At 45.4% G+C, this 57,671-nt stretch carries 51 protein-coding genes and 2 pseudogenes (2 of these 53 cut by a window edge); 26 read left to right on the top strand and 27 right to left on the bottom strand.

Going from position 1 to position 57,671, the window contains the following annotated elements; all coding sequences use genetic code 11:
- Positions 1-810, top strand: the 3' portion of a protein-coding gene (gene kbl, locus EHV08_RS08675) for a glycine C-acetyltransferase (protein WP_126678927.1). 378 nt of this gene lie to the left of the window's left edge; the window shows 810 of its 1,188 coding nt (coding positions 379-1,188); its start codon lies off the left edge, out of view; its stop codon occupies positions 808-810.
- Positions 811-995: 185 nt separating this feature from the next.
- Here kbl and EHV08_RS08670 read toward each other — a convergent pair whose 3' ends face one another.
- The 3 genes from EHV08_RS08670 to EHV08_RS08660 all read right to left on the bottom strand — a co-directional run bounded on the left by EHV08_RS08670 (position 996) and on the right by EHV08_RS08660 (position 3,335).
- A complete protein-coding gene (locus EHV08_RS08670; RefSeq protein WP_126678926.1) occupies positions 996-1,472 on the bottom strand; it encodes an arginine repressor in 477 nt (158 codons plus the stop codon).
- 246 nt (positions 1,473-1,718) lie between these two features.
- Entirely contained in the window at positions 1,719-2,435 is a 717-nt protein-coding gene (locus EHV08_RS08665) for a Bax inhibitor-1/YccA family protein (protein WP_126678925.1), read from the bottom strand.
- Between the two features lie 177 nt (positions 2,436-2,612).
- Entirely contained in the window at positions 2,613-3,335 is a 723-nt protein-coding gene (locus EHV08_RS08660) for a carbohydrate-binding family 9-like protein (RefSeq protein ID WP_158676071.1), read from the bottom strand.
- 313 nt (positions 3,336-3,648) lie between these two features.
- On the opposite strand from EHV08_RS08660, the pseudogene EHV08_RS08655 reads away from it, so the two are divergent.
- Positions 3,649-3,828, top strand: a pseudogene (locus EHV08_RS08655) (Na+/H+ antiporter NhaA); the annotation flags it as partial.
- Between the two features lie 84 nt (positions 3,829-3,912).
- On the opposite strand, the gene EHV08_RS08650 reads toward EHV08_RS08655, so the two are convergent.
- The gene (locus EHV08_RS08650; protein ID WP_455430457.1) at positions 3,913-4,833 is read right to left on the bottom strand and encodes an IS256 family transposase, variant Zn-binding type; all 921 of its coding nucleotides are present in this window, start codon (positions 4,831-4,833) and stop codon (positions 3,913-3,915) included.
- 69 nt (positions 4,834-4,902) lie between these two features.
- On the opposite strand from EHV08_RS08650, the pseudogene nhaA reads away from it, so the two are divergent.
- Positions 4,903-6,078 (top strand): annotated as a pseudogene (nhaA, locus tag EHV08_RS08645) (Na+/H+ antiporter NhaA); the annotation flags it as partial.
- A 229-nt stretch (positions 6,079-6,307) separates the two neighbouring features.
- Entirely contained in the window at positions 6,308-7,759 is a 1,452-nt protein-coding gene (locus EHV08_RS08640) for an RNA-binding domain-containing protein (RefSeq protein WP_126678920.1), read from the top strand.
- 298 nt (positions 7,760-8,057) lie between these two features.
- On the opposite strand, the gene EHV08_RS08635 is transcribed toward EHV08_RS08640, so the two are convergent.
- Positions 8,058-8,783, bottom strand: a complete 726-nt coding sequence (locus EHV08_RS08635; protein WP_126678919.1) for a DUF1266 domain-containing protein — start codon at positions 8,781-8,783, stop codon at positions 8,058-8,060.
- A gap of 1,222 nt (positions 8,784-10,005) precedes the next feature.
- On the opposite strand from EHV08_RS08635, the gene EHV08_RS08630 reads away from it, so the two are divergent.
- The gene (locus EHV08_RS08630) at positions 10,006-10,272 is read left to right on the top strand and encodes a hypothetical protein (protein ID WP_126678918.1); all 267 of its coding nucleotides are present in this window, start codon (positions 10,006-10,008) and stop codon (positions 10,270-10,272) included.
- Here EHV08_RS08630 and EHV08_RS08625 read toward each other — a convergent pair.
- Positions 10,250-11,551 (bottom strand): UDP-N-acetylmuramoyl-tripeptide--D-alanyl-D-alanine ligase, encoded by a 1,302-nt coding sequence (locus EHV08_RS08625; protein WP_126679472.1) that lies wholly within the window; start codon positions 11,549-11,551, stop codon positions 10,250-10,252. The two genes, EHV08_RS08630 and EHV08_RS08625, sit on opposite strands and share 23 nt — an antisense overlap.
- A gap of 278 nt (positions 11,552-11,829) precedes the next feature.
- Between EHV08_RS08625 and EHV08_RS08620 the strand changes: the two genes are divergently transcribed.
- From EHV08_RS08620 to EHV08_RS08605, 4 genes are all read left to right on the top strand, one after another.
- Positions 11,830-12,714 carry a dihydropteroate synthase gene (locus EHV08_RS08620; protein ID WP_126678917.1) on the top strand — a complete coding sequence of 295 codons (885 nt, stop codon included), beginning with the start codon at positions 11,830-11,832 and terminating at the stop codon, positions 12,712-12,714.
- A 92-nt stretch (positions 12,715-12,806) separates the two neighbouring features.
- On the top strand, positions 12,807-13,571 hold the full coding sequence (gene cdaA / locus EHV08_RS08615) for a diadenylate cyclase CdaA (RefSeq protein WP_126678916.1): 765 nt from the start codon (positions 12,807-12,809) through the stop codon (positions 13,569-13,571).
- Positions 13,572-13,736: 165 nt separating this feature from the next.
- On the top strand, positions 13,737-14,744 hold the full coding sequence (gene pta, locus EHV08_RS08610; protein WP_126678915.1) for a phosphate acetyltransferase: 1,008 nt from the start codon (positions 13,737-13,739) through the stop codon (positions 14,742-14,744).
- A gap of 215 nt (positions 14,745-14,959) precedes the next feature.
- Positions 14,960-16,153: an acetate/propionate family kinase gene (locus EHV08_RS08605; protein WP_126678914.1), complete on the top strand. Its 1,194-nt coding sequence runs from the start codon at positions 14,960-14,962 to the stop codon at positions 16,151-16,153.
- Between the two features lie 40 nt (positions 16,154-16,193).
- Here EHV08_RS08605 and EHV08_RS08600 read toward each other — a convergent pair whose 3' ends face one another.
- The 5 genes from EHV08_RS08600 to efp all read right to left on the bottom strand — a co-directional run bounded on the left by EHV08_RS08600 (position 16,194) and on the right by efp (position 19,809).
- The gene (locus EHV08_RS08600; RefSeq protein WP_126678913.1) at positions 16,194-16,961 is read right to left on the bottom strand and encodes a UDP-2,3-diacylglucosamine diphosphatase; all 768 of its coding nucleotides are present in this window, start codon (positions 16,959-16,961) and stop codon (positions 16,194-16,196) included.
- Between the two features lie 5 nt (positions 16,962-16,966).
- Complete coding sequence (locus EHV08_RS08595) at positions 16,967-17,287, bottom strand: metal-sulfur cluster assembly factor (protein WP_126678912.1); 321 nt, start codon at positions 17,285-17,287, stop codon at positions 16,967-16,969.
- Between the two features lie 75 nt (positions 17,288-17,362).
- Positions 17,363-18,064: a RadC family protein gene (gene radC / locus EHV08_RS08590; RefSeq protein WP_126678911.1), complete on the bottom strand. Its 702-nt coding sequence runs from the start codon at positions 18,062-18,064 to the stop codon at positions 17,363-17,365.
- A 6-nt stretch (positions 18,065-18,070) separates the two neighbouring features.
- Complete coding sequence (locus tag EHV08_RS08585; protein ID WP_126678910.1) at positions 18,071-19,114, bottom strand: glycosyltransferase; 1,044 nt, start codon at positions 19,112-19,114, stop codon at positions 18,071-18,073.
- 128 nt (positions 19,115-19,242) lie between these two features.
- Positions 19,243-19,809 (bottom strand): elongation factor P, encoded by a 567-nt coding sequence (efp, locus tag EHV08_RS08580; protein WP_126678909.1) that lies wholly within the window; start codon positions 19,807-19,809, stop codon positions 19,243-19,245.
- 180 nt (positions 19,810-19,989) lie between these two features.
- Between efp and rpmH the strand changes: the two genes are divergently transcribed.
- The 6 genes from rpmH to EHV08_RS08550 all read left to right on the top strand — a co-directional run bounded on the left by rpmH (position 19,990) and on the right by EHV08_RS08550 (position 25,106).
- The gene (rpmH, locus tag EHV08_RS08575; RefSeq protein WP_004336902.1) at positions 19,990-20,145 is read left to right on the top strand and encodes a 50S ribosomal protein L34; all 156 of its coding nucleotides are present in this window, start codon (positions 19,990-19,992) and stop codon (positions 20,143-20,145) included.
- A gap of 134 nt (positions 20,146-20,279) precedes the next feature.
- Positions 20,280-21,023 carry a PASTA domain-containing protein gene (locus tag EHV08_RS08570; protein WP_126678908.1) on the top strand — a complete coding sequence of 248 codons (744 nt, stop codon included), beginning with the start codon at positions 20,280-20,282 and terminating at the stop codon, positions 21,021-21,023.
- A gap of 46 nt (positions 21,024-21,069) precedes the next feature.
- Positions 21,070-22,128 (top strand): RluA family pseudouridine synthase, encoded by a 1,059-nt coding sequence (locus EHV08_RS08565; RefSeq protein ID WP_126679471.1) that lies wholly within the window; start codon positions 21,070-21,072, stop codon positions 22,126-22,128.
- Between the two features lie 32 nt (positions 22,129-22,160).
- Positions 22,161-23,153 (top strand): D-alanine--D-alanine ligase, encoded by a 993-nt coding sequence (locus EHV08_RS08560; RefSeq protein WP_126679470.1) that lies wholly within the window; start codon positions 22,161-22,163, stop codon positions 23,151-23,153.
- A gap of 49 nt (positions 23,154-23,202) precedes the next feature.
- Positions 23,203-24,378: a 1-acyl-sn-glycerol-3-phosphate acyltransferase gene (locus tag EHV08_RS08555; RefSeq protein WP_126678907.1), complete on the top strand. Its 1,176-nt coding sequence runs from the start codon at positions 23,203-23,205 to the stop codon at positions 24,376-24,378.
- A gap of 47 nt (positions 24,379-24,425) precedes the next feature.
- The gene (locus EHV08_RS08550) at positions 24,426-25,106 is read left to right on the top strand and encodes a NigD1/NigD2 family lipoprotein (protein WP_126678906.1); all 681 of its coding nucleotides are present in this window, start codon (positions 24,426-24,428) and stop codon (positions 25,104-25,106) included.
- A 712-nt stretch (positions 25,107-25,818) separates the two neighbouring features.
- Here the strand turns inward: EHV08_RS08550 and EHV08_RS08545 are convergent.
- Complete coding sequence (locus EHV08_RS08545; RefSeq protein WP_126678905.1) at positions 25,819-26,706, bottom strand: ComEA family DNA-binding protein; 888 nt, start codon at positions 26,704-26,706, stop codon at positions 25,819-25,821.
- A gap of 384 nt (positions 26,707-27,090) precedes the next feature.
- Between EHV08_RS08545 and EHV08_RS08540 the strand changes: the two genes are divergently transcribed.
- From EHV08_RS08540 to EHV08_RS08525, 4 genes are all read left to right on the top strand, one after another.
- Positions 27,091-27,594 (top strand): very short patch repair endonuclease, encoded by a 504-nt coding sequence (locus EHV08_RS08540; protein ID WP_126678904.1) that lies wholly within the window; start codon positions 27,091-27,093, stop codon positions 27,592-27,594.
- Positions 27,595-27,648: 54 nt separating this feature from the next.
- Positions 27,649-28,407 (top strand): HNH endonuclease, encoded by a 759-nt coding sequence (locus EHV08_RS08535; RefSeq protein ID WP_126678903.1) that lies wholly within the window; start codon positions 27,649-27,651, stop codon positions 28,405-28,407.
- Between the two features lie 5 nt (positions 28,408-28,412).
- Positions 28,413-29,450, top strand: coding sequence for an HpaII family restriction endonuclease (locus EHV08_RS08530; RefSeq protein WP_126678902.1), 1,038 nt, complete (start codon positions 28,413-28,415; stop codon positions 29,448-29,450).
- 101 nt (positions 29,451-29,551) lie between these two features.
- The gene (locus EHV08_RS08525; RefSeq protein ID WP_238988050.1) at positions 29,552-29,989 is read left to right on the top strand and encodes a VanZ family protein; all 438 of its coding nucleotides are present in this window, start codon (positions 29,552-29,554) and stop codon (positions 29,987-29,989) included.
- Here the strand turns inward: EHV08_RS08525 and EHV08_RS08520 are convergent.
- The 6 genes from EHV08_RS08520 to EHV08_RS08500 form a co-directional block, all read right to left on the bottom strand.
- Positions 29,919-30,434 (bottom strand): CYTH domain-containing protein, encoded by a 516-nt coding sequence (locus tag EHV08_RS08520; RefSeq protein ID WP_126678901.1) that lies wholly within the window; start codon positions 30,432-30,434, stop codon positions 29,919-29,921. The two genes, EHV08_RS08525 and EHV08_RS08520, sit on opposite strands and share 71 nt — an antisense overlap.
- Before the next feature lie 119 nt (positions 30,435-30,553).
- Entirely contained in the window at positions 30,554-30,691 is a 138-nt protein-coding gene (locus EHV08_RS11555; RefSeq protein ID WP_203227063.1) for a hypothetical protein, read from the bottom strand.
- Positions 30,692-30,760: 69 nt separating this feature from the next.
- Positions 30,761-31,882, bottom strand: a complete 1,122-nt coding sequence (prfB, locus tag EHV08_RS08515) for a peptide chain release factor 2 (RefSeq protein WP_126678900.1) — start codon at positions 31,880-31,882, stop codon at positions 30,761-30,763.
- Positions 31,883-32,001: 119 nt separating this feature from the next.
- Positions 32,002-33,810, bottom strand: coding sequence for an AMP-dependent synthetase/ligase (locus tag EHV08_RS08510; RefSeq protein WP_126678899.1), 1,809 nt, complete (start codon positions 33,808-33,810; stop codon positions 32,002-32,004).
- 286 nt (positions 33,811-34,096) lie between these two features.
- Complete coding sequence (locus EHV08_RS08505) at positions 34,097-34,774, bottom strand: porin family protein (RefSeq protein WP_126678898.1); 678 nt, start codon at positions 34,772-34,774, stop codon at positions 34,097-34,099.
- 36 nt (positions 34,775-34,810) lie between these two features.
- Entirely contained in the window at positions 34,811-35,773 is a 963-nt protein-coding gene (locus tag EHV08_RS08500; protein WP_126678897.1) for a hypothetical protein, read from the bottom strand.
- A 237-nt stretch (positions 35,774-36,010) separates the two neighbouring features.
- Here EHV08_RS08500 and EHV08_RS08495 point away from each other — a divergent pair, with 237 nt between their 5' ends.
- Positions 36,011-37,048: a transposase gene (locus EHV08_RS08495; protein WP_126677588.1), complete on the top strand. Its 1,038-nt coding sequence runs from the start codon at positions 36,011-36,013 to the stop codon at positions 37,046-37,048.
- Positions 37,049-37,138: 90 nt separating this feature from the next.
- Here the strand turns inward: EHV08_RS08495 and EHV08_RS08490 are convergent, their stop codons facing one another.
- Together EHV08_RS08490 and EHV08_RS08485 are read right to left on the bottom strand one after the other, a co-directional pair.
- The gene (locus EHV08_RS08490) at positions 37,139-37,450 is read right to left on the bottom strand and encodes a hypothetical protein (RefSeq protein WP_126678896.1); all 312 of its coding nucleotides are present in this window, start codon (positions 37,448-37,450) and stop codon (positions 37,139-37,141) included.
- A 7-nt stretch (positions 37,451-37,457) separates the two neighbouring features.
- Positions 37,458-38,477, bottom strand: a complete 1,020-nt coding sequence (locus tag EHV08_RS08485; protein ID WP_126678895.1) for a DUF805 domain-containing protein — start codon at positions 38,475-38,477, stop codon at positions 37,458-37,460.
- Positions 38,478-39,097: 620 nt separating this feature from the next.
- On the opposite strand from EHV08_RS08485, the gene EHV08_RS08480 reads away from it, so the two are divergent.
- Positions 39,098-41,008 carry a tetratricopeptide repeat-containing sensor histidine kinase gene (locus EHV08_RS08480; protein WP_126678894.1) on the top strand — a complete coding sequence of 637 codons (1,911 nt, stop codon included), beginning with the start codon at positions 39,098-39,100 and terminating at the stop codon, positions 41,006-41,008.
- A complete protein-coding gene (locus EHV08_RS08475; RefSeq protein WP_126678893.1) occupies positions 41,005-41,616 on the top strand; it encodes a response regulator in 612 nt (203 codons plus the stop codon). Before EHV08_RS08480 ends, EHV08_RS08475 begins: the two co-directional genes overlap by 4 nt.
- Positions 41,617-41,734: 118 nt before the next feature.
- On the opposite strand, the gene EHV08_RS08470 is transcribed toward EHV08_RS08475, so the two are convergent.
- Genes EHV08_RS08470 through EHV08_RS08460 form a run of 3 tightly spaced genes read right to left on the bottom strand, consistent with a single transcriptional unit; the run spans position 41,735 to position 48,369 of the window.
- Positions 41,735-42,784, bottom strand: coding sequence for a ribonucleotide-diphosphate reductase subunit beta (locus EHV08_RS08470; RefSeq protein WP_126678892.1), 1,050 nt, complete (start codon positions 42,782-42,784; stop codon positions 41,735-41,737).
- A gap of 35 nt (positions 42,785-42,819) precedes the next feature.
- Complete coding sequence (locus EHV08_RS08465; protein ID WP_126678891.1) at positions 42,820-45,339, bottom strand: ribonucleoside-diphosphate reductase subunit alpha; 2,520 nt, start codon at positions 45,337-45,339, stop codon at positions 42,820-42,822.
- A gap of 12 nt (positions 45,340-45,351) precedes the next feature.
- The gene (locus EHV08_RS08460; protein ID WP_126678890.1) at positions 45,352-48,369 is read right to left on the bottom strand and encodes an InlB B-repeat-containing protein; all 3,018 of its coding nucleotides are present in this window, start codon (positions 48,367-48,369) and stop codon (positions 45,352-45,354) included.
- 562 nt (positions 48,370-48,931) lie between these two features.
- On the opposite strand from EHV08_RS08460, the gene EHV08_RS08455 reads away from it, so the two are divergent.
- From EHV08_RS08455 to EHV08_RS08440, 4 genes are read left to right on the top strand one after another with little or no spacing between them, the layout of a single operon-like run.
- Complete coding sequence (locus EHV08_RS08455; protein WP_126678889.1) at positions 48,932-51,535, top strand: calcium-translocating P-type ATPase, PMCA-type; 2,604 nt, start codon at positions 48,932-48,934, stop codon at positions 51,533-51,535.
- A complete protein-coding gene (locus tag EHV08_RS08450) occupies positions 51,522-52,142 on the top strand; it encodes an HAD family hydrolase (RefSeq protein WP_126678888.1) in 621 nt (206 codons plus the stop codon). The genes EHV08_RS08455 and EHV08_RS08450 overlap by 14 nt, the downstream gene beginning before the upstream one ends.
- Positions 52,143-52,177: 35 nt before the next feature.
- Complete coding sequence (locus EHV08_RS08445) at positions 52,178-53,122, top strand: bifunctional riboflavin kinase/FAD synthetase (RefSeq protein ID WP_126678887.1); 945 nt, start codon at positions 52,178-52,180, stop codon at positions 53,120-53,122.
- Positions 53,119-53,910 (top strand): type II CAAX endopeptidase family protein, encoded by a 792-nt coding sequence (locus EHV08_RS08440; protein ID WP_126678886.1) that lies wholly within the window; start codon positions 53,119-53,121, stop codon positions 53,908-53,910. The genes EHV08_RS08445 and EHV08_RS08440 overlap by 4 nt, the downstream gene beginning before the upstream one ends.
- A gap of 234 nt (positions 53,911-54,144) precedes the next feature.
- Here the strand turns inward: EHV08_RS08440 and EHV08_RS08435 are convergent, their stop codons facing one another.
- From EHV08_RS08435 to EHV08_RS08420, 4 genes are all read right to left on the bottom strand, one after another.
- Positions 54,145-54,621 carry a pyruvate ferredoxin oxidoreductase gene (locus EHV08_RS08435; RefSeq protein WP_126678885.1) on the bottom strand — a complete coding sequence of 159 codons (477 nt, stop codon included), beginning with the start codon at positions 54,619-54,621 and terminating at the stop codon, positions 54,145-54,147.
- Positions 54,611-55,123 (bottom strand): RNA polymerase sigma factor, encoded by a 513-nt coding sequence (locus EHV08_RS08430; protein ID WP_126678884.1) that lies wholly within the window; start codon positions 55,121-55,123, stop codon positions 54,611-54,613. Before EHV08_RS08430 ends, EHV08_RS08435 begins: the two co-directional genes overlap by 11 nt.
- A gap of 247 nt (positions 55,124-55,370) precedes the next feature.
- A complete protein-coding gene (gene speA, locus EHV08_RS08425) occupies positions 55,371-57,263 on the bottom strand; it encodes a biosynthetic arginine decarboxylase (RefSeq protein ID WP_126678883.1) in 1,893 nt (630 codons plus the stop codon).
- 135 nt (positions 57,264-57,398) lie between these two features.
- On the bottom strand, positions 57,399-57,671 hold the 3' portion of the coding sequence (locus EHV08_RS08420) for a shikimate kinase (protein ID WP_126678882.1). 255 nt of this gene lie beyond the right edge of the window; only the last 273 of its 528 coding nucleotides appear in the window; the start codon falls outside the window, past its right edge — the gene reads right to left on this strand; the stop codon is at positions 57,399-57,401.

Here is a 57,671-nt window from a genome sequence, read left to right as displayed (position 1 = left end):
GCTATCATCAGCGACTCTCTGAACCATGCATCCATCATAGACGGTGTGCGCCTTTGCAAGGCAAAGCGCTATCGCTATGCTAATGCAGACATGGAACAGTTGGAGGAATGCTTGAAGGAAGCACAGGCACAGCGTTTCCGCATCATCGTTACCGATGGTGTATTCTCTATGGACGGCAACGTTGCACCTGTTGACAAGATCTGCGACCTTGCAGAGAAGTATGATGCTTTGGTAATGGTTGACGAAAGTCACTCTGCCGGTGTTGTAGGAAAGACAGGACACGGTGTGAGCGAGTTCTTCAACACTTACGATCGCGTGGACATCTACACCGGAACATTGGGCAAGGCTTTCGGCGGTGCTCTCGGTGGATTCACCACCGGTCGCAAGGAGATTATCGACCTCCTTCGTCAGCGTTCACGTCCTTACCTATTCTCCAACTCTCTTGCTCCGGGCATCATCGGTGCATCTCTTGAGGTGTTCCGCATGCTGAAGGAGAGCAACGAGATACACGACAAACTTGTTGAGAATGTGAATTACTTCCGCGATAAGATGATGGCCGCAGGCTTCGACATCAAGCCAACGCAAAGTGCCATCTGTGCGGTGATGCTATACGATGCAAAACTTTCGCAGGTATATGCTGCAAAGATGCAGGAAGAAGGTATCTATGTCACCGGTTTCTACTACCCTGTAGTTCCAAAAGAACAGGCTCGCATACGTGTTCAGATTTCCGCAGGTCACAACCGCGAACATCTCGACCGTTGTATCGAAGCCTTTATAAAGGTGGGCAAAGAATTAGGTGTCCTTAAATAAAAGAGATAAACAATAAATTTTTTTACGTTCCAATTGGCGGCAAGCGGCGTTGTGTTAAACGGTGGTTGCCGCCAACTTTTTATAACGTAACATCTCCATTTATCTCATCTCGCACAACAAGCACGTACCTGCTTGTCGCCGGCAAGACATTTATCAGAAAGTCGTTAAAAATCTTACAGTCTGTGTCATTCCACCCCCGGAATCAAAGAACGCAGCGCAGAGATAACCTCTTCGTGGCTGTACCCCTCTTTTATCACGATGAATATGGTATCATCACCGGCAATAGTACCGATTATATGAGGCACATCACTGGCATCAATGTTATATGCGATACTTGATGCGTATCCCGGACGTGTTTTTATTACACCCATATTACCGGAGAAATTTATAGAAACATAGCCGCTCGATTTCAACATCTCAATTGCCGAGATAGGCTTTGTGATGCGCTTATACATAGTGTCATTGGGCAATACATATACGTATTTCCCATTCATTGAAGCGGCTTTCGCCACCTTCAACTGCTTCAGGTCTCGGCTCAGTGTGGCCTGAGTCAGTTTGAAACCTTCCTTTTCGAGCATTCTAAGCACTTCTTCTTGCGATCCCAGTTCCATGCTTGATATAAGCATCTTCAAGGCCTCTAACCTACGTGTTTTTATTTTCATGCTGTTTAAGACATTTTTTGTTTGTTTGCAAAATTATACAATTCTCTGCATACTTGCAAATATTCTTGTATGATTTTTTCTGTATGAGCAGTAAATTTTTTATACTTCAAGCCATTGAAATATATTGAAGAGAAAACTTCAACACATAACGGTCGACAATTCTCATCGCCGTATCCTATAAAATAGCACAGGCTCCAACGAGGGAGCCTGCTACTGAATTAATGTCTATAAAGTGTGTTCTTGTGGTCAATTACGGCTGCCACCGAATATTCGGAGCAGGTAGAGGAACATGTTGATGAAGTCGAGATAGAGGCTCAAAGCCCCCAGCAAGGCAATCTTCTGCATAGTTTCCTCCGGTTGGTCGGCATTAACAAGCATTTGCTTGATGCGTTGTGTGTCATACATCGTCAGTCCGGCAAATATTATCACACCCACCCAACTTACTATAAGTTCCATCATGCCGCTCTTTATGAAGAACACATTGACGAGCGATGCGATGATAAGTCCGATGACACCCATGAACAGTATGTTGCCGAATTTCGACAAGTCGGTCTTCAACACCATACCTATCACACCCATTGCGGCGAACATTCCTGCGGCGATGAAGAACACCGAGGCTATGCTACCTATATCAAATATAATGAATATAGATACCAATGTCACACCGTTGAGAAGCGAATAGAGAGCGAAAAGCAGGGTGGCTACCGATGCAGACAGTTTGTTTATACCGGCACTGATGCCGAATACCATTCCAAGTTCTGCTATAATCATTCCCCAGAACAACATTCTGTTGCTCGCAATGGTGAACCATAGTCCGGTATCGGCAACCATCCACGCGGTGAACCCCGTAATAGCCAACGCCAATGTCATCCATATATATACCTTGCGCATCGTTGCCGGCATGGCCACAGACGCGCGTCTTTCCTTTTCCTGTATCAGTTCGTAAAGTCTTTCTTCTGTCATTTTCTTCTTACCTTATTATATTATATATCGTATTTGATTTGCAAACATAGTTATTTTTCTGCAATCCTCAAAAATAAAGGCTTGTTGCTTTGCATTATTTAACGCTTCTGTGCACACTTGTGGATTGATATTTGTTTTCTCTAATCGGACGTTATAAGGTTTTCGTGACACTTATTCTCACTCAAACTTCACTTTCCCAAATCTTCCTGTCTGATGAAAATTAAGCTTTCCCTCCTGTCCAACTTTGTTCCAAGACATGAAATGACGCTTCGGTAAACGACTGCCATACTTGAAGAAATTCGCTGTTGCCTCCACTCCGTCCAGACTCTTCACGTTGCTCTTGAACAATGCCGACGCAGGGATTATCAGCGTCAGCGACCACTGCTGCTCACCGACACGTGTGTCGAAGGGCATCTTCCCCAACGAACTCCAACGCTTTATACTTCCCAACACCTTTTCATCGGCCTCCTCCCTATTGGTATTAGTGACACCGGCCTGCATTAAAATCGCTCCGATGCAGTTGCTTTCTATGTTGTAATACGTGTCTTCACCGTTAAGTTTCAGGAAAAATTCGCAGCACGCATCTTGGAACACCGGACTCTGATCCTTATCGTTCATCGCCCTTACCGCACCTTCACTTACGCGATATTCCACATAAATGTTACGCCCATCGTGAGCGATTCTGAACCGCGCATCGGGTTTATACGGATAATTTCGTTCCCAATTAAGATAGCCAATCTCGTTCCACTCCACTCTGAATTTATCGAAGGTCTCCCCGATACTCTTCGCTTCGGCAATCCCACGGGGCAGTCGTTTCACAGTCAGCGACATCTCCCGCCCCTCGTTCTTGCTCTCACCCGAAACCTTCGCCGTTCCAAATGCAGTACACATAACCATCATAATTATTATTCTCAGAACATTTCTAAAGCCCATTTCCTTATTTTTTATTTATCAAAACAAACCTACTTCTCAAATAACGTTCCACGCATACATTTATTATTCAAAAGCAAAGCGATTGTACTAAAAACAGATTCCCATTAAAACAAAATCGTGCAAATTTGTTGTTTTGAATCAAGAATGACAGACCATTTACATATTAACTCCATTATTTTTGCAATATTTTTGCTACATTTGCAAAAGCAATAAGCAGTATCATGGAAAAGCGAAAGGCTTTTTATATCATTATGACACTTGCGAAAATCAGTTTTGAAACATGAGAGAAAATTATCAAAAAAACATTGAGAATCGCCTTATCATTCCCACTATGCAATTTCTTCAACGTGAGAAGTCGAGTGGAATTGTATTGGCAGTATTCGTAATTCTGGCATTAATACTTGCCAACTCCCCTCTGCGTGAGGAGTATTCCCACTTGTTAGAGTGCCATTTCGGATTTCGGCTTATATGACAAAAATGTGCTTATTTTAGAGTCGTTCTCTCTTATGTGACAAAAATGTGCTTAAAAACTCCCATTCCCCTTTTATTTTTTAGGGGAATGGGACTTTATAAAGTCCTGAATGAAGATCTTTCTTCTTTCCGTACTGATTCCCTTGTGTAGGTTCAATTTTGTCTTTAAATCTGCATTAAGTGATTCAATAGCATTGTTGGTATTTGGTATCTCCAACTCAGGGTAATCATAGTATGTCCACAAACACGACATATTCCTTTTAAGGCTCAAAAAAGCACTACGTAGAGTTTTATGAGTATAATGTGATTTACCATCTTCTGTTGTTGTTCGTTCCTTAAGAAAATCCTCCCATTTAGTATACCATTCTTCTAAAGCCCCAATAAAGGACTCTTTGTCCGTATGACATAACATCTTGGATATTGCAAGCAGTTCTTTAGAAGCCTCAAGTTTGGGTCTTGAGGTTAGTTTTGTCTTTATAGTCATTACTTGATGGAACTGGCATAATTGGAATTTATAATTGGGGAAAGCTTGTCTAAGTCCCTTAAAACCATCGCATACAAGACCTTGAATGGTATATCCAAGTAATTCCAAGTAGTTTATGCCCTCTTTGTAATCTTCAAGACGTTCATGCCTATTGATAAACTTAAACCAAAGTACATCACCAGACAATGAATCCTTCATAATAACTACACCAAAATTACGTCCCCAATAGGTGACATCCATTAAAACCACTACCGGACGAACAAGAAGGTTGGGCAGGTCTTCTTTATAAGATTTGGTGAGCTTCCTATAAATAGTCCTGGTTGAAACTCCGTACTCCTCTGATAGATCTTTGATTGTAAGATTACCCTTGGAATAACGATTGTTAACAATGGTATTTGTAAGACGCTTATGTCCGACAAAGCTCCTCTTACAGCACTTACAATACCAGCGTTGACAACCATTAAGATGACCACGTTTTATAGTCGATTTTGAGCCACAATAAAAGCAGATTTTTTGCCATAAAAATATAAATAGAACAAAGATAATGATTATTAGACAGTTGCAAGGATTTTAAGCACATTTTTGTCATATAAGCCCGGATTTCTTATAAACGGAAAAGACTATCTGAATTTCAGTGTTGAACATTGGATAAACGATGGACTCATGTCCATGTTCTTCTTTGTTGTCGGTTTGGAGTTGAAACGAGAGTTCATCGGCGGAGAGTTACGCGATCTTAGAAAAGTGACACTTCCAATCATGGCAGCAATATTCGGCATGCTCCTACCCGCTGCCATTTACACCATATTCAATGCAGGCACTCCGACCTCAAACGGCTGGGGAATACCGATGGCAACCGACATAGCCTTTGCCTTGGCGGTCGTCTATATGCTTGGCGAACGTGTCCCTATTTCGGCAAAAGTGTTCCTTACCACCCTTGCCATTGTTGACGATTTGGGTGCGGTCGTCGTGATAGCCCTTTTCTACACTTCCGAAATCTCAGTTTTAAACATCGGTATTGGTATGCTTTTCCTCGGAGTTATGTTACTCGGAAACAGACTTGGCGTAAAAAACGTGCTCTTTTATGGTATTCTTGGCATTGGCGGAGTGTGGTTGGCATTCCTCATGTCAGGTATTCATGCCACCATATCTGCCGTACTCGCAGCAATGGTCATACCGGCCGACTCCCGTATTCCGGAAGCGGTTTTCATCGCTCGTATAAAGAAATTTACCACGCAGTTCAAACTGGCAGAGCCGAACGATGTGCGGACACTTGAACCCGAACAGTTGGAAATTCTATCAAAGGTAAAGAGCGACTCAGTGCACGCCACACCTCCTCTTCAGCGACTTGAGCACAGTCTGCACCCTTTGGTTTCTTTCTTCATTATGCCAATCTTTGCTCTGGCCAATGCCGGAGTTTCGTTCATCGACATGGATATTAGTGTGCTCTTTGCCAACAATGTTGCTCTTGGTGTGATATTCGGTCTGTTTCTTGGGAAACCTTTGGGTATCATTTTTGCCGTATGGTTCACCGAGAAAATCGGGTTTGGAAAACGCTCGCATGACATGACATGGCGCACAGTGGCCGGAGTCGGCTTCATTACCACAATCGGTTTCACCATGTCTATGTTTGTAACTATGCTGGTATTCAACTCTCCCGAAAACTATATCCAATCCAAAATAGGTATCTTCACCGCATCCATTTTGGGTGGAATTATCGGTTATACTCTGCTGAATAGGAAAATTCCTACAAATTAAAGATATTTTCAAGATAAAAATCATATTGCATACTTCCTGACAAGTCCTATTAAAGTAACAAGAATTTACTCGGCTTCAGTAATAATAAATGTCATACAGGAACAGTAATAAAAAACAGTAATTCACAACATATATGTGATAAATTACATAAAACAAAAGACAAAAATCATGCAATATATTGATAATAAACACGTTTTATATGTGATAGATATGTGACAAAGTACACAATATGGACAATATAGAACTTAAAAAGATAATAGAAAAGCTTGTTAATCTTCCTCAAGAAACAGAGTGGATTGAGTTTAAGGAGAACTTCCATAGTCCGGAAGAAATAGGAGAACGTATATCTGCAATATCTAATAGTGCCCGACTATTGGACAAATCTTTTGGCTATCTTATTTTTGGCATAGAAAATGAAACTCACAAAATGGTTGGAACATCTTTCTATGCAAAGGAAAAGAAAAAGGGAAACGAAGAATTGGAGATGTGGCTTATAAACAGACTTAGCCCACGGATTGACTTGGAAGTGTACGATTTGAAAATGGATAATGATGTTCATTTAGCCGTATATCGAATACCTGCAACCAACAATCGCCCTGTAACTTTTCTCAACACCGCTTATATACGTATAGGAACATTAACCAAGAAACTTATGAATTATCCCGAAAAGGAAGCAAAGTTATGGAGGATGTCTGGCAGTAAACCGTTGAGCAAACGCATTGCGAAATCCGGTCTATCAGTCAGTGATGTGGTATCGTTATTGAGTGTTCAGACCTATTTCGACTTAATGAATATCCCTATGCCTCAAACTGCAGAAGGTATCATTGATAGATTTATACAGGAAAGATTTGTAGAACAAGGTGAATTAGGTTTAAATATTACAGAACTGGGGGCATTAGTATTGGCTAAGAATCTAAATAATTTTGACAGTTTAGTTAGAAAACAACTCCGCATCATCGTATATAAGGGAAAAAACAAAATAGAAACCATACGTGAATATCAAGGAGAGAAAGGATATGCTGTTGGATTTGCGGAATATTTAGATTGGATAAACGGACAGTTACCAGCCAACGAAGAAATAGGAAGGGCACTACGAAAAGATGTAAGAATGTATCCGGAAATTTCTATACGTGAACTATTGGCAAACGCCCTAATTCATCAAGACTTCGATGAGCGAGGTTTTCCCATGATAGAAATCTATTCTGACAGAATAGAAATCTCCAACCCCGGTTTACCTCTTATCAGTATTGAACGATTTATAGATGAGTATGTATCAAGAAACGACATGCTCGCCGATATACTGCGCAGAATGGGTATTTGTGAAGAAAAAGGTAGCGGTATGGATAAAGTTATATTCAACAATGAGTTATACCAACTTCCACCTATTGATATACAAACCCAGGAAAACAGAACGGTAGCAAAAATATATGCATATAAGCCTTTAAAGGATATAAATAAGCAAGAAAAGATTCGTGCTTGCTATCAACATGCATGTTTGAAATACGTGTCTAATGATAAAATGACAAATCAGACTTTGAGAGAACGATTTGGTATAGATAACCACAACTACTCCACCGCATCTCGTATCATCAAAGATACTATTGATGCAAAGTTACTGAAAGAAGATGACAATGGGAATAAGTCAAGGAGATTTGCAAGTTACATTCCATTTTGGGCATAGCAAACATATAATTTATATGTGACGGATATGTGATGGATAACAGTTATATCGCAGCAACTTTTCATGTACACCACTGATTATCAGTACATAATTATATGTGACGGATATGTGACGGATATGTGATAAAAACAGTTTTAAGTTGGCAAAAAGACCGGCGGATGGCCGGTCTTTTGCATTTCGTTCCTTGCGATGCTGTTCTGAACAAAACAGACGTTCTCATGATGAAACGCATATCGGGAGAATTGCCAACAAACATGGAAACGTAACCGGCAATATCCACATATACAAAGGAGAATTATTATTTGAAGGAGTAACAAGTAAAGAGATTTCCATCTCTGTAAGACTTGTTCTCATTGAATAACTCTACACAACAGTCCTTTATATCATCCAATCCAAAGCCTTGTATTGTGCGTCCGAGCAAGAATGAAATAACATAATCTTGCCAGTTTTCACCCATGCAGGCTGCTTTTGCTGCACCCTGTTGCATAAATCGCCACATATCTTCTTCGCTGATATAGTCGTTCCAGTAGCACCATTTGGACAATGCCACCAATCGACAGATGTCCCAAGCGTAAGTGGAGTTCACTTGTCTAACCCTATCCGGGTCTATATCCAACCCATCTGCAATTTTTTCTCTGAGATATTCCAGTTTGCGGTTATCTGTATTTTGCGAAATCAATTCGTCAAACTCTGTGGTACGTTCCAATGCAAGCAAAGCGTTGAGTGTCTCCATCGCGTCTTCCGTATTTTCCACACCCCACTGACTTTTCATACCTTCCGCATAAATCTTCAAGTCAACATCCGGAACAATGCTCAACACTTCTTCGCGACGATAGGAAAACAGAATTGCCCCAAACACCAAAAGCCGTTTCTTTTCTTCTGTAAGAGGAGTCTGCGGATGGGTTGCCAGCCAAGCATTACGCCGCCGTTTGGCTTGTATGTTAAGATAACGTGCAAAGAGAAATAATCCCAATACGATTGCGGCAATCAGTGCTAATAAGATTAAGATAATTTTGAAAATCATAAATTAAATGTTTTATAATAAATATATTAATTGTAAAGACGTAAAATTTTGCAGCAGCATTTTTTTAAAAGAATGTAACATTTTGAGAAGCAAACAATTGCCCAATATCACACTACACCGTAAAGTTTATTTCGATTAATGCTTTAACCTCAATCGGTCGTTAGACTATTGTTTCTCCATCTCATATTGATTCTATCGCTTCCTGACATCTTATATTTGCTTTGCTGCCATCTTGCCTTCCTTATTTTCTCGCCGCAGCCCACTACGTCTTCGATAATAGTGCAGACAACCTGACCAACAATCAAACGAAATCTGTGCAGACCCTAATAACTGATTGGGGTTTAAGTCCAAACCAACAAACGGTATGAATAGTGCCGACAAAGTTAGCAATAAAAAAAATGAAAACCAATTCAGCCTGTATTTTTTTACCAAAGAAAAAAGTTTTATCGTCTGTTTTTGCAACAAGTGGCAGATTGATGGACGCGTCGGGGAAACCGCTTTAGTTTGTATATCATACGACAGTTCGGGAAATTATATCTTATCTTTCCAGCATTCATGTATTAATCTGTTTCATACAATTATTGCTATCTACATAACATATTCTTCATCGGCTTATTACTCCTAAGGTTATCCACCTGTCTCCTACGGCGAGTAATAAAGTTTGTTCCTGTGATTCTTGATTTTTTCATCTTCTTTTTTATTATTCTATTGGGAATTCTATGCCAAACCACCTCTTCTGAATTATTATTTTTTACTACTATAATATCTCTATCATATGATATAATATGTAAAGTATCATACATTGTTACGAATCCTCTTTTGGTTCTTACATAATGGAACATCGTATCATTAGAGAATTTAAATCTAACACCATATATGTTACCCAAAGATCCTGTATAACTATAATTAAAATCTTCATCAAGGAAATATTGTATTGAGTCTTTTTTTGAATACACAGCAATTACCCCATGAGGATTGTTCGGTGTCCAATAACGTGACCAATATGCAACGTTATTATGTGTTATTACATCGAAACATGACTGTCTGCAGGACACAAATGTTATCCCCAAAACCACCAACGATATTAATTGTTTTATTTTTATCCAATTACAATACATTCTTTTAAATTATTACGTGAGTTCGGGATAAAAGTTCATCATAAGACTCTGTAATCTGCGGAAATCATTAGTTCCAAATAAATAAAATACAAACAAAATCCGCTGTGATTATTGAGGACAAAGATAGTAAAGTTTTCTGTATTATAGATGAATTTAACAAGAATTTTTATCCCGAACTCGTGTTTTCTTGTGCTGAACTCACGCAAAAAAATATTTATCTGTATTACAAAACAGGCGAAATTGCTGACCAATTTCGCCTGTTTTGGTTTTCAATTTCGCCCAAATTGGTCGGCAAATTCGCCCAAATTGGTTTGCTCTATGTTGTCAATCGTTTGCCGAAAGGTGTTTTTAGAGCAGTTCGGGAAGCGTGAAGAGGCGTATGCCGTTGCTGCCTTTTACGAGGATATACTTATCGGTGGGGCGGTTTACGGCAATCTCTGCCTTCATCTCTTCGATGTCGCGGAACTTGCGGAAAGTGCAATCGGTCTTGCCGAACTCCTCTCCCACCAACCACACCTCGCAGAGTCCTTTCGCCTTTAGCATATCCACCACGCGCTGATGTTCCTCTCCGCTCACCTCTCCAAGTTCTCTCATATCACCAAGTATAGCCATTTTCGCCGGCACATCCATAGCACAGAGGTTTTCTATCGCAGCCTTCATACTCGACGGATTTGCGTTGTAGGCATCCATGATGAGATGATTGTGCGGGGTGACGGTCATCTGCGAGCGGTTGTTGTTGGGCATATAGTTTTCAAGTGCGTGACACACCTGTTCTTCGGTGACACCGAAATGCAGGCCGACAGTTACCGCAGCAAGCATATTATCTATGTTATACGACCCGATGAGATTTGTTCTTACGCAGCGTTCTTCGCCCCCATCAGCATGCCAAGAGAAGCGCAGGAACGGCGCACAATCTATTATCTTTCCACGCACAGAAAGACGTTCTGATGAGGCACCGCCATATTTTATAATATGTGTAGCATTCCTTTCAGCCGCCATACCCATAAGGTCGGCATTGTCGGCATTGATGAACAACGGTGCATCACGGCCAATCAAAAAGTCATAAAGTTCCCCTTTCGTGCGTTTCACCCCATCGAAAGAGCCGAAGCCTTGCAAGTGAGCACGCCCCACATTGGTTATTAGTCCGCAGGTAGGCTCTGCCGTTTCTGCCAGAGTCTTTATGTCGCCCGGATGCGATGCACCCATTTCCACAACCGCAATCTCGTGCCCGGGGCCGAGTTGGAACAACGTTTTGGGCACTCCGACATCGTTATTGAAATTGCCTTGTGTGTAGTGCACGTTGAAGCGTTCGGAAAGAACGGCTGCAAGGAGTTCCTTTGTGGTGGTCTTTCCGTTTGTTCCCGTTATCCCTATCACCGGTATTGCGAAACGGCGGCGATGTTCTCGTGCGAGGTCTTTGAATGTTTGCAAAGTGTCGTCAACAAGCAGACAGCGGTCGTCTGTATTATATTCCGGGTTGTCTATGATGGCATACGCACATCCTTTTTGCAGTGCACTTTTCGCGAATTTGTTACCGTCGAAGGTCTCACCCTTCAGTGCCAAGAAGATGCTTCCTCGCGGACAGTCGCGGCTGTCGGTGGTTATCAGAGGGTGTTCGCGGTAGAGGGCGTACATCTCTTTTATATCCAAGGTGTTCATTTGTTCTGATATTTTGAGTGCAAAAATAGGAAAAACTTTCTATAAAATTGTATTATTGGGAAAGAATTGTTATTACCGGCATGCTTACTCACTGTTTTGTCCGCCTGCCGGCAGATGCACAGCCATTACCTCTCGGCGTAACTCTTAGAAGATACGAGAAGTTTTTTTAGACGAGTTTTAGAGAAAAAGGGGCGGAAAGTTTTGCAATATCATCGAATTATATTATTTTTGCAAATCAAATAGACTGCGGCATAATCGCAGTAAATGAGATGACGAAAAACCGCAATACGGAATATACTATTAACATCGGTGGCCGACTGTTGTCGCTAAGAGAGCCACTTGTAATGGGAATACTTAATTGTACCCCCGACTCTTTCTATCAAGGGAGCCGTAAGCAAAGCGAAATGGAAATTGCAGAGCGGGCAAACCAGATTATTGAAGAGGGCGGAAAGATAATAGATGTCGGTGCGTTCTCCACTCGTCCGGGTGCTACTCAGGTGAGCGAGGAGGAGGAAATGGAGCGCATGAGGCACGCCCTTACAGCAATCAGGGGGCAACAGACAGGCGCTATTGTCAGCATCGATACTTTCAGACACGATGTGGCGAAGATGGCCGTAGAAGAGTTTGGCGTTGGCATCATAAACGATGTGAGCGGCGGAAACCCCGAAGGGTCATTCGGCAGCGACAAACAGGCTGTTAATTTGGAAGCAAGCGACATTGACGGAGACGACATCGGCAGTAACGACTGCGCTCCGGTGCTTGACGATGAATGGCGAGGCGGTGTGCCCTACATACTGATGTCGAGTTGCGGACCGCTTGAAGAAACCATGAAATTCTTTGCCATGCGCATACGACAGTTGCGTGCCCGCGGTCAGAAAGACATAATCCTCGACCCCGGATTCGGCTTCGGAAAGACGATGGAACAGAACTTCGACACGCTCCGGCGCATGGATTTGCTCGGCGAGTTCGGACTCCCGGTGCTGGCAGGACTGTCGCGCAAAACAATGATATGGCGCACATTGGGTATCACACCCGACGAGGCTCTCAACGGAACCACCGTGCTGAACACCGTGGCTCTGATGAAAGGGGCGGCAATACTGCGAGTTCACGATGTGAAGGAGGCGGTGGAAGCGGTGAAGTTAATTGATAATTGACAATGAGAAATTGACCGTTGACAATTCGGAATTGATGACTTTCAGTTTTCCTTTCTCAACTGTCCTTTCTCAACTGTAAACTGGTTCGGAAGATGTTTGATTTCGGAATAAAAGACATAATAGACATAATCGCGGTGGCACTCGGCCTGTACTACATCTACCGCGTTATGAAAGCATCACGCTCGCTGAATGTTTTTGGCGGCATCATCATGTTCTTCATAGTTTGGATTTTTGTGAGCCGAGTGTTCGAGATGCGACTGCTCGGTGCTATAATGGACAACCTGATGAGTGTCGGAGTGATTGCTCTTATCATTCTTTTTCAAGACGAGATACGCAAGTTTTTCTATAATGTCGGTGCTCATCAGAATTTCAGTGCGCTGAAAAGACTCTTAAAAGGCAGCAAGAAAGACAAGAATGTCGATATGGAAAGCGTAATGGCGATAGTGCGTGCCTGTATGAGCATGGGACGCGGAAAGGTGGGTGCACTGATTGTTTTTGAACGAAACACACCGCTTGACGACATCGTGGATACCGGCGAAAAAATTGACTCGCGAGTGAGTCAAAGACTAATAGAGAACATTTTCTTCAAGAACTCACCACTGCACGACGGTGCGATGGTGATTTCGAAGCATAGAATAAAAGCGGCGGGATGCATACTTCCCGTGAGCCATGATGACAACATACCCAAGGAATTGGGACTGCGCCACCGCGCCGCGATGGGTATAGCGGAAGAGAGCGATGCCCTTGCGGTTGTTGTTTCTGAAGAGACAGGGCGCATAAGCGTTGCCAGTCACGCCAAACTACAGTTGCGATTGTCGGCAGAAGACCTTGAAAGTCTGCTGACACAGGAGATGTAAAAAGCCTCATCGGACAACCTTCGAGGCAGCGAAAGCACATCTCGCTGAACGCAGAACGATATACAAACAATTATATAAACTATTTCCCAAACAGGGCAACCCACTTCTTTCCACACCGGAAACAGATGGTGGGAGACATGCGAAGGAATTTAAAATTTATCTACTATGGATTTAATACAACAAATCATTGAACGCGCAAAGAGCAACAAACAGCGCATCGTGCTTCCCGAAGCAGAAGAGGAACGCACACTGACAGCGGCCGACAGAGTGTTGGCCGAGGACATCGCCGATATTATTCTTATAGGTAATCCCGGCAAAGTGAATGCTTTGGCAGACCGCTTAGGACTGAAAAACATCGGTAAGGCGACACTAATAGACCCCGAAAACTGCGAGAAGAGCGAGGAGTATGCAACGCTGCTCGCCGAAATACGCAAGAAAAAGGGCATGACAATAGAGGAAGCCCGCAAGTTGGTAAAGAACCCTCTCTACCTCAGTTGCATGATTATCAAGACAGGAGATGCCGACGGACAGATAAGCGGCGCACTCTCAACAACAGGCGACACACTGCGCCCCGCACTGCAAATCATAAAGACCAGCCCGGGAATAAGTTGTGTCAGCGGCGCAATGTTGCTGCTCACAAAGGCCGAACAATATGGAGAGAACGGAATGTTGGTGATTGGCGACGTTGCCGTAACGCCTGTTCCTGACGCACATCAGTTGGCAGAGATTGCCATTTGCACCGCACAGACAGCGAAATCGGTTGCCGGAATCTCCGATCCTCGCGTGGCAATGCTCAGTTTCTCGACAAAAGGCTCGGCAAAGCACGAGGTTGTTGATAAGGTTGTAGAGGCAACACGGATTGCAAAAGAAATGGCTCCCGACCTGAAAATAGACGGAGAACTGCAGGCCGACTCTGCACTTGTGCCAAGAGTGGCACAGAAAAAGGCTCCGGGTTCGGAGATTGCCGGGCATGCGAATGTGCTTGTGGTACCATGTCTTGAGGTAGGCAACATCTCATACAAACTCGTTGAACGACTTGGCGGTGCAGAGGCCCTCGGCCCCATTCTGCAAGGTATTGCCCGTCCGGTGAACGACCTTAGCCGCGGATGCAGCGTTGACGACATCTACAAGATGGTTGCCATCACGGCATGTCAGGCAATGGACGCGAAATAGGAACGACTTGTAAGGCTAATTATTCTGAATAGTTAGAGCAAGAAATTCAAATAATAAGAATAACTTTTATCGGAAATTATATTAATTAAAATCATAAATACAAATAAACAAATATGGAGAAAAGTTTGAGTAATAAGAGTAAACCATCTGTCTGATTTCCAGCAAGAATTATTCTTATTATTCAATATTCTTTCCGTTCTAAAACAAAAAGAGATATGAAGATTTTAGTTCTCAATTGTGGCAGTAGTTCCATAAAGTATGCACTTTACAACATGGACGACAAGAGTGTCATGACAAGTGGAGGCGCAGAACGCGTGGGAGAGTCAGGCTCATTCGTAAAAGCGAAACTTGCCAACGGTGAGAAAAAGGTGATTAATCATGAGATTCCGGAGCACACAGAGGGTGTGAAGTTTATTTTCTCACTGCTCACCGACCCCGAAATAGGTGTAATCAAAGACCTGAAAGAGATTGATGCCGTTGGTCATCGCATGGTGCACGGTGGCGAGAAGTTCAACAAGAGCGTCATACTCAACGATGAAGTGATGGAAACTTTCAAGGATTGCATAGACCTCGCACCGCTCCACAACCCTGCCAACCTAAAAGGGGTGAATGCCGTGAACGAACTGATGCCGGGTCTGCCACAAGTTGGTGTATTCGACACCGCTTTCCATCAGACCATGCCAGAAGAGGCTTTCCTGTACGCAATACCATACAATCTCTACAAGCAATATGGCGTTCGCCGTTACGGTTTCCACGGAACGAGCCACCGCTACGTGAGTCAGCGCGTATGTGAGTTCCTCGGTTGCGACCCCGCCGGCAAAAAAATAATCACTTGCCACATCGGCAACGGAGCCAGCATCGCCGCCGTAAAGGATGGCAAGTGCATCGACACAACAATGGGACTCACCCCACTTGAAGGTCTGATGATGGGAACACGCTCCGGCGACATTGATGCAGGGGCTGTGGTTTACCTCCAGAAGAAACTAAACCTCGATGCAGAAGGCATATCAACACTGCTGAACAAGAAGAGCGGTGTGCTCGGAATAACCGAGAAAGGTTCGGACATGCGCGACATTGAAATGGCGGCAGAGGCCGGCGAACCACGCTCACAACTCGCTCTCGACATGTATTTCTATCGCATAAAGAAATACATCGGTGCTTACGCGGCTGCCATGGGAGGCGTTGACATAATAGTATTCACTGCCGGTGTTGGTGAAAATCAGACCGGTTTGCGCGAGGAAGTGTGCAAAGGACTGGAGTTTATCGGCGTGAAATTCGATGCTTCCAAGAACAATGTACGCGGCAAAGAAACGATAATATCGGCCGACGATTCACGCGTGAAGGTGTGCATAATTCCTACCGACGAGGAACTTATGATAGCCACCGACACGATGAATTTATTAAAATAAAAGGAACTAAAAAGAATGTAAGGCATGCCTACCGCATGCCTTACATTTTGCTTTCACCTTCCTCATATTCCTCGAGGAAGAGATGTTCGCCGTCGAACACGGCGTATGTGAACTGCCAAACCCAGTCGCCAATAATCATCATTCGCGTATTGTGGCTTAACATCAGGTCAAGTTCTATATGTCGATGACCGTATATAAAGTAATCCACATTGGGGTGTGTCTTCATGTACTGTTTAGTAAAACGCACCAGATATTCTTTGTCTTCACCCATATATGGCGGTTCTTTCTCGTTACCTCGCTTCATTCGCGAGTGCTTTGCCCAAGCCTGCCCGAACCACATAGACCACCTCGGATGTACCATTGAGAACATGCGTTGGCACAGACTGTTATGGAACAACTTACGTATAATCTTGAATTTCTTGTCAGGGTCGCCCAGTCCATCGCCATGCGCGAAATAGAAAACCTTGTTATGAAGTTCCACTGTCTCCGGTTTACGGTGCAGTATCACGCCACACTCCTCTTCCAGATAACCGTACATCCAGATGTCATGATTGCCTATGAAATAGTGAACCTCGACACCCATATCGGTTAGTTCGGACAGTTTGCCGAGAAATCGGGTATATCCTTTCGGCACACAGTATTTCCATTCGTACCAGAAATCGAACATGTCGCCGAGCAGATAGACCGCCGCCGCCTTGTGCTTTATTTCGTCAAGGAAACGCGTCAGTCGTCTCTCCTGCGTTCTTCCGTGTTCGATTGCCCACGAACCGAGATGCGCATCGCTAAGTATATATATGTTATTCCTCATTGTCATCAGTCAAGTCCGAGTTCGAGCCTTGCCTCCTCGCTGAGCATACTCTGATCCCATGCCGGCTCGAAAACGAGATTCACGTTGGCCGTCTTTATCCCTTCCACGCTCTCTAATTTCGTCCTCACGTCTTCAAGTATAAAGTCTGCGGCAGGGCAGTTGGGTGCAGTGAAAGTCATATCCACGTCAATCGTACTGCTGTCTTTAACGTCAATCTTGTATATCATTCCCAAGTCGTATATGTTTACGGGTATCTCCGGGTCATATACGGTCTTCAGCACATCCACGATGCGCTCCTCTATAATTGTTTTTTCTTCCTGTGTCATTCCTTGTAGATGTTTGTCTGTCTGCAAAGATAATGCAAAATGGCGGCATTTCAAAATAAATACGGCATTTTGTTCTTATAGTCTTCCCTGCTCTCTGTAACTGTAATAGGTGCTGTCGGTAACTATGATATGGTCGAGAAAGTATAGCCTCATCAGTTCACATGCCTTCTGCGTGCGTTCCGTCAGTCTGTCATCATCTCGTCCGGGGTGGGCGTTATTGCTGGGGTGATTGTGGACAAGAGCCACCACCGTTGCGTTGTTGAGTATCGCAGTCTTCACAAGCAGCCTCACATCAACCGCCGTTTCGGTTATTCCACCTCGCGAAAGTCTCTCGGCTTTTATCAGTTTGCAGTTCTGATTGAGCAGTATCACCCATGCCTCTTCCACGTCAAGGTCAGCCATTTTGGGTCGCATGAGGTTATAAATTTCGGTAGCCGACCCCATATCTTTGCGCTCTGCCACCGCCTCACTCTGTCTTCTTTTCCCCAGTTCGCAGGCAGCGAGAATAGAAATTGCTTTCGCCTCGCCGATACCTTTATATGCCTTCAGTTCTTCGATGCTCATCTTGCCGAGAACATTCAGTCGGTTGTCACAATCGACAAGAATCTTTTTCATCAAGTCAACGGCACTCTCCTCGGTGTTTCCACTGCCTATAAGGATTGCAAGCAGTTCGGCATTCGTCAGCGACTGCGCTCCCATCGCGGCAAGTTTCTCTCGCGGGCGATCCTCTTCCGACCAGTTGTTTATTGAAAGGCGTGCTACCTTCTCGTTTCCCATTGCTGTTTATTTATAGAACGTTTTCTCAAAGGCCCGGAACTCGTCTTTCTTCAACACACAGCGTTTCCACCACGACTCAATGAACCCGAAGCCGTAGCCCATGAGTTGGGTAAATGCCGCAGGCACCGAAATCAGTCCCACACGCAGCGAGCGATTCTTCACTGTGGAGTCTATAAGTATAATCAGACAGTAGAGCAGAATAGGCAACCACGGCAGCAATGTCACCCAATACCATGTATGCCATCTGTCCACATCGTAATATATCATTGCCCTGCCGAAAGCAGAAACGAGCACGAGCGAGATTACGCCCACGGTGAACACCATCGGCAACAGATGCACCATCTTGAGCGACTCAGGATATTTCTTATACAGGTTTATTCGCGCTATACCACTGTTATATACCTGCCGAAAGAACTTTTTGAGGTCGGTGCGCCTCTTATGCCACACCCATGCATCCGGGAAAAGTCGGCAACGCAGTCCTGCCTTGAATATCCTTATCGAGAAATCGATGTCCTCGCCGAAGCGCATTTTTGAGAATCCTCCCAATTTCAGATACTCGGTGCGCCTCACGCCCATGTTGAACGAGCGCGGGTAGAACTTGTCTAACTTCTTCTTTCCGCCACGTATGCCACCCGTGGTAAAGAACGATGTCATTGAGTAGGAAATTGCTTTCTGCGTCGGTGTGAACGAGTCGTGAGCAGCATCGGGACCTCCGAAGGCATCGGCCGGTCGGCTTTCGAGTTCCTTCCCAACCTCTTCAAGGTATCTCTCCGGCACCACCACATCGCTATCCAATATTATAAGATATTCGCCTCGAGCGCGTTCTGCACCGTAGTTACGGCTCTGTCCGGGACCGCTGTTGGGTTTGTTGAAATAGTGCAGGTCGAGTCTGCCGTCGTATTTTCTGCACACCTCCTCGCACGGCACACTGCTCCCATCCTCTACTATCAGCACTTCAAAATCTTTCTCCCGCTGCTTCGTGAGGCTCTCCAACAGTTCTTCCACCTCGTCGGGGCGGTTGAACACCGGTATGACAAATGAGTATTTCATAGGTATATATAATGAAACACCCTCAACCCTTTCCTGAAAAGCGCAGGGCAGAGCCAGCATTTGTTCTTTGACTGACCATGCCCCACCGCTCCGGGAGGGGTTGAGGGTGGGCTTATGCTGACTGTCTCTTACTCCTTCACGCGGTTCAGATAAGAGCCGTCGCGAGTGTCTATCTGCACGAGGTCGCCCTCATTGATGAAGAGCGGCACGCGTATTTCCACACCGGTCTCAAGAGTTGCCGGCTTCGTTGCGTTTGTTGCGGTGTCGCCTTTCACTCCCGGTTCAGAATGAGTGATGCGCAGATTGGTCTTTATCGGCATCTCGGCGAAGAGGATTGTCTCGGTGTCAGCGTCTGACACAACCTCAACCACGTCGCTCTCTTTCATGAAGTCAACACCGGTAACAAGGTCGCGGGCGATTGGCACCTGCTCGTAAGTCTCCTGATTCATGAAGATATAGTCCTCTCCCTCTTTATAAAGATACTGGTACGGACGACGCTCTATGCGCACATCTTCAAGTTTCATTCCAACCTGAAACGTACGGTCGAGCACTCGGCCGTCGGTAACGTTCTTAAGTTTGGTGTTCATCACGGTGTTCCCTTTGCCCGGCTTGCGGTGCTGGAACTCAATACATACCCAGATGCCTCCGTCCATACGGATGGCAGTTCCTTTTTTAATGTCTTGTGAGTTAATCATAACTATCTAATAATGTATTATTTCTTATTTCGCGATGCAAAGTTACGGAAAAATTAGAAAAAAACATATAACTTGCCACTAAATTTCGTTTATTTCTTTGGTAATTAAAAAGAAATGCGTAATTTTGCACACTCAAATGGGCATTTAGCAAGAAATAATAACAATAAATATATAAAGAACATGAAAAGAACATTTCAGCCTCACAACAGAAGAAGAGTGAACAAGCACGGCTTCCGCGAGCGTATGGCAACAAAAAACGGTCGCCGCGTGCTGGCTTCTCGCCGCGCTAAGGGTCGTAAGAAACTCACGGTGTCAGACGAGCACCACGGCAAATAAGCCGTTCTGACTTTTATTTGAAGTCAAAAGCAGGGAGATGTAAGCATTTTAATGCTACACCTTCCTGTTTTTTTTTTGAATTATTTGCAGTTCTCATCTTTATTTTTTACCTTTGCTCTCGAAATGTATTCATAATGGAGGTATCAACATTTTTCAAGAAGATATTCAGTTTCTACCTTTGGGGAAACATATTCGCAATGATTGCCGTGGGGGCTGTCATTGCTATCGGTGTGCGTTTCGGGCTCGACCTTTACACACATCATGGCGAGAAAATCGCTATCCCTGACGTGAAACGCAAGTCGTTTGCCGATGCCGAACACATACTTGAGAAAGCCGGACTGGAAGTCGTTGTCAGCGACACGGGCTACGTTAAAAGCCTGCCACCGGACTGTATTCTCGAGCAAACACCGGCAGCAGGAACGATAGTAAAGTCGGGACACGTGATTTATCTCGTGATAAATTCAGACACACCAAGGCTCACCCTTCCCGACATAATCGACAACAGTTCCTACCGTTCGGCAAGAACGAAGTTGATTTCAATGGGATTCAAGGTTGGCGAACCGATGTATGTGCATGGCGAACGCGACTGGGTTTATGGCGTGCTGTGCAAAGGCAAGAGCCTGACCAACGGCCAAAAGGTCTCGGTTGACGATATTCTGATAATACAGGTGGGCGACGGAATGCGCGATACTAACGACTCCGTAGTTTACGATGACTCATATTACAGATATTACGACGACTCCGACTCGCGCGATTCGTCATACTTAAACAATGGCGAAATAGACCACGGAAACGGTTCCGGATCAAGCAATGCCGGATTGCAGACCTCGTCAGGAGGTACAGATGATTTCAAAGAGATTTACGTGCCCGATGAGTAGAGATTTCGACGAGACAATACCGGCAGCCGACTTTCAGTCATACGACATGGAAGACGACTTGGAGATGCTTGACGAGGGACAGGAACTTGCTGACGAAGAACAGAACGGCACGCTCTACGAACATTTCCGTCTGGTAGCCGATGCGGGACAGATAGCAGTGCGCATAGACAAGTTTCTAACCGAGAGAATGGCGCACAGCAGTCGCAACCGCATACAAAAGGCCGCCGACGCAGGCTTCATCCATGTAAACGGAAAGCCCGTAAAGAGCAACTACAAGGTGCGCCCGGGCGATGTCGTAACACTCATGCTGAACCGACCACGACACGATGACACCATCGAAGCAGAGGACATTCCGCTTGAGGTTGTATATGAAGACGACCAACTTATGGTGATAAACAAACCGGCGGGAATGGTGGTGCATCCGGGATGCGGGAACTATCACGGCACACTTGTCAATGCAGTGGCATGGCACTTGCGCGGATTGTCCACATACGACCCTAACGACCCGGAAGTGGGATTGGTACACCGAATAGACAAAGATACCAGCGGACTGCTCGTGGTGGCTAAGACACCGGAAGCAAAAAGCACACTCGGAGCACAGTTCTTCAACAAGACTACCCACCGCTCATACACCGCTCTGGCATGGGGAAACTTGGTTGAAGACGAGGGAACGATAACCGGAAACATCGGGCGCGATGCCAAAGACCGTCTCCGAATGGACGTATTCCCCGAAGATTCGGGAATCGGAAAGCATGCCGTGACTCACTATAAGGTGATTGAGAGGTATGGCTACACGACATTGGTGGAATGTATCCTTGAGACAGGAAGAACCCACCAGATACGCGCTCACATGAAACACATCGGGCATCCGCTGTTCGGCGATGAGCGATACGGCGGCTGCGAGATACTCAGAGGAGAGCGCACGGCATCCTACAAAGCCTACATTCGCAACTGTCTTGCTATCTGTCCGCGACAGGCTTTGCATGCAAGAACGCTGGGTTTCAAGCACCCCGAAACAGGCGAGCAAATGGACTTCAACAGCGAACTGCCGGAGGACATGCAGCAGTTGATAGAGAAATGGCGAAAACGACTGAGACAACAATAGCATTGAACATAAAAAACAACAACGCAATAGAAATGAAGAATATTAAAAGAAACATTGCCATCGTATGTGGAGGAGACTCGTCAGAGTACGACGTTTCTATGCGATCTGCACAGGGAATATACTCGTTCTTCGACAAAGAACGCTACAACGTATGGATAGTTGACATACGGGGACTCGAATGGCACGTTAGTCTGAACGACGGAACACGTGTGCCAATCGACCGCAACGATTTCTCATTCAAAGAGAACGGCAAACTCGTAATGTTCGACTACGCATATATAACGATACACGGAACACCCGGAGAGAACGGAATACTGCAAGGTTACTTCGAACTTATACATCTGCCATACTCCACCAGCGGCGTACTCGTTGAGGCCATGACGTTCGATAAGTTCGTGCTCAACCAGTATCTGCGCAGTTATGGAGTGAGTGTTGCCGACTCAATGCTCATAAGAAAAGGCTATGAGGAACTTGTATCTGACGACGAGATAGACGAGAAAATAGGCATGCCGTGCTTCGTGAAGCCTGCGGCCGACGGTTCTTCGTTCGGTGTTTCCAAGGTAAAGAACAAAGATCAACTGACCCCTGCCATTCGCAAAGCACTCATGGTAAGCGATGATGTGATGGTGGAGAGTTACCTCGAAGGTACGGAGATCTCAATCGGTTGCTACAAGACGCGCGAAAAGTGCGTGGTGTTACCGGCAACAGAGGTGGTAACATCGAATGAGTTCTTTGACTATGATGCCAAGTACAACGGACAGGTGCAGGAGATAACGCCGGCCAGAATACCGGAGGAAACGGCAGAGCGGGTGGCGAAACTCACAAGCAGCATCTACGACATACTGCACTGCAACGGCATTATACGCATTGACTATATCATAGATAAGAACCAGAAAATTTCGATGCTTGAGGTGAACACCACACCGGGAATGACCTCCACGAGTTTCATACCGCAGCAAGTGCGTGCAGCAGGTCTGAACATCACCGATGTGCTTACAGACATCGTGGAGAATCAATTCAAATAGAAGTGGAACGCATAAGGCAAACCTGCCGAATGACTTAAATAAAAACAACATGACACTATCCGACTTTGACGCAATACGTCCGTTCGAACCCGAAGAACTACCGGCCGCCTACGACCGACTGGTTGCAAATCAGCAGTTTCGCGCTGTGATGGCAATGCTTTACCCGCAAGTGCCTTTCGAAATGCTCGAAAAGAAGATGAGGGGATGCAAGACAAGTCTTGACTTCCAAATGGAGTTCTGTTATAAGTTCCTCGAATCGCTCCTTGCCAAGGCAAGTCTGGGCATAGACTTCGATACGGAGGCTGTGGACGTGAGCAAACGATACACCTTCGTGAGCAATCATCGCGACATCGTGCTCGACTCCGCACTACTCGACAAACTGCTCGTCGATGCCGGATTCACTACCACATGCGAGATTGCAATCGGCGACAACCTGCTTTCGCTTCCGTGGGTAAAGGACATTGTGCGCATCAACAAGTCGTTCATAGTGGAGCGTTCGCTGCAACCGAGAGAGATGCTCGTGGCAAGCAAGCGAATGGCAGAATATATGCACTATGTCATCAATGAAAAGAACGACAACGTGTGGATAGCGCAACGCGAGGGAAGGGCAAAGGATAGCAACGACCGTACACAACCCGCCATACTGAAGATGATGGCAATGGGCGGAACGGGAACACCGGCAGAGCGACTCGGACAACTGCACATCGTGCCGCTAACGATAAGTTACGAGTTTGACCCTTGCGACTTCCTTAAGGCACGCGAATTCCAACTGCGACGCGATAACCCGGACTGGAAGAAAGGAAAAAACACCGATGTGGAGAGCATGCAGACAGGAATTATGGGATTCAAAGGTCACATACACTACCACTGCGCTCCCTGCATAGACGATTTCTTGCAACAACTGCCGGCAGACACGCCAAAGACCGAGTTCTTCGACATCGTGGCGGCGCATATCGACAACGAGATACACCGCAACTATCGCATATATCCTGTAAACTACATCGCGGCAGACATGCTCGACGAAACGTCAACGCCATTCTTCTCGGAAGGTAAATATACCGCTGACGAACGTCGACAATTCGAGGAATATCTGCAAGGACAAATCGCAAAGATTGATATTCCCGGCAAGGATGTAGCATTCTTGCGCGAACGCATACTGACAATGTATGCCAATCCTCTGCGCAACCATATCGCGGCTTCCGCACAACAGAACACCTCGAAATAACAACAAAACGAATTCCCGCAGAACCTCGTAAAATCATCGTAAGAAAAATGAATGCTTCGAAACTTTCACTCATCATTACGGCCTTACTTCTCATCGTGGCCTGCACTTCCGAGACTTACACTCCCGGCGAGGGGAAATACAGCATGATGCGAGCAGATTTCGTAGAGACTCGCACCGATGCTTCGGGAAAATTATACTGTGCCGTGACCGATTCTGGCGACTCCCTCGTGTTGTCGCCGAAACGTACGGCTGAATGGGCGAAGACACCCGACTCGCTATATAGGGCACTGCTCTACCATAATGTCACCACACCGGGAACAGAGACCGAGGCTCTCTCATTGATAAATGTTCCCACTCCTACGGTAAAAAACAAGTCGGTCGTGAAAGCACCAAAGACCGACCCTGTAATATTCCGCAGTGCGTGGATGAGCCGTAGAGGACGATATATTAACCTTGGACTGGCAGTAAAGACCGGCCATAAAGACAATGCCGACAATAGACAGACAATAGGAATGATGTGCGATGAGGTGAAAACCTACGATGATGGTCATAAGCACTATATCCTCACATTGCTGCACAACCAAAACGGCGTACCCGAATATTACAGTGCCAACTTTTTCATGAGCATCGCTTCCTACCGACTTCCCATACTACCGAAAGCGGGCGATGAAATCACAATAAACATAAACACATACAACGGAAAAATAGAAAAAACATTCCGTTATTAACCAAACAACCGACACATTCCACCTTCCCGAACTACTCTCCGACACTAATCTCCCTCTCAATTTAGCCCAAATTGCAAACCAATTTCGCCCATTTTGCAAACCAAATTCGCCCAATTTACTCCGCAATTTCGCCCATTTTGCATCACAAAGCCTCCTCCATTCCATTCTAAAACCTTACATTCCACCCCCCTAAACATCTTTCATCTCCACTCCTTTTTCTCTTTATATCCCCCTTCCTATGTCTTTATGCCAACCCACTTATGTCTTTATGTCAACCCATTTATGTCTTTATGTCAACCCATTTATGTCTTTATGTCACCACTTTTGTGTCTTTATGTCCCCAAAACCGTGGTACCAACACGCTAAAACCCCACTCACGTTCCTCACGGAGAGCGAGTGGGGTTTAATTTTCTAATACCTCTTTCCGACCCGAGTCGGAAGCCAAGTAATGTTACTCTCACGAGAGAATCACAAGGCAGAGGACCAAAAACATAAAAAAAATTTAAAAAACTATTAACTATTATCAATGATTTCTTATTTATTAGATAAAAATTTCCAAAACAACGACTTGTTTTCATCACATTTATAGTCGAAAGTTTTATAATCACAAATATAGTGAAAAAATAAATACAAAAATATTATCACGAAAAGAAAGTTGCTATTTTATACGCAATTTATTTATTTTTAATAATACATAATCAAAATTTAACACCTATTTAAAATCCATATAAGGAGCCAATCTTTTTAAGTCGGATGCGGAAAAATCCTTTATCATCTTCAAGTCAGAAACCGAACGCAACGGACCGTGCAGCCTACGTTGTTCCACAATGGCACGCGCCTGATAGAAATTTATATACGGGTGACGTTTAAGTTTGTCGAGAGAGAGGTGGTTGATGTTTATTTTGTGCAGGTCTGGAGTACCCAATTCGATATACTGTAAAGCCTCCTCCGGCAGGCCGTCAATCTCCAACAACTGCCTTACGTCAGCATATCCGCCGAGCCGATTGCGGTAGTTTACTATCGCACGGGCATAGCCACTGCCAATTCCCGGCACGCGTTTCAGAGCCGAGGTGTCGGCCGTATTCAGCATGACACGTTCTCCGGCGGTAAGTTTCACGGGATAGCGCAGCGAGTCTTTCGCTCGTCGCGGCTCCTCGGAAGTCTCGAAAAGGGTTGATGCAGGACGGTAATCGTCGGAGATTCTGATATAAGGCGCAAGACTCTTATATTCTCCCGCAGTCACTCCATAGATGCGGGCAAAGTCTTCAGGTTTGCGGAACTGCCCTCCACGCGAGCGATATTTATATATGTTCCTCACTATCCATGGCCGCAGTCCGAGCCTCAACAGTTGTGTACTGTCGGCCGTGTTGGGGTCGAAAAAGAAACGCTCCACATTGCGACCCTCCACATTATAATATTCATGCGCACGCGACCCGCCGTATTCATATCCGTACTTCTTTCTTCCATCAACGGCAACAGAATCCTCTGCCGACAGCGATGATTTCTCACCACCGTCCCTCATCCCTCTCCCAACGAGAAAGGCAATGACAGCGATTGCGATTATCAGCAGTATTAGATTATCGTTCCTTGACGGTTTCATTATTTCTATCCACCTTTTGCCGCGCAAACAAACATCCCCTCCTTTCCTTCAAACCATGCCGTACACGCCGCAAATTATGGCTACAAAGTTAAGGAAAATTTATGAAATATCATCATAAAAAAGACATTGAGTTTATGAAAACATCAAAAAGGATGTTCAAGAATACGAACCAAGATAGAGAAAAGTAAAACTTCTAAAGTCTCTGTCATGAATATTATTTGTTGTAATATATAAACATAGTCATTTTGGTCTGTTTTTTGAAAAATATTATTAAAAATGCTCTTTTTTCATATTTGTCCACGATCTATCTACTCCATTCAAATTAAAATAGTTACCTTTGTGACTCAGATATGGTGTAAACTGTTTCTAAAAGTCAAATTGCCTATGGATCGTCTGACAAAAGAGCAACGCCATAAGAATATGGCTGCCAACAAAGGTAAAGATACCAAACTTGAAATTTTGTTTGGGAAATTGCTATGGAACGCAGGAGTAAGGTATCGCAAAAATGACAAATCGGTATTCGGGAAACCCGACTTTGTTATTAAAAGCCATAAAATTGCGATATTTTGTGACGGAGAGTTTTGGCATGGTAGGAATTGGGATATAAGAAAAAACGACCATAAAAGTAATTGTGAGTTTTGGCACTCCAAAATCGAAAGGAATATTGAGAGAGACAAGAAAGTTAATTCGGAACTGAACAAACAAGGTTGGAAAATATTCAGATTCTGGGAAACAGAAATAACCAAAACACCGGATGTATGTTTAAATACGATTTTAAATTATATGAATAGGAAATCAATCGCTGATGATAAAATCTCCATTACTAAGATGTGTAACGGAGGAAAAGTTAAAAATAAATTGGAATTATATTTCAAATGGGCTGCATAGGTACAAAAAAAATCATTACTTATGTAATATTCCAACAATAATTAAAACAAGAACATGAAACCTTGGAGCAAAGAAGAAACAATAGTTGCATTTAATGTATATTGCAAAATCCCATTCAAGAACAGCAGTAAAACGCATCCTACAATTATAAGGTACGCAAAAATTCTTGGACGTTCTCCAAGTGCATTGAATATGAAAGTTGGAAATATTGGACGATTAGACCCCGACTTGAAAAAACAAGGCATAAGCGGATTATTGCATGGAGCCAAAATGGAAGAAGAAGTATGGAATGAATTTTATGGTAATCCTGAACATCTTGCATTTGAAAGTGAGAAATTAGTAGCCAAATTTTCAAAACAAAGTATAGAGGAATATCTTGCAATTCAAATAGAAAATTTACCCTTGGGTACAGAACGTGAGATACTCATTAAACAACGAGTAAATCAATCATTTTTTAGGTCTACAGTAATGAGTTCATATAATTTTCACTGTTGTATATCAGGCGTAGGCAATCATGAATTATTAGAAGCGTGCCATATTGTAGATTGGTCGCAAGACAAAGCCAATAGAACAAATCCCAGAAATGGCCTCTGCATGAATCCCTTTTTTCATAAAGCATACGATAAACATCTTTTGGCTATAACACCAGATTTAAAAATTATCATATCGGAAGAAATGCTTCAACAAGCAACAGAAGCCACATTCTATGAGTATCTAAAAAACATTAATGGAAAAAACATCATATTGCCTGACAAGTTTCTTCCACAACGAGAACTATTGGAAATACATTATAATAAATACAAATTAAGGTAATTTTTATGATTGAATATTTTAAAAGTTTACTTGGGAACACAAAGAATTTGAAAAAGATACAGGATTTGTTTTATCCTATCATCATGATTCTGCGTCAAGAAAAAGAAGGAAACTTCAACTATGAACTACAAGACAAAAATGTGGTGATTCAAACTCCCGAGGGAGAAGAATTATTACGTATACCGGCAAATGTTTTTTTGGAAGAAGCAGAAAAGTTGTTAAATGCAATAAATTCAAATGAAGGAGCCTTTGCCATTCCTGAAATCGAAGTTTTCATGAATAGTATTCACTGCCATTCCTTGAAAGCAAAATCATCGGACAAAACCGATATTAAAATCATTTTACACGACCGTAGAACCAAAATAAACTCCGAAATGGGGTTCAGCATAAAATCTCAACTTGGTGGTGACTCTACTTTATTGAACGCAAGCCAAGCCACTAACTTTAATTTTAAGATTGAAGATATTATACTTTCAGACGAAGAGATTGATGATATAAATTCACTGAACACACAACGGAATAAAGTTATTGAGCGGATTAATGCCATAAAGAAAAAAGGAGGGAAATTAGTATTTGACAAAGTGGATAATTCTACATTCCGAAACAACCTTATCATGCTCGACGGAGACCTTCCCATTATCATTGCTCATCTGCTTTTGGAGCAATTGAACTCGGGAATTTCAAACTTGAAAGAATTGGCAGAAAAAATCAAAGAGACCAATCCATTAAAATATGACACGACACAATCATCACCATTCTATGCGTACAAAATCAAACACCTTTTGACTTCTGCGGCATTAGGTATGATGCCTGCAACGGCATGGAGTGGAAAGTTTGACGCAAACGGAGGTTATTTGGTGGTAAAGAAAGATGGAGATATTCTATGCTACCATTTCTATGACCGCAACAGATTCGAGGATTATCTTTTTTCAAATGCGTACTTGGAGCGTTCAAGTACAAAAAGGCATAACTATGCTTCAATAGTAAAAGAAGATGATGGAACTTTTTCTTTTAAACTCAATTTCCAAGTGAGATTAAAGTAAGAAAATGAAACTCAAAACGATATTGATGTGTAAAATATAGAAAATCAAGAACTGTTCGATATTTTGCAATAATCACAAACACACCTGCAAATCATACAGATATGGGTAAACGGGGCAATAAAAAAGAGGAAAGAAAGAGTTTGGCAGGCATGGTAATGAGGTATCCTTTATCGTGCCTGTGCATCGCTGCGATATGGATTCTATGCTTCATTGATGTTCCGGAAACTCCACTTGACGATGTTTCATTCATTGACAAATGGGCTCATGTATTGATGTATGGAGGCACATGTATCGTAATTTGGACGGAATATCTGTTCAAACATCGCAGGATTTCGCCGTGGCGGCTGTTCCTTTTCGCTTTCTTGGCTCCGATATTGATGAGCGGTATGATAGAAATACTCCAAGCATATTGCACCGGAGGTCGGCGTAGTGGCGATTGGCTCGACTTCGCTTCAAATGCCATCGGTGTCACTCTTGCCGCGTGTGTCTGTATTCTTCCGGCATGGTGGCGCGCCAAAGCAGGTAAGGAAAACGTCTGAGGTGTGAATTGTAGAAACGGCGGTCGCCTGTCACCTCGGTACCGATGAACTCCGGTTTCTCGAAACTTTCGTTCTCATCATTCAGTTCAACCTCGGCAAACACCAGTCCGTCGTTGTCGCCAAAGAACTCATCAACCTCGAAAACATGGTCGCGGAATGGCACTATATAGCGCCGTTTCTCTACCACTCCCGGTTCGCAAAGCGCCATCAGATGCTCGGCCTCATCGAGTGTTATCTCTTTCTCGAACTCATAGCGCGACAGTCCTCCGTTACGAGAAGGCCCTTTAATGGTAAGAAACCCTTTCTCATCGCGAATCCTAACCCTCACGGTACGTCCTCCGCCACTTAATATATAGCCCTGCTTGATGTAACTGCTCGACTCCGCCTGCTGTTTGAAATCCTCTCCTCTGACAAGGAATTTACGTTCTATCTCAAATCCGCTCATTTACTATAATATAACAATCTTATCATTCCCGCCAAGTCATATAACACCACTGCCAAGTCTTACCCAACCCGGCCGCGACAAGGAAACACCCATCAAAACAGACATTTGTCTTATATTTGCTACATCAAAGCAACGTAGATGAGCATGATTACGGCGATGAGTACGAATATACCGAATATCCATTTCACCACGTTCTGTGCCTGCTTCTCCTGCTTTGCAGAACGTGCGGCACGTTGTAGTTTTCTTTTCTGGCTCATAGTTATTTATTTTTAAGGTAATATATCTGCTCCTTTATCAACGATGTGGCGCATCAAGCAGCCAACCGTTCACTCCTCATCGTTCACCGGAAACTCCATGAGATAGGCCTTGATGAAACCATCAATCTTACCATCCATCACGCCATCGACATCCGATGTCTGGAAATTGGTGCGGTGATCTTTCACACGGCGGTCGTCAAAGACATAACTGCGAATCTGCGATCCCCACTCAATCTTCTTCTTGCCGGCCTCTATCTTAGCCTGTGCCTCCAATCTTTTCTTCATCGCACGGTCGTAGAGTTGCGACTTGAGAAGCACCATAGCCTTCTCTTTGTTCTTCGGCTGGTCGCGCGTCTCGGTGTTTTCGATGAGTATTTCTTCCTCCTCGCCGGTGTCAGGGTCGGTGTACCAATAGCGCAGTCGCACTCCCGACTCTACCTTATTGACGTTCTGACCGCCCGCACCACTGCTTCGGAACGTGTCCCATGACAGTTTCGCAGGATCCACATAAACCTCTATCGTATCATCGACGAGCGGCGAAACAAATACCGATGCGAACGATGTCATTCGCTTACCTTGTGCATTGAATGGCGACACGCGCACCAGTCGGTGCACCCCATTCTCGCTTTTGAGGTATCCGTAGGCATATTCGCTGCCCTCAATCTCCATCGTTACGCTCTTTATGCCGGCCTCGTCGCCATCTTGAATGTTTGAGATGCTGACCTTATAGCCGTTTGACTCGGCCCAACGCATATACATACGCATCAGCATTGATGCCCAATCCTGACTCTCTGTACCACCTGCACCGGAGTTTATCTTCAGTACACAGTCCATCGGGTCTTCCTTCTGGCGCAGCATATTCTTCAGTTCAAGGCTCTCGATGGCCTCAATCGCCTTGCTGTAATCTTCGTCAACCTCCTCTTCCGTGACCATTTTCTCATGGTAGAAATCGAACGCCAGTTGCAGTTCGTCGGCCATCTGTCTCACTTGATTATAACCGTCTATCCACCTCTTAATGTCCTTCACCTTCTTCATCTGCAACTGCGCGCGCTTCGGGTCTTCCCAAAAATCAGGTGCCTGCGTGCGCAATTCCTCCTCCGAATATTCCATTTTCTTACGGTCGATGTCCAAATATCTGTTCAGGTCATCGGCTCTCCTCAACACATCTTTCAGTTGTTCTGCTGTTATCATATCTTCTCTTCATCCGTTTCTGCCACACGAAATGACCACAACGGTACGTATTTCATATTTTAATTAAAAACAAAATCCTCTCTTTCACATATCCAAACGCAAATCAAAGATCGTACGAACTATTCTTCGTACATTTTCTCTATCTCTGCAGCATAGTTAATGCTAAGTATGCGTCGCTTTATTTTCAGCGTATTGGTGACTTCTCCTGCCTCTATCGTGAAATTGTGTGGAATCAGCGTGAAGCATTTTATCTGTTCGTAACCGGCCAACTGCTGCTGCAAGGTATCAATGCGTTCTTTCAGCATCTTATTTATCTTCTTGCTACGACATAAGTCCTCGCGATTGCTGAACGAGATGTTATTCTCTCGCGCATACTCCTCAAGCAGGGCAAAATCGGGCACGATAAGCGCGGAGACATACTTACGCTGGTCGGCTATCACGGCAATCTGATCGATGTATTTGTCAACGAGCAACTTCGATTCTATCATCTGCGGTGCGATGTATTTGCCGTTGGAAGTCTTGTACAGTTCCTTTATGCGCTCTTTCAAGAACAGTTCTCCGTCCTTTATATATCCCGCGTCGCCGGTGCGGAAGAATCCATCTTCGGTGAAAGACTCACGGTTCAGAGCATCGCGTTTATAGTAACCCTTTGTTATCGTGGGTCCCTTGAGCAATATCTCGTTGTTCTCTCCGAATTTCAGTTCTAAGCCTTCTATAATTCTTCCCACGCTACCTATGGTGTACGGCTTGCCTTGATGGTCGTTTGAAACGGTGGCCAGGCTCTCTGTAAGGCCATAACCCACCATCATGTCGAGACCGATAGAATGAACAAACTCCTCTACCTCGGTATTCACATACGAGCCTGCCGTGGGGAAGAAATTCGCGTTTTCGAGTCCGAGTTGCTTTCTCACGAGGGAGAAAATCGCTTTGTCGAACATCTTGTATTCCAGCGACAACAGTAGCGGTGGACGCTTTCCGCGACTGAGATACTCAATATTATGCTTACGGCCAACAGCCAACGCTTTCTTGAACAGTTTTCGCTTCATGACACTAGCAGAGTCTATCTTGGCGCGAACACCGATATACACCTTCTCCCAGAAGCGCGGAACGGAACACATACAGGTGGGATGCGTCTCTATCATAGACTGCTGCACCTCCTTCGGATAGGTGTTTACGATGATTGTCGCACCCCGACTGATAGCGTAGAAATCCCACGCACGCTCAAAGATATGCGTCACAGGGAGGAACATCATCACGCGGTCTTTATCGCCAACGGGCACAGCCTTTCTGTTGGCTTCAATCCCGGCCTCGTATTGTCCGTGTGAAAGCATTACGCCCTTTGAATCTCCGGTGGTGCCACTGGTGTAGAGAATATTTGCGAGATCATCGCTATTGGCTTGCTTATAAAGGCTTTCCAGCTCCGACTGGCGCGGACAATTCTCACCCAACTTCATGAAATCTTCAAAGTAGATTGCGCTTGTATCGTGCGGCTTTATTCGCACCGAGCGGTCGAAGATGACAAGTTTCTCGAGCGAAGGGCATAACGGCAACACACGATTAGCCTTGTCATACTGCTCCTGCTCGCCCACGAAGAGCACACGTATCTGCGCATCACTTACCACATACTGTATCTGTTGTTCACTGCTCGTGGCATAAAACGGCACGGTAACGGCACGAATACCGAACGCTCCGAAGTCGGTATATAGATACTCCACGCAATTCTGAGCGAAGACTCCAACGTTCTCTTGCACCCCGACACCAAGGTTAAGCATAGCGTTGGAAACCTGCTTTACAAGTTGCGAGAACTTGTTCCACGACAGCGACTTCCATTTAAGGCTGCCGAAATCACGGTATATCAACACCTGCCTGTCGCCGTATTTGGCGGCTTGTTTGTGTACGAGTGTCGAAAGATGATATTTTGTCTGCATAAGATTACTCCTTATTGATTATAAACTCCTCTCGTTCTGCAAAATTAAAAATAATTTATGAAAGATGCAAGATATTTTCCATTAAAACCGCTTTCTAAGATTCAGAATAAAATCAAAAGGCCGATTCTAACTTGATGAATAATCAAGAATAAACCCTAACCGAACTCAAATTTCTTATTACAAGAAATTAGAAAACGTTGATTGAAATCCGATTTGGGATAAAAAGAGAGCGCACGGAATCCGTTTTGCCACGTTTTCCATGCGCTCTCCATATTCAATTTGAAGTTCAGAACAGGTAACCCACACTTAAGAATGTATTCCGCGTATGGACGGTTCCACCTGACACGCTGAAATTCTTTCCGTTGGTTTCCGTCAGTCCAAACTCTCCACCAATGCCAAAGACCATTTTGCCATTGTCGGCATAAAAACCGAATGCCACACCCACATCTATCGGATTGAGCAGTTCGTCACTGAAAGTCTGCTTGCTATCCGATCCCGACACGCTGTAATTGCCTGCTACGCCATAGGCAACGAAAGCACCGAGACGAGGTTCGAAGTTCCATTTGCCTAAGTTGATTACATAGCCGCACGTCACGGGAACCTGTATGTAGGCAGCGTGTACAGTCAGTTCACGACTACCGCCCGTCTCATCTGCGGAAAATCCTTTCATCGACATCTCAATCCCTGAATTGATACGCCAATTGGGATTAAAGGCGTAGGTAAACGTAAGACCTATAGCACCGCCTAACACCGATTTGGTACTTTCGGACTTACCGTTGGAGGCATCGAAATCGAGCGAAGCGATATTCAGGGCAGCTTTTACGCCCCATTGCGTACGATTTCCTATCTCTACATTTTCCTGCTGTTGCGCATGCATCGTTCCGGCAACTCCAATCATGCACACTATCATCAGCGCAATCCGCCTTGCGAATGTCACCGATAGAATCTTATTTTTCTTTTTCATATCCTTTTTTCTTTATGCTCCCCTTCCGGAAGTAGATTATTCATTCTTTTTCTCTGTCATTTCCCAATACAGCACAGGGCGTTTACGCTGCGCATCCCACTGCCACGGTGCCGTGTTGTCTGTACCGAAGGGGAAGGCGATTATCTTTTTCTTCATATTCTTGTCGGCTCCGTCGGGCAAACGCCACCATGATTCCTCCTGTATGGTTGAAAGCGGAACGGCACGTTTCGGTGCCAGTTTCACGGGCGGTTGCTCCACATCGTTGCCGTCGTAGCGATGAAGAGACATGTTTTCAAGATAGTAGAATTGGAAATTGGGATGTGACAAGACCATTTTCCCTCCGACAGGGAATGGAGAGGCTTTAGGCAAAGGGGTTCCTGCACCTCTGACCTCAATCAGACGATTCAATGCTACGCTGTTGTTCAATATACCGGTACCTCCCGGGGCAAATACGACAATTCCTCCGGCATTTCCCGAGGAAAACACCGACGCTTCGGAATAACAATACTCGATAAAACCATACTTGCCTTTCGATGAGCCCGGAGTGACTCCAAAGCCAACACCTCCCGACCCTATCCCGATGCCGAAACCGCCTGTCACGACCAATCCGTTGCCGCAGGCGATACCTGCTGCAAAGCCTAACGCCACACGTATGCTTCCGGTGGAGTAACAATGCCGTATATCACCATTATTGACACCCGCAATACATCCGCCGTATTGCCCTCCTTCATATCCCGAAAGTGCTTTCACTTTCTTGCGCGGTTCCGTTTGAGCATACTCGCAAGTAAGTTCGGCAGTCGAGACGCAACATGTAATTTTGCCTATGTTCACTCCGGCTATATTGCCTATATACAGCAATTTCTGTCCGTCGGTATATGTCGGCTTGCCGGTTATGCGCAAGTTCTTTATCTCGCCTTTTCCATCGACAACCCCAAACTCTAAGTTTGCAATATGAATTGCAATAAATAAAGAGATTGCATCGAATAAAAAGTTTATCAATTTATAAAAGTAAACTTTTATTCCGGGATTAATTTTCTTACCTTTGTTGTAAAAAGGAGAAAATTAACCTGACAAGGAACAAGACAAGAACCCCAAATGGGCTTAAAAGCCCTATGACTGTATTTGTCCCCTTGTCAAAGCTGCATAGACCGGATAGAATGCTTAGTCTTCGAGACTATTTAGAGTTGTTGAGTCAAGCTGCTTCCGGTTAATCTCTCCATTTATAACTACAAAGATATGAAAAAAATTATTATTGGAATTGATTTTTCGAAAGAAACTTTCGATGCGACCTTATTGGACTGTCGCAACTCAGAACTTTCAGAAGCAGTGCAATCTGCTGTCCATGAAAAGTTTACCAACAAGAAAGAGGGTTTTAAAGCATTTGTCACATGGATAAAGTCATCTGTAAAGAAGATAAACGCTGATGAACTACTCTTGTGTGGAGAAAAGACCGGTAAATACTCTTTGCCTTTAAGCAACTTCTTGTACGCCAAAGGTTATTCAATATGGCTCGACAGCGGACTTCGCATCAAGAGATCTTTGGGTATCAGCAGAGGTAAGAGTGATAAGGCTGACTCGTTAAAGATAGCCCTCTATGCTTATCGTTATCAAGATATGGCAGTATGTTACGTTCCTTTATCAAAGAATGTTTCCCGACTCAAAGAGTTGTTTCTGTTCCGCCAGCATTTGGTATCTCAAATGAAAGCAATGGCTGTTCGTAAAAATATCACGGATGACTTCAAGAAAGAATTAGGCGATGTAAGATTCATTGTTGATAGTTCAACCAAGATAATTAAACAGATAAAAGCCATCATTAAAAAATGCGAGGAAAAGATGCAGGAACTTATCGAAGAGGATGAGGAACTCAAGACAACCCACGATAGTATTACTTCTGTCAAAGGAATATCTTTGATTAATGCCGCAGCCTTTATCGCTTACACAAATAACTTTAAGGACTTTGGAGGCAATGCAAAGAAGATAGCCACATATTGGGGAGTAGCAGCATTTGCACAAGAGTCCGGAACAAGTGTACATAAGGTGGCAAGAGTAAGTAAGATTGCAAACAAAATGCTCAAATCCTTACTCACACAGGCTGCAAGAATTGCTGTTAGATGGGAACCCAAGTTCAGGCAATATTTTGAACATCTCATCAGCAGAGGAAAACATCAAGGGGTAGCACTGAATAATGTAAAAAACAAACTCATACACGTAATAACGGCATTAGCCGTATCAAAGGAAAAGTATAATCCCGAATACGAATGTATCAACAGATAAATGTAATAAAAAAATGAATAAAATGAATGGATAGAGAATAATCGGAATTCTTGGAACGCAACTGTTAAAAGTAACGTTAAAAACAAGATTTTATTTGGTGGGAAACATAGAATGCAGTCCGACACTTCTATTATCCGTTTCAGGACCGAAACTGTTGAGGGTTATCGTATGGCCGTTGCCGTCAAAAGTTCCGCTAAATCCCATCTCGCCGTCATGATCCAACCGTCCGATGGGTACCCAGTCGTCGAGCGTTAGGTCGTTCATCAATATGTACGAACCGCTCAGAGTTTCCCTGTCCGTACCGATAGCAGCCAGCTCCTCCGCCGTGCGGATTTCGGTCTGCCCCATCGCCAAACCGATAACGGCAACGAGCAGGGCGGTCAGTATTACTATTCTTTTCATGATGATTTTATGTATTGTTTGTATTGTATTTGGTCTCCTTTCCCGCTGCGACACGATTGGCAACGGCATACACCAACAGCGACAGTGGTACAATAATTTGGAGTTTGTCCACAAAATGATCAGGATGTTCTCGTAAGAAGAGAACTTCGATTGGAGTAATACTCCAAAGTGTAAGGATAACGCTGCAAACGCTTGCCGCCATCAGCACATAGTTCGTCAGCGGCAAACGTCCTTTCCTTGCCAGCAGCAATCCGCCGTAAAGGGTAAAAGCAAGAATTCCGAAAATAGATAGGACAAAACCCACATTGATGTTGAAATCAGCACTTTGCGTAATCCTCCAAATTTCTAAGATAATCTGAATAACATACGCAGCGACGATCCATCCGCCCACCGTGCGGGAGCAATCTTTTTTTTGCAGGAAGGCGATTCCCATAACGATAAAAGAAACTGAAACTGAAAAACTACCTAAAATAGACAGCAGAATGTTTAGTTGTCCCGCACTTGTGTACCAACTGTATCGGTTACTGAATAATACATCGACAAGGTTCAGCAAACACAAATGGATTCCGAGAACGGCAAATGCCGTCAGCCACATAAGTGCCTTTTGCCGTAAGGCGATTTTCGGCGTATCCCCCATTGTGGCATCGGGTCGGTTACTGTATCGGTTGTCGCCTGCACTGCCGTCCAAGCACATCAATACGATGAGCCAGATGCCGCCTACAAAAGGAATAAGACTGACGAGCATCCACCAACCGCTACGACCCGTGTCGTGCAGGCGGCGTACACCGACCGCCATGGCCGGAACCGTCGTCACGGCATAATAAATCGCGATCAGTTTGTACATGAATATCAGCCTGTCGCTGTCGTGATCGAAAGAATCGCCGAGCAGCCCCGTCAGCAGTCCGGCGACAAGCGCCCATGCCATTGCGAACAGCAGGTTGAACAACACAAACATCCAAAACTCTTGCCGGCTTGCCCGGCCGCTGAAATCGGCATACTGCCGAAATGCTTTGATAAACCATTTCATATATTTCTCTTAGATTTTATGCCCCCGTTGCCAGAGGTGGGTTGAACATTCATTTATAAAAGAAGCCACAAGGCTACTGACAGTATCACATTTCATTGATTGCCGAAAGAATCCCATAGTAAAAATGCTCATTAAGACGACAAATAGAATCTTTTTCATTGTCTTATCTTTATAATATGTGTTACGTTGTTTAATATACTGTTACAAAATTACCACCTTATCCAAAAACAACAATACCCTACTTGTAGGAGTTTTTACCGTCAGAAGACAAAAATACACATGAAAGCAGGAAATCCGAGAAAAAGTTTCTCGGTTACGAACGAAAAATACTATCTTTGTAACAAAATTATCGGTTATAGACGAAAGATTGCAGACACTCAATAAATACAATCTGTGGGATTCCGAGACCATTGCCGACAGTTTCAAGAAAGTCATTGTTTCGTTCGACAACTTGACACCCCATTGCATTATGGCATCCGCCATGTGCAGGCGTGAAAGTTGGCGGAACTGCTGTAAAATACGGCAGCCGTATCGTAAAACTCCCATAAGTAGGGTATTGCATTTCGGCTGAGGAGCATAATTTTGCAACAAAATCATTGAATATAAAAAATCTTTGCAATATGAAAAGAACAGCTGTCATCCTCCTGCTTGCGTTCATCGTTCTTTCCGCTTTTGCGGAAGAGAAGAACCGCTATGCCGACTCGCTGTTGCACATCATACAGACGAAACGAATGACCGACCTTGAACGGGCTAAACTATATGCCGACATCACTGAATCGTACTGCGCCCATGATATGCCCAACACCTTCAAATATGGCACGATGGGTCTGGAGGCCGCCCTGCGGTGCAATGACAAGACACTGATATTCCGTTTCTACAACTATATCGGATCGACCTACACCTACCGTTGCTCCTACGACACTGCCAAAGTATATCTCGACCTTCAAATCGCCGCAGCAGAGGCCTCCGGCAATAAGAAACTTGTGCAGAAAGCATGGCAGGCGGCAGGTAATTTCTATGCTCGGCAGGGGCAGTTCATCCTTGCCGTGGAGAGTTTCCTTAACATCCTGAAACATTTCGATGGCGATGAGAGTTGCCGCGACTACATCATTGCCCACGGCAACATCGGCGAGTGCTACCGACGTATGGGCAATCCCAAGCGGGCATTGCACTATTTAGAAAGGGAACGCGTCCTGGCGGAGAAATACGGCGAACCTACAGGAATAGGGCAGTCGTACCGTGAACTGGGCTATGTGTATCTTGCATTGGGCGATACGGACAAGGCTTTGGAATGTATGCTGAAAGTGAAACCGAAAGTGCGAGGTACGCCGGTCAATTATGCTGACCTTTGCGAAGCACTTGTCAAAGTTTATCTGATTAAAGGGAAATATCAGGAAGCCCTCGCTTGTGCAGCCGAATGCAAGTATGCTGCCGAGTGGTTGGGCGACCCATATATACACACGCTAACATGGAATATCTACGCCGACATCTACCGTGCACAAGGTCGTTACAGCGAATGCCGAACCGCCGCCCTGAAAGCATGGAACATCGACTCCGTATCGATAAACACTGCACCCGTTTCTGCATTCAACATCGCTTTCGCCTCGGCAATGCTTGGCAGACACGGTGAGGCGGCACGTTTCTTCGGAGCCTACGACCGCATGATGAACGAGAGAACGGACAGGAACTATCACGAAGCACTTTCACAATTGGAGGTGCTGTATGAGACCGAAAAGAAACAACAACAGATTGCCGCTCTCGAAAAGGAAAAGCATTTCTATATATTAATAGGTGTGTCGGGCGCACTTATCCTCCTGCTTGCCTTCGGATTACTTTTCTATCGCCATCGCCTTAACAGCGGAAAGCGTGAACTCGCCGAACGGAAAGTGAAACAGTTGGAACAGGAAAGACAACTTGTAGCCACGCTTGCTCTCTTGGACGGCGAGAATGCCGAGCGCACCCGTCTGGCACGTGACCTGCACGACGGGTTGGGCAGCATGCTCTCGATTGTCAAGTTGCACCTGCATAGCATAAAGGAGTTCTCCTCACTGACGGAAGCGGATGCCGAACGACTTGCCAAAGCTCGCGACATGCTTGATGAACTGGTGGTAGAACTTCGCCGCGTGGCGCACAACTTGATGCCAACATCGCTCTCGCATTGCGGCATTAAGGCTGCATTGGAGGATTTCTGCCGCTCCATACCGATGGCAGACTTTAGGTTCTTTGGTGAGGATACACACCTTGACAGTCGCCTCGAAATTCTCATCTACCGCTGCGCCTACGAACTTGTCAACAATGCGATGAAACATGCCGAGGCCTCACGCATCAACGTGCAACTGACCGTGGACGAAAGCCTCGTTTCGCTTTCAGTACAGGATAACGGCAAGGGTTTCGGCCCCGATACGGTGACGTATGGGGCAGGCTTCACCAACATACGTAACCGCATCTCCGCATACAACGGCAAAATCAGCATCTATTCCTCACCCGGTGCAGGCACGGAAGTAACCATTGAAATAGAACTCGCATCATGATAAAAGTACACATCGCGGACGACCACCGCATGCTGGTCGAAGGATTACAGACAGCCATAGAGGATTCAGGCATAGCCAAGGTTGTGGACACCTCGCACACGCTCGCCGCCTGTCGCATCACACTTCGTTTCAGGCATCCCGACGTGCTGCTCTTGGATATCTCCATGCCCGATGGCAGTGGCATCGATTTCTGTAAGGAGATGTGCGAGGCATATCCGGACATGAAAATCCTGATGCTCACTTCCTATGATGAGTACACGATGGTGAGTCGCGCCCTCACAGCCGGAGCATCCGGATACATCCTGAAAAACGCACTGTCGGAAGAGGTGGTTAAAGGCATTGAGACCGTCATGGCTGGCGACACCTATTTCAGCCGCGACATCGACCGCATGATGAAGAAGCGCATCAACCATTCCGTATGGCTTACAGCCCGAGAGCAGGAACTACTGCGCCATATCGTGGATGGCTGCACCAATCAGCAGATTGCCGACAGGATGTTTCTCAGTGTCGAGACCATAAAGACCTACCGCAAGAACATCACCCAGAAACTCGGCACAAAAAATGCGGCGGAACTTGTGCAAATCGCCATACGCGACAAGTGGGTATAAACAAAGGTAACGAAAAGTGTTGAAGTTTCAAAAAATGATATGAACCCCGAAAGTTAGACAAAAAACTTTCGGGGTTCATATCACATACGATTCAGCATTTTCTATTTTTCCTGCGGTATTACAAATCGTCCTCCAACGCCGTGCTCTTGGCATACGCCGTGCTCTTGGCCTCGAAGAAATCGGTTTTCACCATGTTGGCATTAGAGTATTGTGATACCCATTTCATGTTCTCCGGTTCGGTGCGGTTGTCTTCAAAGAGATAGCCGAATCCGAGACTGTGCCAACGAAGATTGCCGAGATAACGTATATAGTCAGACAGCATTTTCTTGTTCAGTCCATGCACATCATCGCCAATGACATATTGCCCCCATGCTATTTCCTGACGCACTCCCTCGCGCATCATCTCCTCATAGACAGCCACTTTCTCCTCGGTAAACATCTCCGGCTCTTCCTTTTTCAACTCTTGTATGATGTTGCGGAACAGCCACAGGTGGGTGTTCTCGTCACGGTTGATGTAGCGTATCTCTTGTGCCGAGCCCGACATCTTACCGTTTCGGCTCAAGTTATAGAAAAACATGAAGCCACTGTAAAAATAGATGCCCTCGAGAATGAAGTTGGCCATGCATGTCTTCATGAGCGAATACTTGTCGCGATTGTTTTGGAACTCGTTATAGCAGTCGCCAATGAACTTGTTGCGTCGCAGCAGATGCTCGTCGGTTTTCCATTGATAGAGAATACTGTTACGCTCCTCCGGACTACAGATTGAATCGAGCATATAACTGTAACTCTGACTATGCACACACTCCTGAAATGCTTGAATGTGCAGACAAAGATTCACTTCGTTTGCCGTAATATATTCGCATATCGAGGGCAGGTTATTGCTTTGCAGCGAATCAAGGAACACAAGAAAACTCAGTATCTTATCGTATGCCGTGCGTTCTGCCTTGTCAAGGTGCGGATAATCCTTCGTATCCTGGGTGAGATTGATTTCTTCGGGAATCCAGAAGTTGTTCATCGCCTGTCTGTACCAGTCGCTCACCCACTGATAGCGCGTGTTGTTGAAGTCGTTCAGGTTTGTCGTATTCCCCCCTACTATCCTTCTCAAGCGCAAATCAGTGTCGCCTTCTGGATTGAAGAGAGCATTTCTCTTTAAATCATTTTCGTTCATTTCCTTTTGTTCTTATTATGTGCTTGTATTTGTGTTTATGCCGAGCAACTATCACACTCTTCCACTTCAAGCGATTTGCTTCTTACGTAATATATTGTTTTCACTCCGCTCTTCCATGCCAACAGATACAGATTCAGCACTTTGCGCATAGTATAGTCGTTTGTGATGTAGAGGTTAAGACTCTGTGCTTGGTCTATATGTCTTTGACGAACACCCGCCGCACGCACGCTCCATGTCTGGTCAATGAGGTATGCTCCTTTGTAAAGCCAGTATGTTTTGTCCGAAAGACAAGGTGCCACACGTGGCAACATCGCTCCACGTTTCTCTTCCAAGAAGAATTTCTTCATCACCGGGTCGGTGCCTGCCGTGGTTCCGGCAATGATGCTCGTACTGCTTGTTGGGGCGATGGCAAGCAAGTAAGCATTGCGCATTCCCTGCGAGTTCACCTTGTCAGCAATGCGTTTCCATTCGTCAGATATATAGCCACGCTTCTCAAAGTAGGCACCGTTCTGCCAGTCGCTTCCGTCAAATCCGAGATACGAGCCCTTCTCTTTTGCTATGTCCGAACTTGCCTCTATTGCAGCGCGGTTGATTCTTTCGAACACTTCGTCAACGAAAGAAAGGTGGGCTTCGCTTTCCCATTTTATTCCGCGTATGGCAAGGGCGTGGTGATAACCGCTCACGCCAAGTCCGATGCTGCGGTAGCGATGATTGGTTATGCGTGCATAGTGTAGGGGATAGAAGTTCAAGTCTATCACATTGTCGAGGGCACGAACCACGGTATAGACTTTCTCTTTCATTTCCGCTTCGTTTTCCAAAGGCAGATGTCCGAGCGACAGACTGGCAAGGTTACAGACAACGAAATCGCCCGGTCGCGTGGTCTTCACCACCACCGTATCACCCTCTTGCGTAACTATTTCGTTCGAAACGGTTTCTATGGGCGACATGTTCTGTGCAATTTCCGTGCATAGATTCGAGCAATAGATGATGCCCTTGTGGTTGTTGGGATTGGCGCGGTTTACGATGTCACGGTTGAATGTGAACGGCGTACCGGTCTCCACTGCCGAACGAAGCACCAGTCGCACGATGTCCTTAACCGACATAACGCGGCGTGACAGGCGCATATCGTCCACACAGTCCTTGTATCTTCGTTCCCACTCTTCGCCGTAATAATCCTCAAGGCAATATCCCTTTACCGACATTATTTCGTTCGGACAGAACATGTACCATTTGTTGTCAAGGTCTTCTTCTGCCATGCGCCAGAACAAGTCGGGATAGCACACGGCCGGAAATATGTCATGAGCCTTCATGCGGTCGTCGCCATTGTTGGTTCTGAGTTGCAAGAACTCCGGCAGATCCTTATGCCACACATCAAGATAAACCGCAACGGCACCCTGACGCATACCAAGTTGATCGACAGCCACTGCGGTGTCATTCACCAACTTCATCCATCTTATCGTACCGCCTGCGGCACCTTTAAATCCGCGTATTTTACCGCCTGCGGCACGCACTTTGCCGAAATACATACCCATTCCGCCGCCGAACTTACTCACCATTGCGAAGTTATCGATGCTCCTATAGATTCCTTCCAGACTGTCGGGAACAGTGTCTATGAAGCAACTCGACAACTGATGGAACGGCTTACGGGCATTTGACAGGGTCGGTGTAGCCATTGTCACCTCCAAACGACTCAGGATATCATAGAACCTTTTCACCCACGACATCCTGTCGGTTTTCTCGTTCATCGCAAGATGCAATGCTATACCGAGATACATTTCCTGAACTCTCTCGATTGGTTTTTGTGAATATGTGCGTATCAGATAACGCTTGTCGAGCAGGTCAAGACCCGAATAGTTGAGCAGGTGGTTGCGTTCCGGTCTCATGAATGTCGCCGCCTCTTCTATTTCTTCCTTGGAATAGGCATCAAGAATATACTCGCCGTAGAGTTTCTCGTCTGCCAGAAAGCGCAACTTGTCATACAAACAAAGTATTCCCTCTGCCTCTTCCACTTTCTTTATCTCCTCCTCACGCTTGAACGAAAGCAGTCGCGCGGCAATAAATTCCCAGTCGGGAACTTCCTGTGTCGTCATTTCCACGGCAGCCTTTATCAGTGCGGCGAGTTTCTCTTGCGGCTTCATCGCGTGCTTTACGAAACTCCCGAACTTGTCGGCCAGCAACGAAATACTATACTCGTTACCATTGAAGTCTCTTACGATTCCCCTGAGTACATCGCCAAGCGCATCGTTCTCTATTTCATTGACTATGCTGTTCAGCGACCTGCGCTGCTCATTTCTCTGCCATCTGAAAAGGATATAACTCTTTGCCTCGTTATAATATCCGTTGCGCATCAGGCACTGTTCCACTTCGTCCTGAATGTTCTCAACGGTTCGCTTCAGTGGGTTTTCGATTATTATTTTCTCTACCGCAGCCACCATCGAGTAGAGTCTTTCCTCGTCAGGTGTCTGTCCGGTACTTGCAAAACTTTTCCTTATGGCTACGGCAATCTTTTCCTTATCGTATTGTTCTGCCGCACCATTTCTTTTTATAATTTCCATAAAACGCAATAATTATTTTACGAGCAATTTACGGGTTACAGCGTCTGCGCCACGCTGTAGCGTAACGATATATATGCCTGCGGGCAGACTGATTGCGGTATCGGCGGCCACGGTGTCGTTAAAGAGCACTTTACCGTTCGCGCCGAGTATGGTTGTCTTAACCTCGCAGTCGGTGGTTATCGTAATCTCATGATTGCCTCCCTCTGCCGTTGCGGTAACGCGCTGCGCACCATCAATAGCCGTTACCAATGCGAATTTCACTGCAATATCTGTTGCTCTGGTAATTGTGAATTTATTGTCGATAACGTCTTCTCCGTTCGCTTTCATCGAAGTCACAGAATAACCGTTCTCCGGAGTTGCCTCAACGGTGATTACCGTGTTCTTCTTCACTTTCGAACCGCTGCTTACCACATTGTTGCCGGCATCTTTCACAACCACCTCGCCATTGGTGTAAGGCAGCACAGTGATGTAAGCATCGTTACAACCGGTGCCATCACCGTTATCGGTGTAGTTCATCAACCATAGTTTCGCTTTGGCAATCAATGTCTCCGAGTGCTCCACGTCGTTGGCATTCACTCCGCCTGCTATCCACAGTTTGGTTGGCGTTGTGCTTCCCGTAACGTCTTCGCCCGGATCAACATACATCGGAAGTTTGTAGTAGAAATCGTTCAACTGACAAGCATCCCATCCGTTACTGCGCACCTCAATATACCATATCGAGGGATTTGCCGAGAGGTCGAGCGATGCGAGAGTGTTCTCTGCGGCACCAAGTTTTTCGAGCAATGTGTTCTTGGAAAGGTCGAGTTGGCTGAGTTTGTTATGACTGACAGACAGAACGAGCAACTTGGTGTTGTTCTTGAGGTCTATATTCTCAATGAGATTGTTGCCCACATTGAGTTCTTTCAGTTCGGCCATGTTTGACACATCAACATTTTGCAGAGCACAGTTTGTGAGGTTCAAGTAAATCAGTTTGTCGTTCTTCGACAAGTCGATGTTGCTTATTTGAGTATTCTTGAGATTCACATACTCCAGTTCCGGATTGTTCTTTATGTCTATGGCACTCATATTTCCAAGCCCATACGCCCTCAGTTGTTGCAACATCGGGCTGTTCGTAACATCCACATTGTTAATACTTTTGTTCATCGACACATCAAGATAGAGCAAATCATGCTGGTTTGTAACGTCTATTTCCGCCAGTTGATTGAAGTATAGATCGAGATATTTCAGTTTGTCATTCTTCGACAAGTCTATCGCAGAAATCTTGTTGTCTGTGGCATAGTCCGGGTAACTTTCGCAATTCAGATAAGTCACGTCACCGTAGATTTTCACCTGCGTACCCTCTGTTGTTCCATCGATGAATGTCCATTTTGTCGTGGCAGTATATTCTTTCAACTCACCATCTCCCCAGTCTATTCTCACCGGAGTATTGGCATTGTCGGCACCGATGCCGTATGTACTTTTCTGTCCGAGTGGCACGGTCAGCGTAATACACCTTTCACTGTCCGCTCCTTCGAACACTGCTTTTACGTCAGCATTCGCAGTTACGGTGAAGAGAGTGTCCTGAACGAGTTTTCCATCGACCATTACGCCCTTGTATTCTTTTCCTTCCTCGGCAGTGTAGCGCACGCAAAGGATTGAGCCGGGCACCACCTTACCGTCGCTACCCACCTCATTGTAATGACGTTCGAAGGCATTATGATCCGGCGAATATGTCATATCGCGCTTCATTACCTTGTATGTACCGCCGGTAGTGGGCTGTTGCGTTATCACCACATCGTCCATCGGGCACGAGCCATCGCCCTTGACATCAATGTTCCAATGAGAGTCCGAATTGTTGTTCATGAGATACTTCTCTGCATTTGCCGTCTCTCCGTTGCATCCTGCCACGTACATATAGCCGGTGCGGTCGGGGTCTTGTGTCGTGCTATACATGAAATTGAGCGACTGCGGAGTAAAGTTTGTATTGCCTTGCAGGTAAAGATAGCGCAGCGTGAAATAGTTTGCAGTGAAGTCGAGGAACTCAAGATCGCAAGCCTTTGCCGACAAAGTCTGCAGCCATTTCAGTCCGCTCACTTCCAAACGATTGATTCGCAGTGAGTCACAATAAAGGGATCTCATCGAGGCCATCTTTGAAACATCGAGTTTGGTAAGTTTTGTTTTGCTTACGTTGAGACTTTTTAGTTTGCTGTTGTTTGAGAGATTAAGTTTCTCTATGTCGTTGTATGCTATCGTCAGGCTCTGCAGTTCGGTGTTCGCGGCAACGTTAATTTTTGTGAGTTTGTTGTGAGCCACCGAGAGGTTTTCCAGTGCTGTCAGTTCGCTAACGTCAATAGCAGAAATCATATTGTTGCTTACGTTCACCGATGTTAGCGCAGGATACTTGGCAGATGGCAGTGAGATGTCCATCAGCGAATTGTCATGAAGATCTATACTTGTGAGATTCGGGAAGTTGTAAGTATCATAGAAATGCGACACGTCACAGCCGTACATAGTTATCATCTTCATGTTCGGGTTGTTGTCGGCAAACGCCACAGTGCTCAAACTCGGGTTTTCGTAAATGTCGAAAAATTCCAACTTAGAGAATTCCCGCAAGTTCAGGATATGAATATTGTTGTTTGCCAATGACAGCACATTGAGGTTTTGGGCATCGCCGAGGTCGAGTGTGGCGTATGTCAGCAAGTTCTTGGAGACATTGAGTTTTTTCAATCCCGACTGTCCCTCTAACTTCAGAGCCGTTAAGCCTTGCTCGTTGACAGACAATTCGGCGAGTACTCCATATATTTTTACGGTGTTACCTTTCAGCACTCCTTCTGTTCTGAGTTGGTAAGGCATCATCGTAGGACTCATTTGATAGTCTTTTTTCTCTCCGTCTCCCCAATCAACAGAGATTATGCCTTCGGCCAATGGCATAGGATTAAAAACAAAAGTGTCACCATAAGACTTGTTTGTGGTCATGGTGATTACGCTCTCTGCCGACATATTTAGCACGGCACATACGAGCATCGAAAAAAGAAATAGTAGTTTTCTCATTTATGGTTATTTGTTTAATTATGGCTGCAAAAATAAGAAAAACCATTGTAATAATCATAAAAATTAAAAAAATTAACGTATTCAATGAATGTGAACCGACACAAGATTCCACATGTCTTCGCACAAGCAACAACCCTATCTAAATAGCATTTCATATTTTTGCAAAGCATTGAAAATCAAACAATAACACACATAATGCCACTACAACTATTCCTTTTCCACATATCATAATCTCTATTTACTGTCATAACTCTAACGGAAAAATTATCGCCAAGAAAACAAAATGGGCGAAATTAGTCGGCAAAATGGGCGAAATTGCAGAGTAAATTGGGCGAAATTGGTCGGCGAAAGGATATAAAACGGAATATGAAGGGACGTGGAATGGTATTCCAAGCAAATGCGCCCTAACTGCCGTTTGGGTTCAAAGTCATTACAAAAGTGAATGATTAGGCTGAAGATTGCTAAATAAGTGTAAAAAAGAAAGATGAGGAATGAGTAGTGATTAAAATTTTGTAATTTTGCATTCCAATTATCTTTAATATAGCACTCAAATAATTTATTTATGGGTATCGAAACAAGTGGAATCGCATTTGCACGTGACGGATTGAACGAGAAAGAAGTGAACGAGAGTCGTTCAAAGCATGGCGACAATATGCTTACACCACCGCGTAAAGTACCAATATGGAAATTATATATTGAGAAATACAAAGACTCAATAATTCTGATATTGCTTGTTGCCGCGACAGTTTCGCTTATCCTCGCGTTCGTCGATGGCAAATTCATGGAAACAATAGGCATCTTCATTGCCATATTCCTTGCCACCACCATCGGTTTTTACTTTGAATATGATGCTGCAAAGAGGTTTGAAATGTTGTCATCGCTAAACGAGGAACAGCCGGTGAAGGTGAGACGCGGCGGACAAGTGACGAACATAGCAAGGCGCGATGTGGTTGTAGGCGACATCGTTTTCGTGGAAACGGGCGACGAAATACCTGCCGACGGTATGTTGATTGTTTCGTCAGACCTGCAAATAGACGAGTCATCGCTCACGGGAGAACAGTTGACCACGAAGCACGCCGACACTGATAAGTATGGCAAGGGCGATTCGGCATACCCGCAGAATATGGTGCTGCGCTCCACAATGGTGATGAACGGCAGCGGCGAATATTCTGTCACGGCCGTGGGTGACCACACAGAAATAGGCAATGTGGCACGCAGCAGTACCGAGGACACCGGAATAAAGACTCCACTCGACCTACAACTCAATCGCTTGGCAAAACTAATCAGCAAGGTGGGGTTTGCCATTGCCGGAGCAGCCTTTGTGATTTTTCTTGTCCACGACATAATAACAAACACCACCCTTTGGCACTCTGACAATTATCTCGGCATGGCAGAGGAGATTCTGAAATACTTCATGATGGCCGTGACGCTTATCGTAATGGCCGTGCCAGAAGGTCTGCCGATGGCGGTAACGCTGGCTTTGGCACTGAACATGAGGCGAATGCTGAAGAGCAACAACCTCGTAAGAAAACTGCATGCATGCGAGACAATGGGAGCAGTAAACGTGATTTGCACCGACAAAACCGGCACTCTGACGCAAAACAGAATGCGTGTGGAGGAGATGATGATTTTCGGTGACAATGAAAAACTGCAACAGGAACTGCTTACAACGGCCATTGCCATTAACACCACCGCACATACCGGCGTGGGCAATCCAACTGAGGTGGCTCTACTGGAATGGGTAAGCAGCAAGGGGATTGACTATCAAAAGGTGCGCAGCGAGGCCGAGACAACCGACCTGATGCCGTTCTCCACCGAACGCAAGATGATGGCAACGGCTGTCAAGGTGGAAGGAAAAGAATGGCTGTTCGTTAAAGGTGCACCGGAAATAGTAATGCAAATGTGTGACATTGATGACGGGGAGCGTAGCCGTGCCGAAGCGTTCCTTAATGAGAAACAGGGCAAAGCAATGCGCACATTGGCATTGGCGGCGAAACCATTCGTAGGAGATAAGATTGAGAACGAACTGAAAGGGCTGCGCCTACAGGCAATAGCAGCACTCGAAGACCCGATACGCGAGGATGTTCCGGATGCCGTGGCACAGTGTCAAAACGCAGGGATAGAGGTAAAGATAGTCACCGGCGACATCTCGGGAACAGCGATAGAGATTGCGCGACAAATAGGTATTAAGCCGAGCAATGGCTTCCATATAACAGGTGCAGAGTTCGCCGCACTGAGCGACGAGGAGGCATTTGCAAGGGTGGAAAGACTGAAAGTGATAAGCAGGGCGCGCCCGCAAGACAAACAACGGTTGGTGCAGATGTTGCAGAAGCACGGCAACGTGGTGGCCGTAACAGGTGACGGAACGAACGATGCACCTGCGCTACACCATGCACATGTGGGTCTTTCGCTCGGCTCGGGCACCAGTGTGGCAAAGCAGGCAAGCGACATGACGCTGCTCGACGACTCGTTCAGAAGCATCACGCATGCCGTGATGTGGGGACGTTCGCTGTATAGGAACATTCAGCGATTTCTTTTCTTCCAGTTGGTAGTAAATCTAACGGCTTTGTTACTGGTGCTTGCCGGTTCGCTGATAGGCACCGAACTGCCGCTCACCGTGACTCAGATATTATGGGTAAACCTGATAATGGACACCTTCGCAGCAATGGCTCTCGCCTCACTGCCGCCATCGCGTGAGGTGATGAAGGACAAACCACGCTCACAAAATGACTTTATCCTTTCGCGACCGATTATCCGAGGCATACTGTTTTGCGGTCTGTCGTTCTTCGTTATGTTGTTCGCCATGCTGTGGCACTGCCTATATGACGATGCCGATTTCGGTGTGCAACGACACGAACTGACCATTTTCTTCACCACTTTCGTGATGTTACAGGTGTGGAATCTGTTCAATGCGAAGACACTTGGCAGCAGTCACAGTGCCTTCCGCTACCTGCTGCGTGACCACGGGTTGCTCATTGTACTGCTATCAATCATGGTGGGACAGTGGCTCATAGTTGAGTTTGGCGGCAACATGTTCCGCACCGACGGCCTGACTTGGCAGGAATGGGCTTTGATAATTTCTGCCACTTCGATTGTGATGTGGCTCGGCGAGGTGTGGAGGCTGATTAAACGAATAAAGAATAACATAGCAAATGACGCAAGATAAGACAATAAAGAACATAGTGTTCGACTTCGGCGGCGTGCTCGTTGGGCTGGACAAGCACCGCTGCATCGCAGCTTTGGACATCATCGGGGCGCGAGAAATATCGGGATATGTGGACGAGTGCCGACAGGAAGACTTGTTTCACGACCTTGAGATAGGACGCATCGACGTGGAGGAGTTCTGCAACGAGGTGAGACGGAAATCTCCTCTTTGCACCGCTTCTGATGAGAAGATAGCGTGGGCGTGGGGCGAACTGCTCACGGGAATACCGCAGGAGAAACTGCAAAGGATTGCAAGTCTGAAAAAAGACTACCGCATATTTCTGCTCAGTAACACCAACGTGATACACTGGAAGCGTTCGGTTGAAGAATACTTTCATTGCGGCGAACTCGGCGTTGATGACTTGTTCGAACGCATATTCCTCTCATACGAAATGGGAATGGTGAAGCCTGAGCGCGATATTTTCCTCACCATGCTTGCCGAAGCACAGATTGATGCTGCCGAGACACTGTTCATCGACGACTCTGCCGCCAACTGTGCCGCAGCAGAAAGCATTGGCATAAACACGCTGCACGACCCGGAAGGGTGGCTGTGGATGAAGAAACTGTGACCGCTTGGTTACGAAAAAACAATAAAAAGACGCAAATGGAGATAATAATACTTACCGATGGCTGTCGCCAAAAAAGCCCTTGCGTTGCCACGATAGGCTTCTTCGATGGTGTGCATCGCGGTCATCGGTTCCTTATCGACCGTGTGGTGAAAGAGGCAAAGAGCCGTGGAATTGATTCCACGGTAATCACTTTCGATCATCACCCACGACAAGTACTCGGCAGTGACTATCTTCCACGTCTGCTGTCAACAAACGACGAGAAGACCGCTTTGCTCTCCGAGACAGGCATAGAACGCTGCGCCGTGCTGCCTTTCAGCGAGGAAATGGCACAACTTTCGGCACACGACTTCATGCAGGATATACTTAAAGAGCGGCTCGGAGTAGAGGTCTTGGTTATCGGTTACGACAATCGTTTCGGACATAACCGCAGCGAGGGCTTCGACGACTATGTGCGCTATGGCAGGGAAATGGGCATCGAGGTATTGCCATCGCAGGCTTTAATGCTTAATGGCGTTGGTGTAAGTTCGTCCGTGGTACGTTCTTTCATCAACAAGGGAGAGGTGGAAATGGCAGCGAGTTGCCTCGGATACCACTACGCTTTATCCGGAATCGTGGTAAAAGGGCATCGCATAGGGCACGAACTGGGTTTCCCTACTGCAAACATCGAACCGGAGAACAAGCAGAAGATAATACCTGCCAATGGGGCGTATGCAGTGAGGGTAAAATTGGAAGGTATGCCGGGAACAATGCCTGCGATGATGAACATCGGCACGAGACCCACTTTCAACGGCGACATACAAACATTGGAGACTCACATTCTCGATTTCGACAACAATATCTATGGCCGTAGGATAAATGTGGCATTCATACATAAACTGCGCGAAGAGAAAAAGTTCTCGTCAAAAGAAGAACTGAAAGAACAACTCGAAAAGGATGCCATAATGGTGAAAGAACAATTTGAAAAAGATATAAAAGAATGAAAATAGCAATTTCCTATCTGCTGCTTTTCCTGTTAATATCAGGGTTAGCAATGTTCGTAGCGAGTTTTATCTATCTCCTAAGTATTGGCAATGGGGTTATAGATTCTCTCGGTAGCAAATCTCAAACGGCAGTTCCGATAGAGGTAGAAATGTGGGCTACGATTGTAGCGGATATCATACTGTTTGGCTATTTCCTGTGGCGCAGGTACTGTCCTGTGAGTCGCAATTACGTGCGCAGCCGTCCATTGAAAGTGGTGTTTTGGTGCATCGTGGCCGCATTGGGTACCGTTCTTCCATCAATGTGGCTTCAGGAACACCTCAGTTTTCTGCCCAACCTGTCACAACCGTTGGATAGTCTGCTCGGTTCTCCATTGGGTTACATCTCCGTTGTGATTTGTGCACCTCTCTGTGAGGAAGTGATTTTCCGCGGGGCTGTTATCCGTTCGCTGTTAGAATGGAGAGACAACAAGAAGTTGGCGATAGTAATATCTGCGGCAATATTTGCCGTGGCGCACATCAATCCCATACAAATCCCGCACGTTTTTCTGGCCGGACTGTTGCTCGGTTGGGTGTTTGTCCGCACTAATAGTGTCGTTCCGGGCATAGTGATACATGGTGTAAACAACCTCGCGGTGTTCGTAATGGCTTCTTCGATATCCAATATCGACAACATGACTCTTGCCGACCTGTATGGCGGAAGCACGTTGCGTGCCACACTAAGCGTGGTATTCTCGCTGATGATATTGGTGCCGGCAATATATCAGTTGCACCGTTCGATGAAACAATAGACCCCAATCGATTAATATTCCACAAGGTATATAATTTCCATAATTTCTTACTCATATACCTATCGGGGTATTAACCGGACGATGGTAAACAAAGAGGCACCGCTCACAATGAACGGTGTCTCAAGTCCTATTAATTCAATATATTATGAAAAATTTGAGAGAATGAAGTTTCACAACTTCTTTGCGTTTTACTTTAACATGATTGATATTATAGAGAAAGCTTAGAAAATTGTCTTATTTTATTATGACCGACGACACCTCTTGCTGCACTTTCTTGATAGAGTCGAGCCTTACGGAGTCTGCCTTTGCCACAGAAGGAGCATCAACACGCCTTGAGATTCCGGCATTATTTGCAGGCTGTGACCTATCGGCATCGCTGAAAGCCACCTGCGCAGCATTGCCCAGCGTAAGGAATATCGCCACCACTGCGGCAGCCTTGAACAACGGCATCATGCGCTGTGTCAGGCTTATGGTACGCGCCTTCACCGGTCTTTGTTCGCCAACCAACTCAAGCATACGCTTGTCGAAATCGTCACCGAGACGGTCAGTGCGTGTCTCCTCGCGCTCATAAACAAAGAGCGGGGCATACTGTCGCAGCCCTTCGGGGAGGTCTTTCTGGCAGAAGAAGGTTCTGAGAATCTCTTCCTCTTCGAGCGAAGTCTCGCCTTGCCAGTAACGCTCAAGTAGTTGTTCGATGTATTTATAATCCATAACTGTCTGCTTTGTCAAATTGTTGCTTTATCGACCGGCGTGCCCTGAAAATGTTCACTTTCACCTGTTCTTCGGTGATTGCCAGTATCTCAGCAATTTCTTTGTATGTTTTCCCTTCAAAATCTCTTAGTTGCAAGCAACTGCGTTGTTTCTCCGGAAGTCTGTTTACGAGTTGTTTCACCATTTCGACTCTGTCTTTACGGATCATCAACTCATGCGGATCGGATGTTTGGTAGGACATTTCGGCAATTCCTTGCTCAATAGACTCGTTGTTATTGTCTTTTTTCTTGATTGCGTCGAGCGCGAGATTTCGGCATATTGTCATGCTGTAAGCCTCTATGCTTTCAAGCATTTGCCACTCGTCTCGCCTGTTCCATACCTTTATCAGCGTGTCCTGTACGATGTCCTCTGCCTCTTCATGGCTGAGAGTTATTCTCAGAGCAAGGCGGTAGAGCACGTCCTTTAACGGCAATACATCGTTACGGAAACTGATATTTTTCATCTTCTCTCTATGCAAATGACGATTTATGATGGGTGTAAGTTACACGAAACGGCAAGGGTTTAACATTAATTTGCTTTTAAGTGTAATGTTTTTAACAAAGAGTTTAGGAGTGCAGTAGCATGATAATTTGAGCAAAACCTTTGTTATATTCACACTTACAAAAAAGCCACAAGTCAAGTAATATTGTCCAAACTCTAATGCCACTGCACTCCTAAACTCCTTTATAGGTTCGCACTCTCGCTTATTACTATTCCAAATAAGTATATCCGTACAGCCCGGAACGGTAGTTTGAGAGGAATTCCTTACCTTCTTCAAGCGATATTTTTCCCTGTTTCACGCTCTTTGTAACCCATGTTTCAAGTTGGCGAACAAGTTTTTTGGGATTATATTGCACGTAGTCGAGCACATCCTCCACGGTCTCTCCGTCGAAAATCTGGTCGATATGGTATTTGCCATCCTTAACGGATATATGCACGGCATTGGTATCTCCGAAGAGGTTGTGCATATCTCCGAGAATCTCTTGATATGCTCCAACGAGGAACACGCCGAGGTAATACTGTTCATTGTTATGGAAAGTGTGTACCGGGAGGATATGCGACACATGGCGGTCGGTGACGAAATTCGAAATCTTTCCATCGCTGTCGCAGGTGATATCCTGTAGTGTAGCACTGCGCGTGGGTCTTTCGTTGAGACGCTGTATCGGCATTATTGGGAACAACTGGTCGATTGCCCACGAGTCAGGGAGCGACTGGAATATCGAGAAATTACAGAAATACTTGTCTGCAAGCAGTTTGTCGAGCCTCCTAAGTTCCTCCGGTATATGCTTCAATCCCTTGACAATGAGATTTATTTCGCGGCAAACGCTCCAGAACATGCTCTCTATTTCGGCACGCGTTTTCAAGTCAACAAGACCATGACTGAACAGGTCGAGAGCCTCCTCGCGTATCTGTTCGGCATCGTGCCAATCTTCAAGCATCGAGCGTTGGTTGAGGTTATCCCATATATCATATAGGTCTTTCACGAGTTGATGGGCGTTTTCCGCCGGCTCGAAACTCTCTTTCATCTCCGGCAGTGATGCCGTTTCGAGCACATCTATCACGAGCACCGAGTGATGAGCGGTAAGCGAACGACCGCTCTCGGTGATGATGTTCGGGTGCTGAATGTTATTCTTGTTCGAGGCATCCACAAACGTATAGATACAGTCGTTCACATATTCTTGAATGGAGTAGTTAACCGAACTCTCGCTCGACGGAGAGCGCGTGCCGTCATAGTCAACACCAAGTCCTCCTCCGCAGTCCACGAAATCAACGTCATAGCCCATCTTATGCAGTTGGATATAGAACTGCGATGCTTCGCGCAATGCCGTTTGTATGCGGCGTATCTTTGTTATCTGCGAACCGATGTGGAAATGTATCAGTCGCAGACAGTCGTGCATTCCTTTCTTGTCAAGAATCTCAAGAGCCTGAAGAAGTTCCGAACTGGTAAGTCCGAACTTTGACGCATCGCCTCCGCTATCTTCCCACTTGCCGCTTCCACTGGATGCAAGTTTTATTCGTATGCCGAGGTTCGGTTTCACGTTCAGTTTCTTTGCCGCGCGTGCTATTATCTCAAGTTCGTTGAGTTTTTCAATCACAATGAAGATGCGCTTGCCCATTTTATGAGCCAACAGGGCAAGTTCGATATAACTCTGATCCTTATATCCGTTGCATATTATCAACGAATCGCTCTGGCATTGCACTGCTATCACGGCGTGCAATTCGGGTTTCGAGCCTGCTTCAAGTCCGAGGTTGAACTTCTTGCCGTGGCTTATAATCTCTTCCACCACGGGCTGCATCTGATTTACCTTTATCGGATAGATGACGAAATTCTCGCCATTATACCCGTATTCATCGGCTGCCCGCTTGAAGCATGACGCTGTTTTCTCGATACGATTGTCGAGAATATCGGGGAAACGCAGCAGCACCGGCGACGACACATCGCGCAGAGCAAGTTCGTTCATCACCTCATGGAGGTCAATCTTAACGTCGTCCTTGCACGGCGACACATAGACATTGCCCTCGTCATTGATACCAAAATAGGACGTGCCCCACCCATTAATGTTATAGAGTTCCTTGGAGTCATCGATAGTCCACTTCTTCATTGGCTTGTTGTTTATCTGTTATATATCCTTGTATAATAATCTCACATCAGGCGTTCACAATTGAATAAACGTACATATTATCATATTATTTTCTTAACATTATGGCAATTAATTGCGAGCATCTGTATCATTCGGTCACACATCGAGCAATTTTCTCACTGCCGCCACGCTTATCTTTATCTTCTCGTAGTTGTCCATCAGCGACACATCGAGTTGGTATTTCGCCTTGGTATAGTATGGTTCGCGCTCTTCCAACTGCCCGATGATGAACCGCAGCAGTTCGTCTTCATTCTTACCCTTTATCAGCGGCCGTTCCACTCGTCCCATTTTGAGATGTCCGCAAAGCACTTCGGGTCTCGCCTTGAGATAAACCGTCTCGCCCTGCCTGTTTAGATAGTCCATGTTATC

Source organism: Prevotella koreensis (assembly GCF_003977605.1).
Lineage (GTDB): Bacteria > Bacteroidota > Bacteroidia > Bacteroidales > Bacteroidaceae > Prevotella > Prevotella koreensis.
The sequence above is the reverse complement of the archived record's forward strand: the minus strand, read 5'-3'. Positions and strand labels throughout refer to the sequence as shown.

Bases quoted from the DNA above. Each gene is read 5' to 3' on its own strand.
- EHV08_RS08670 (WP_126678926.1), bottom strand. From the start codon at position 1,472: ATGAAAATAAAAACACGTAGGTTAGAGGCCTTGAAGATGCTTATATCA.
- EHV08_RS08665 (WP_126678925.1), bottom strand. From the start codon at position 2,435: ATGACAGAAGAAAGACTTTACGAACTGATACAGGAAAAGGAAAGACGC.
- EHV08_RS08660 (WP_158676071.1), bottom strand. From the start codon at position 3,335: ATGATGGTTATGTGTACTGCATTTGGAACGGCGAAGGTTTCGGGTGAG.
- EHV08_RS08640 (WP_126678920.1), top strand. From the start codon at position 6,308: ATGGACAATATAGAACTTAAAAAGATAATAGAAAAGCTTGTTAATCTT.
- EHV08_RS08635 (WP_126678919.1), bottom strand. From the start codon at position 8,783: ATGATTTTCAAAATTATCTTAATCTTATTAGCACTGATTGCCGCAATC.
- EHV08_RS08620 (WP_126678917.1), top strand. From the start codon at position 11,830: ATGACGAAAAACCGCAATACGGAATATACTATTAACATCGGTGGCCGA.
- cdaA (WP_126678916.1), top strand. From the start codon at position 12,807: ATGTTTGATTTCGGAATAAAAGACATAATAGACATAATCGCGGTGGCA.
- pta (WP_126678915.1), top strand. From the start codon at position 13,737: ATGGATTTAATACAACAAATCATTGAACGCGCAAAGAGCAACAAACAG.
- EHV08_RS08605 (WP_126678914.1), top strand. From the start codon at position 14,960: ATGAAGATTTTAGTTCTCAATTGTGGCAGTAGTTCCATAAAGTATGCA.
- EHV08_RS08600 (WP_126678913.1), bottom strand. From the start codon at position 16,961: ATGAGGAATAACATATATATACTTAGCGATGCGCATCTCGGTTCGTGG.
- EHV08_RS08595 (WP_126678912.1), bottom strand. From the start codon at position 17,287: ATGACACAGGAAGAAAAAACAATTATAGAGGAGCGCATCGTGGATGTG.
- radC (WP_126678911.1), bottom strand. From the start codon at position 18,064: ATGGGAAACGAGAAGGTAGCACGCCTTTCAATAAACAACTGGTCGGAA.
- EHV08_RS08585 (WP_126678910.1), bottom strand. From the start codon at position 19,114: ATGAAATACTCATTTGTCATACCGGTGTTCAACCGCCCCGACGAGGTG.
- efp (WP_126678909.1), bottom strand. From the start codon at position 19,809: ATGATTAACTCACAAGACATTAAAAAAGGAACTGCCATCCGTATGGAC.
- rpmH (WP_004336902.1), top strand. From the start codon at position 19,990: ATGAAAAGAACATTTCAGCCTCACAACAGAAGAAGAGTGAACAAGCAC.
- EHV08_RS08570 (WP_126678908.1), top strand. From the start codon at position 20,280: ATGGAGGTATCAACATTTTTCAAGAAGATATTCAGTTTCTACCTTTGG.
- EHV08_RS08565 (WP_126679471.1), top strand. From the start codon at position 21,070: ATGGAAGACGACTTGGAGATGCTTGACGAGGGACAGGAACTTGCTGAC.
- EHV08_RS08560 (WP_126679470.1), top strand. From the start codon at position 22,161: ATGAAGAATATTAAAAGAAACATTGCCATCGTATGTGGAGGAGACTCG.
- EHV08_RS08555 (WP_126678907.1), top strand. From the start codon at position 23,203: ATGACACTATCCGACTTTGACGCAATACGTCCGTTCGAACCCGAAGAA.
- EHV08_RS08550 (WP_126678906.1), top strand. From the start codon at position 24,426: ATGAATGCTTCGAAACTTTCACTCATCATTACGGCCTTACTTCTCATC.
- EHV08_RS08545 (WP_126678905.1), bottom strand. From the start codon at position 26,706: ATGAAACCGTCAAGGAACGATAATCTAATACTGCTGATAATCGCAATC.
- EHV08_RS08540 (WP_126678904.1), top strand. From the start codon at position 27,091: ATGGATCGTCTGACAAAAGAGCAACGCCATAAGAATATGGCTGCCAAC.
- EHV08_RS08535 (WP_126678903.1), top strand. From the start codon at position 27,649: ATGAAACCTTGGAGCAAAGAAGAAACAATAGTTGCATTTAATGTATAT.
- EHV08_RS08530 (WP_126678902.1), top strand. From the start codon at position 28,413: ATGATTGAATATTTTAAAAGTTTACTTGGGAACACAAAGAATTTGAAA.
- EHV08_RS08525 (WP_238988050.1), top strand. From the start codon at position 29,552: ATGGGTAAACGGGGCAATAAAAAAGAGGAAAGAAAGAGTTTGGCAGGC.
- EHV08_RS08520 (WP_126678901.1), bottom strand. From the start codon at position 30,434: ATGAGCGGATTTGAGATAGAACGTAAATTCCTTGTCAGAGGAGAGGAT.
- EHV08_RS11555 (WP_203227063.1), bottom strand. From the start codon at position 30,691: ATGAGCCAGAAAAGAAAACTACAACGTGCCGCACGTTCTGCAAAGCAG.
- prfB (WP_126678900.1), bottom strand. From the start codon at position 31,882: ATGATAACAGCAGAACAACTGAAAGATGTGTTGAGGAGAGCCGATGAC.
- EHV08_RS08510 (WP_126678899.1), bottom strand. From the start codon at position 33,810: ATGCAGACAAAATATCATCTTTCGACACTCGTACACAAACAAGCCGCC.
- EHV08_RS08505 (WP_126678898.1), bottom strand. From the start codon at position 34,774: ATGAAAAAGAAAAATAAGATTCTATCGGTGACATTCGCAAGGCGGATT.
- EHV08_RS08495 (WP_126677588.1), top strand. From the start codon at position 36,011: ATGAAAAAAATTATTATTGGAATTGATTTTTCGAAAGAAACTTTCGAT.
- EHV08_RS08490 (WP_126678896.1), bottom strand. From the start codon at position 37,450: ATGAAAAGAATAGTAATACTGACCGCCCTGCTCGTTGCCGTTATCGGT.
- EHV08_RS08485 (WP_126678895.1), bottom strand. From the start codon at position 38,477: ATGAAATGGTTTATCAAAGCATTTCGGCAGTATGCCGATTTCAGCGGC.
- EHV08_RS08480 (WP_126678894.1), top strand. From the start codon at position 39,098: ATGAAAAGAACAGCTGTCATCCTCCTGCTTGCGTTCATCGTTCTTTCC.
- EHV08_RS08475 (WP_126678893.1), top strand. From the start codon at position 41,005: ATGATAAAAGTACACATCGCGGACGACCACCGCATGCTGGTCGAAGGA.
- EHV08_RS08470 (WP_126678892.1), bottom strand. From the start codon at position 42,784: ATGAACGAAAATGATTTAAAGAGAAATGCTCTCTTCAATCCAGAAGGC.
- EHV08_RS08465 (WP_126678891.1), bottom strand. From the start codon at position 45,339: ATGGAAATTATAAAAAGAAATGGTGCGGCAGAACAATACGATAAGGAA.
- EHV08_RS08460 (WP_126678890.1), bottom strand. From the start codon at position 48,369: ATGAGAAAACTACTATTTCTTTTTTCGATGCTCGTATGTGCCGTGCTA.
- EHV08_RS08455 (WP_126678889.1), top strand. From the start codon at position 48,932: ATGGGTATCGAAACAAGTGGAATCGCATTTGCACGTGACGGATTGAAC.
- EHV08_RS08450 (WP_126678888.1), top strand. From the start codon at position 51,522: ATGACGCAAGATAAGACAATAAAGAACATAGTGTTCGACTTCGGCGGC.
- EHV08_RS08445 (WP_126678887.1), top strand. From the start codon at position 52,178: ATGGAGATAATAATACTTACCGATGGCTGTCGCCAAAAAAGCCCTTGC.
- EHV08_RS08440 (WP_126678886.1), top strand. From the start codon at position 53,119: ATGAAAATAGCAATTTCCTATCTGCTGCTTTTCCTGTTAATATCAGGG.
- EHV08_RS08435 (WP_126678885.1), bottom strand. From the start codon at position 54,621: ATGGATTATAAATACATCGAACAACTACTTGAGCGTTACTGGCAAGGC.
- EHV08_RS08430 (WP_126678884.1), bottom strand. From the start codon at position 55,123: ATGAAAAATATCAGTTTCCGTAACGATGTATTGCCGTTAAAGGACGTG.
- speA (WP_126678883.1), bottom strand. From the start codon at position 57,263: ATGAAGAAGTGGACTATCGATGACTCCAAGGAACTCTATAACATTAAT.